This is a genomic window from Weizmannia sp. FSL K6-0777 (assembly GCF_038593185.1).
Taxonomy (GTDB): domain Bacteria; phylum Bacillota; class Bacilli; order Bacillales; family Bacillaceae_C; genus Weizmannia; species Weizmannia faecalis.
On sequence record NZ_CP151971.1, the window covers coordinates 2,766,414 to 2,824,084 of the forward strand.

Sequence of the window (57,671 nt, forward strand, 5' to 3'; positions counted from 1 at the left end):
GAACCGGTACCGCGAGAAAACAAAGCCGGGCGCTTTCCGATCTAATCATGAACAGAAAGAAAAACAGCGGCTCGCCTATTTAAAAGAGCGCGAACAGGAAAAACAGCTGATTGAAAAATACATGAAAAACGGAGAGATTCGCCTTGCAGAAATTGGAACCGTAGAACCGTTTGTCCGGAAAGTGCTGCTCGGCTGGATTGGAAAATCAATGGCAGCGAAAAACCATGAGGTAAAAACGGATTACGGGATGACCGTAAAAGTTGCGATGAATCCGGATCATCTCATCACACTCGATGCAGAAGACGGGAAACTGATCATGCCGGATGTCGTATTTGAACGATCAGGAGGAGAGCGCTGATGGATCCGTTACAAATTTTTGATGAAAAAGCGGTGCAGGGAATGGACTTGTTATTCCATCATTATTGGATTTTGCGGTCCGAGCACCCGGACTGGTACCAGCTCATCCGCGAACGCGAAAAAGTGCTGCGCCGTTACATCAGCGAGAAATTTGGCCTTAGGCTGATCATCCATCAGCATTTTATCAAGCTCGAAAAAATCCCAGTGGAACCGGAAAGCTGGATGGGCATCCTGCATTTTCAGGAGCCGATGGATTATGCAATTTTTTGCTGTGCGCTCTCCTTTTTGGAAGGAAAAGCGGTGGATGAACAGTTTCTCTTGTCGGAAATGTGCCAGGAAATCCAAAACAATTATCCTGTAGAAGATGAGCTGGACTGGACGCTTTATCTTCATCGGAAGTCGCTCATCCGGGCAGTCCAAGCTCTGATGGAATTCAGTCTGATTCGCACAATAGACGGCGATATTTCTAGGTTCGACACTTACGAAGACCAGGAAGTCCTATATGAAGCGACCGTTTACAGCCGCTATTTTCTAAGAAGCTTTCCGGATGATTTTACAAGTTATCCGGACTGGACCGGGCTCCTTGAAGAAGACTGGAAACAAAATCAGGAAGATGAACGGCGTAAGCGGGTGTATCGGAAATTGTTTTTCTCACCTGGCCTGCACCGGAAAGATATGCAGGACCCTGATTTTCTTTATATCCGCAATTTCCGCAACCGGCTTTTGGAGGACATTGAAGAACACAGCCATTATAAACTCCATGTTTTCAAAAACACTGCATTTTTATCTGCCGCAGAACCGCGGAGTTACCATCATGTTTACCCGAATGCAAAAGGTTCCACGGATCTGATGCTGCAGTTGTCTAAGACGCTACACGACCATCCGGAAAAATATGTCCCCAATGAAGCGGGGGAAATTTTGCTTACGGCAGGCGAGTTGGAAGCGGTGATAGACGATATGCGCACCCGCCTTGAACGCGGGTGGTCGAAACATTTTCGAGATGCCGGTACAAAAGCGGTATGTGCGGAATTGCTCGAAATGATGAAAGAATGGATGATGGCGGAAACGGATGAAGCAGCGGGACTGATCCGGATAAAACCGCTGTTGGGCGTGCTTGCAGGCGAGTATCCGGCTGATTTTGAGAAAGGGGATGAGGAACCGTGACAGAAGGAAAATGGGTGATGAACCGCGCCGGCTTGTTAAATTTTTGGTATTATGACGATGAAGTTTTTGAATTTGCAGACGGAAAGCTGTTGTTGCGCGGCACAAACGGTTCAGGGAAATCGGTGACGATGCAAAGCATTTTGCCGGTTTTGCTGGATGGGAAAAAGACGCCTGATCGGCTTGATCCATTCGGCTCAAAAGCAAGGAAAATGGAAGATTATCTGCTTGGGGAAAAAGAAGTGTCCGGCCATGACGAGCGGACCGGCTACTTGTTTCTGGAATATCGAAAGCAAGGGACAAAGCAGTATATCACAACGGGGATCGGCATGCAGGCAAAGCGGCACAAAACTTTAAAATCATGGTATTTTGTCCTGACTGACAACCGCAGGATCGGCTACAATTTTGAATTGACACACACCCGCCAATCGGAACGGATTCCGTTGTCTGCAAAAGAGCTTGAAAACCGAATCGGGTCTGGGGGGCATCTTGTCCATTCGCAGAAAGAATATATGGAACTGGTGAACAAATATATTTTTGGTTTCCAGTCGATGGAAGCTTTTGAAGATTTGATCAAGCTTTTGATTCAGCTCAGAAGCCCGAAATTGTCAAAAGATTTCAAGCCGACGGTCATCTATGAAATTCTCGAGTCTGCGTTACCACCTTTGACAGATGACGAGCTTCGCCATTTGTCCGACACGATTGAAAGCATGGACGAAACGGAGCAGCAGCTTGAACAGCTTGAAAGAGAGCACGAATCGGCAAAAAAACTGGTGCGCCAATACGATCTTTACAATCAATATATTTTGGCAGAACGCGCCCAAAAATGGCAGGAGGCCGAAAGCAGGCTGCAGGAAGCAAAGCAGGAGGCCGGTACGTTAGCAGTTCGCTGTGAATCCCTGCGCGGAGTGATTGAAAACCTGACAGAAGATCAAAAACAGAACGAACAGAAACGCGACGTTTTAAAAGCGGAACAGGAACGGCTGCAGCACCATGAGGTATGGCGCCTTGAAAAAGAAAAAGGAGAGCAACAGGCCAGGTCTGAAAAGCTAAAAAGTGAAGCAGCAGATCTGGAGAAAAAGTGGGAATTAAAGAAAAGCCAGCTTTTAAACATCCGCTTGGAACAGGACCGGTTGGAAACAGAAAACAGCAAGGATGAAGCCAGCATGCAGGAGACGCTGGATGAACTTGCACTGGATGCCGGAGAAGCGGCTTTCCCCCAGCACGAGATCAATGCCGGAGACTTTTCTCGGCATGAAGGGGAAGCTTTTGATTTTTCTGTTTGGAAACAGGAAATCAAACAGCACAGCGGACTTTTGCAAAAGTTGCAGCAACTGGCCGGAGAAGCGGAGCGGCTTCACGAGATGCATATGAAATTGCAGCGCCAGTCATCTGCCAAAAAGCAGGAAATTGACGAACTCCGTAAACAACTTGACCATTTGGAGAACTGGTTTACCGAACAAAAACAAGAACTGGAAGATGCCGTGTTTTTATGGATTGAACAGCATCCGGCCCTCCCCTTTACAGACGAACGACTCCGGCGCATTGCCGGCGCGCTGGACGGGCTCTATGAAGAAAACCGTTATGAAGCGGTCAGGGAAGAAATTGTGAAGGCGGCAAACGATTATATTTTGCAAGTGCAGAAGGAAATTTCCCGCGCGGAGCAGGCGCAAAAGGCAAAAGAACAGGAATTGGCTGAAGCCGAAGAAACACTTATGTATTGGAAAAACTTGAAACTTGCCAATCCGGAGCGCCCTCAGGATACGGAAGCTTTCCGCGCCGGTCTCGATGGAGCAGGGAAACGCTATCTCCCCTTTTATGCCGCGGTGGAATTCCAGGATCATGTGACCGAAGCCCAAAAAGCCAGAATTGAAGCGGCACTCCGGCAGACGGGAATTTTGGACAGCCTGATTACGGAAGAACCGGTTACACCTGTGCACGACCGGGTTATCCGTCCAAATCCGCACATTCTCGGCTACACACTTGCCGATTACTTAAAGCCGGATCCGGATAATGACAGCCCGGTATCAGCCGCACGCATTGACGAAGTGTTGCGCAGCATTCCGCTTGAACCGTCGGACAGCGGCTTTCACATTGATGCGGATGGCTCTTTTTCAGTCGGCTGCCTTGTTGGCCATGCTCCGGATGAAGGACCTTCCAAATTCATCGGCAGAACATCCCGGAAACGGTACCAGCAGGAAAAAATAAAAGAAACAGAGCAAACGATTGCTGAAATCCGCCTAGCCCTTTTGCAAATCGAAAACCGCCTTTCGGAATGGGCTAGGAAAGTACAAGAAGCAGAAGATTGGAAAGCGGGCATTCCAGATGACAAAGATTTACGCGACCTTGAAGAACAGATTGAAAAAACAGCGCGCAGCCTGAAACAGGAACAGGAATTTCTGACAGAAATTGACCGCGATTGGAAACAAGTATACCAGCATTTGCAAAACATCCGGCTACAGCTGCATGAGCAAGGAGCCGGCTTGAACCTTGTCCTTCAAAGTGGTCCGCTCGATGAAGCACTAGCAGCTGCGAAAAGTTATGAAGAACATCTTCACAGCCTGGAGCTCATTTTTCAACGTTTGTTTTCCGGGCGCAAAATGCTTGCGCGTCTTGCTGCGGATATCCTTGAAAAAGAGCAGGAACTCGATGAAATTCGCGGTGAAGAGAACATCCGCCGGTCAGAATGGGAGAAAACGGTGGCAAATATTGAAGCGATTGAGCAGCAGCTGAAATTGCAGGGGATTGATGAGGTTCGCGCCCGGATTCAGGCAGTCCAACACGAATATACCAGTACGGAGGAAAAAATCAGGGAGATCTACGAAGAAAAGCCGAAAAAAGAAGCAGAACTAGAAAAATGCACCACCAATTTGTCTCTTGCCAAAACGCGTACCACGTTTTGGACAAATATGGCGGCGGAATGGGAGAAACTCGTAAAAGCAGAACTTTCCCTCGGCTTCGTGGAGAGCGAGCACACAGAACCGGAAAGCATTTTGACGGCGTTTTCTGGTGTGCTGGAAAAGTATGACCGCGCAAAATTAAATGAAAACTTGACAAAAGTTTTTTTCAACGAACAGTCAAATTTAACAGAATACCGCATGTCTGAGTTTACAAAAGAAGCGGACCCGCCGGATTGGTTCGCTGAAAAACTCGATGACTATTACGAAACGTTCAAAAAGGAATGGGAAGGCTTGCGGGGCCGCCGCCTCATCCAGATGGAATACCGCGGCCGCAGGGTGAGCCCGTATACGGTACTCGAGTCTCTTGAAAAAGAACTTTTAAACTTGCAAAGTTATTTGGATGAGCAGGACAGAAGGCTGTACGAAGATATTATCGTCAATACGGTTGGCGTCATTTTGCGGAACCGGATCCAGCGGGCAGCCAAGTGGGTAAAAGAAATGGATGCGATCATGAGAAACCGGGATAATTCGTCCGGACTTACTTTTTCGATTGCCTGGAAGGAAAAAACGGCGGAGTCCGAGGATGAGCTCGATACAAAAGATCTTGTCGCGTTGCTGCAGCGCAACAGCAAGTTTTTAAACGAGGACGATTTGAACCGGATTACGAAACATTTCCGCTCACGGATTGCGGCTGCCAAAGAACTGATTGAAATCCGCAATGAAGGGTCGACGCTCCATCAAGTTTTAAAAGAAGTGCTCGATTACCGGAAATGGTTCCAATTCGTGCTGTCATACAAACGTGCCGGCGAGCCGAAACGCGAACTGAGCAATACCGCGTTTTTCAAATTCAGTGGCGGAGAAAAGGCAATGGCCATGTACATTCCGCTCTTTACAGCAGCCTATTCGCGCTATTTGGAGGCAGGCAGTATGGCGCCGTACATCATTTCGCTGGACGAAGCGTTTGCCGGGGTAGATGAAAACAATATCCGTGACATGTTCGAAGTCGTCGAGCAGCTTGGATTCAATTACATCATGAATTCGCAGGCGCTCTGGGGTGATTATGACACCATATCCAGTCTTGCCATCTGTGACCTTGTCCGCCCGAAAAACGCCAATTATGTGACAGTGATCCGTTACCGGTGGGATGGGCATAAACGGTCGATTGTAGAGAAGCCGAAAGAATCATTGGCAGGCGCCACCCCGGATCTGCTTTGAAAAGCGTTCATCTACCCGTGCGTAGCCGGGATGCCAGAAGTCATTCCGGTCTCTTTTAATCGGCGTAAAATGGTCCCTGAAAGCGGGCAAAAAGATATCCGGTTAGGGCGTGAGAAAAGGAGTTTGAAATGATGAAGGATGCGATCGATCTGTTAAGGAAGGAACCGGGGATGCTGAAACTGTTCCACCTTTTTAAAGAAAAATACCGTTCGCTCGGCCATATTGGGGGAACAGTCAGCCTTTCCGGTTTTACGCGCACCGAACTGGAGGCGATTGCCGGGCTGGCCGGCACGTCCCCTGATTTGCTCAGAGAGAAAAACAAAATTTCGCTGCGGGCATTTGAAAAAGCGCTGGCACCGACTGTTTTCGGAAAATACACCCTTGTCGAACTGCTTGAAGCGGTTTTGAAGGAAAGAATTTTTTCCAAAGCGGAAGAGGAAGAAATTGAGAAAAAGAAAGAGGAACAATTTTTGGCACGGCTGACGGAAACGATGCCGGACGGAAATGGGTGGTGGCGCCGGATTGCCAGTAAAACGGCTGACACGCGTTTTATCTGGCATGCATACAAGCAGGACCCGGATACGTTGTCCGCACAGCTCAAAATGGTTTGGAAAGCTTTCACGATGCTTCCAGAAGAAGGGAAATACGAACGGATTCCGTTTTATTCCCAGCGTATTACCGGGAACCCGCATTTTTTTGATCAAACCCGTTTCGCGGGCAAGCTCTTTATCCACTGTTTGTTCACCGACCAATGGTTAAAAGGGCTGATCGAAGAAGTGCCGAAAACAACGGAAGAATTGAACGAACTGTACGCAAATGCTGGGCTGATGCGGGATGACTTATGGAGTTTCGTGACATGCCGCGCATTTTTGGCGGAAACCGAAAACGGCCTGCACCCGGTCTGGCGTGAAGCCGCATCTACTGGGACGGTCATGAACGTCCCAGTGAAAGAATTATTGCAGCTAACGAATATTTGGCCACGAGCGGGAAAAAAGGTTTGGATCATTGAGAATTCCGGTGTCGCTTCGGCTGTGCTTGATGCAGTGTCCGATGCGCCTGTGATTTGCACGCATGGCCAGTTCCGCACTGCTGCCTGGATCATGCTGCAACATCTTGCAAAAAACGGCTGTACTTTTTATTATTCGGGTGATCTCGATCCGGAAGGCGTTGTCATGGCAGAGCGCCTCAGCAGCCGTTTCCCGGGGCAAACGGTATTTTGGCGGATGGATCCGGATGCATACTTTTTGACCCTGTCGGAAGAGGATATATCCACCCGGCTTTCCAAGCTGGATGCGGTTCAATCCCCTGAACTGCTTTTGGTGGCAAATGAAATGCGGTTAAAGAAAAAAGCAGGATACCAGGAAGGCCTTGCCGATTTGTTGATAGAAGATTTGAAGAAAAGATGGTTGAGTGGAAAAGAAGCATGACATTCGTCAGGTTCAGCTATATAAAATGAGTTGAGGTTTTTCCATCCACATGAATCGTTATGCAGAATGTCCCCCGCTTATCTCATGCCGATCCTCAGCCACAAACTTCACTTATAGGGTGCTCAATCAGTGGTCTTACAATCACGGGGGAAGCCCCGTAGACCCAAACAGTACAGGCTGCCGTTAAAGCTTCGGCAGCCTGTTAGGTTACAGACACCCTTTCCCTATTGATTTTCCTCACAAACGCAATGATGAGCCTGCAGATGAAAAATTTGCCCATCATACTGAAAAAAGAATGATACCATGTCCACCCTTTCCTCCAAGTGATCAAGTTCGTTTTTTTCTCAGCGATGGTTTCCATCATGACTTGCGGGAGGGAAATCAGAAGCACTTTAAAAATTTGGCTCAATGGTCTGCTGTTTAACGCCCATTGATTGTAGTAAAGCAATAGCAATGGATAATGCACGAGATCAAAGGGCAAGTGGATCTTAAATTTATCAGGAAATGGCCGGATCTTGTATTGAATAAACCCTTTCTTTACCAGATAGGTGTCAGCAAGCAAATTTCCTGTAGCACTGACAAGATAAACAATGATCCAATCCTTAAAGGAACGTTTTACGATGGCAAATGGCAGTAAAGCAATGCCGATTGCAGTGACTAATGACAATAATGTTACTTGGTGTTTTCGTTTCATTTTTTATCACTCCTGATTTTAATGAAGGCGATATAAAATGAACTTCAGTTTTTACATCAAGTCCGGGCGTTGACTGATGACTCCTTTTTCCATTAGGCAACAAAGATGCGAAATGTTGTTCATTTTATATACAGCAATCATTTGTTATTTTCTTTTCCGATGCCCTTTTCTATAAAAAGCGATGCAGCATGGGCCGCCTGATTCCCTTCCTGATTTCAAACACGGAGAAGGGTCTTTTCTGCAAAAACAGCCCCATTTTTTGAGGCTGTTTTTTGAAGCTATTTCGTGCTCTTATTTGGCGTGTTTTCGCCGGCTGTTTCGAGGCCGGTGCTCGGAGCGTGGCCGGTTTTGAAATGGTTTTGGCTTTTTCGGACCGCTTCCGGTATTTTGTATTGTTGCTCGTTTGTTTGGTTTTCTCCAGTATTTGGCATTTCCAGGCTCCTTTGCTTTCGTCTCATGCATAGGATGCCGGCTTCGAAACGTGTGTAATCAGGAAATTTTTTACAATCCCATCACGGATAACTACGGGGTGCTGAGAGCCTGCGCGGATTTTATGGCTCCAAAAATTTTTATTATGATGCCATGAAACATGTTTATCATCCTGAATTTAGGGAAAAAGAATAAAATTCGCATGTTTATACACAATTATTTCCACAGGTCTGGATAACTTTTCCCAAGTTCTTGTGGCGTTCAGACTTTTGGTGCAGCCTTTTTCGATTTTACTTAAGAAGGAGTTGCCCCTTTGCCGCAGAAAGGTTCCCGTCTTTTACCTTTTAAAGGGGTTCATGGTGCGGTCTGGCATATTATAATTTAAAATGCTGGATGCCATCTTGCAGGTCCTGAGCCAAATGTGCAAGCGCGTTAGAGAGGGACGAGATTTCTTCCATCGTTGCCAGCTGCTCCTCGGTTGCTGCACTGCTTTCCTGGTTGGCTTCAGCGGTCTTGGTGGAAATAACCGCCAGTTCTTCCAGCGTTTTTGTAATTTGGGCGCCTTGGTCATTCAATGACTCAACCGAAGCTGCCACTTCCTGCACTTTTCCCAACACATTTTCCATCGATTCAGAGATTTTGATAAACGCAGCGCCGGCATCCGAAGATTCTTTTAGCCCCGTATTGACCTGATGATGGCCTTCTTCCATCGCTTTGACTGCATGTGTCATTTCCGATTGGATATTGGAAACCATCGTCCGTATTTCATCCGCCGATTTTTTGGACTCCTCTGCCAGCTTTCTGACTTCATTTGCCACCACCGCAAATCCCTGACCATGTTCCCCGGCTCTTGCCGCTTCAATCGTTGCGTTTAAAGCCAGCAAATTCGTCTGCTCTGCAATGGACGTAATAATTCCCATAATCCGGCTGATTTCCTCAGACCTTTTCTCCAGGCTGCGGATAATGTCAGAGGCATTGGCAACTGTTTTTTCGATATGATTCATTTGGTTTTGAACATTTGAAACGGCCTTGTCCCCTTCTTTTGTCAGCGTATTTGCAATTTCAACCGCTTTTTCCATGTCTTCGCTGTTCCCGGCGATTTTGTGCAATTCCAGTGACATTTGTTCAACGGTTGCTGTCACTTGCTGGATTTGGACCATTTCGTGATCCGTCTTTTCAGCTGCCTCTTGGGTGACCTCGGCAATATGCTCAGAAACCTGGCTGCTTTGTTCGGCACTCGCTGCCAGCTCCTGGCTGCTTGCTGAAACCTGTTCAGAAGCTTCGCTGACCTGGCTGATGATATTTCTTAAATCTGAAATCATTTCATTTAATAAGCCGGCCATTTGCCCGAGCTCGTCCTTATTTTTCACATCCACTTTTTCTATATTCAAACGGCCTTCCGCAATGTTTTTTATGGCTTCGGAGACAACCCACACCGGCCTTGAGATTGCCCGGCTCAGCAGCAGGAGCAGCCCGATTCCGATCAAAATGGAAACGGCCGAGATACTGCTGATCAGCAAAATAAGGAAATGCACGGTTTTTTCAGTCTTTTGCTTTTCAACATCCAGCACGTGGTTGATCCCTTTCACAAGCGCATCTGTTTGATTGCCCAGTTCCTTACCTGTTTGCCGCCCGGAAGTGGATACAAGCTGCAATGCCTTTTTCTCCTGTCCATTTTGTTTATAGGCAATTTCTTCATTTAAGATTGCTGTGTACTGATTAAATAATGCTTGCTGCTCTTTTACATTGCTGATGTTTGACGGGTCGGTCAAATGGCGCAGCAATGCTTTGCTTTGGGCTTTATAGTTGTTTGTTGCCTCTTTATAGTCATCTAAATAAGCCGGTTCGCCGGTCAGCAAATACCCCCGTACTGCGGCTGACTGTTCCCTCACACTGATCTTTATATTTTTGGCGGAATCCAAGTTTTTCGTTTGAACACCGATCAGTTTGGCATACGTGCTGTCCAGCTTGTTTAACCCGATATAGGCACCGGCTGAGACAATGATCAATAGTGACAAGATAGATCCAAATACCAAAAATAATTTGCGGGAGACGGTTAATTGCATGTTCTCTTACCTCTTTTCTGCCTTTATTTTACTTTCCATTTTATATCGGCAGAAATGATGGTTTTTGGAGATGGATGTGAATCACAAATTTAACAATTTAGGTAAATGCTTAAAGATGATCCAGCTTACGTTTGTATGTTTTAAGCACAGCCGGTGATCGGGGGCTAAAAAATGTTCCTGAAATCCTTTTGATTGATTTCCGCTTCAATTTCCCCAGCCTTGCTCCGTCTTTTCCCCGCCTGACCTATTTCCTTTCACCTGCTTCAACGTGGCCACAATCAAAAAGCTGACAATGACAAGCAAGAGCCAGGAGCTTACCTTGCCGAAGTGGACAGGGCTCCAGGCGTGGGCCTGATCCGGATATTGCCAGGCGCCAAAAAATGTTGCGATATTTTCAGCGATCCAGATGAAAAAGCCAATCAGTACAAAAGAGAGGGCAACCGGCATGCTGTAGCGGGTGCCGTTTACCGCATATGTAACCCGGGATTTCCAAAAAACAACGAGAACAAGTGCGGAAAGCCACCAGCGAATGTCGATCCAAAAATGATGGGTAAAGAAATTCAAGTAAATGGCAGCAGCAAGCGGAAACACGATTAAAAACGGCGGCCAGTTTACGAGCTTAATTTCAAGCCTCCGCCACGCCTGGCAAATGTAACTTGCGACGCTCGCGTACATGAATCCGCTGTATAACGGCACACCCAAAATTTTCACATACCCTTTTTCCGGATAAGACCAGGAACCCATATGAATTTTAAAAATTTCCAGTGCAAGCCCGATCAGGTGGAACAATGTAATGACCTTTAATTCGTCCACTGTTTCAAGCCGGGAATGCACCATCCACCATTGCGTGAAAAGGCAAATGATAAGCAGCCAGTCATACCGCGGCAAAAAAGGGAGCGGCACAATTTTTGTCAGCGCCAATGACGCAAAAATCACAACAGGAAACAGACAGGACAGGGCCTGCTCCCGGGCAAATAAGAGAAGTTGGACGAGCGCCCGCTTCATTCGCAGCCTTGCCGTTTTTTTCTGAACATGCTTTTGAACGGTTGCCTCCATGGTCACTCCTCCATTGTTTCCCGGTATTCCAAAATATCGCCGGGCTGGCATTCCAACGCTTTGCATATCGCGTCCAAAGTGGATAACCGGATTGCCTTTGCTTTTCCGTTTTTCAATATCGACAGATTGGCCATGGTTATGCCGACCCGCTCCGAAAGTTCCGTCACACTCATTTTCCTTTTTGCCAGCATGACATCAATATTGATGATGATCGCCATATTTTCCACCTCAGACCGTTAAATCATTTTCATTTTTTATTTCAATCGCTTCCTGCAAAAGCCTTTGCAGCACAGCGGCAAAGACGGTAATGACCGCTGATGCAAAAATAATGAAGAAACAAATGACGAGAATTCCCGGGGCATCATCTCTATCCGCCATAAGATAAAAAAGCGGACTGCCTGCCACGTATAAGAAGCCAATCGCTGCGGCACAGTATTTAATTTTTTTCAGAGCCGTTACGGAACTTGCCGAAAAAGCAGTGTTTTTGTCAATCAAACCTAAGAGTATGAAAGCCTGGTACAATGCAAAATAAAAAGGGAGTGTTGCCCCGTAGATCACAAGCAGCACGAGAAATGCCATGAACGCAAAATCCGGAACCAGGTGGGCTGCTAGTTTTCCAATCTCCGGCACCACAAAGATGCACAAAGCAAGAATTGGGATGCCAATCAAAATGACCGCCAGCCGTAAAAAGAGCGTAGATCCCCGTTTCATAAAAAAACACCTCACTGATGAATTGTCGCTTTGATTTTAGCATAGGATTTATCGTTTCACAATAAATAGTTATTGTATAGCAATGTATTTTTATCTTTTTTCAATGTATCTCCCCTTTACCTCCATTCCCGGTAAACAGCCTGCCACTTCCCCTTATTAAAAAAAGAAAGCCGGAAACCATTGGATCCGGCTTAAAAATTCCCGGCTTTAACCGGGGCGTTTCTTTTCATTACTCATCACAATGATCACATTCATCCGGAATACCCGGATCTACCGTAATGTTCTGTTCATATCTTTGATAAACATGGCGCGGAACGTTTACAACATGTTGCCTGTTTACTTGGATGATGGGATGCACATAAGTGACGTTTCTTTCAACGTAAGTGTCCTTATAAACATACTTCGGTTCGCAAAATACCGTGTTGTTGGTACGATTGGATTGATTGCCAGTGTTGTTCATATTGCCAGCGTTATTCATATTGCCAGTATTTTCGTAACGGTATTCCGGCTGTACAGCATTGTTGCTTGTGCTGGTATTGCCCGCTGTTTCCTCACCATAGTGATCGTGCATCCAAGGGACGACTGGTGTCTTTTTTCGCCGTTTTTCCAATCTGTTCACCTCCCATTCTTTTTTCAATATATTAAATGACAGAAAAGAACAGATTGAAACGGACGAGTAACCAATGGGACATAAATTCCGCCGCCAAATACCTCACTTGACATATCGGAATAAGATGATTAAGATGAAAAAGGTTAACAAAAGGAGGGGGAAAATTGAACATTTTATACATTATCATCAATCTGGCCGTCTTTATCATCCTGTTGGCCGGTTTGTATGCGATGCAAAGAAAACATGTTTCGTTTTCAAAACGCGTTTTCTCGGCATTGGGCATTGGCATCGTTTTCGGCATTATCCTGCATTTCTTGTACGGCACGGCGTCGTATGTGACCAACCATACGATCGACTGGCTTAATATTGTCGGCAGCGGTTATGTTTCGCTGTTGCAGATGGTCGTCATGCCGCTTGTCTCCATTTCCATTTTAGCGGCGTTTACGAGGCTGAAATTAACCAAAAACATAGGAAAAATCAGCTTTCTTGTACTCGCCATTTTACTTGGTACAACTGCGATTGCCGCTGCGCTCGGAATCGGATCCGCGCTTCTGTACGGGCTGGATGGCATCCACTTAACGCAGGGGACCGCTGAAGCCGCGCGAAATGCGGAACTAAAAACAAGCGTCGCCAGCGTAAAAGATATGACCATTCCGCAACAAATCGTTTCATTTCTGCCGAATAACCCGTTTGCGGATTTAACCGGCGCACGCCCGACTTCTACGATCGCGGTTGTGATCTTCTCCGCTATATTGGGGATGGCCTATCTCGGGGTAAAACGCAAACAACCTGAACAGGCGGAACATTTTGCAAAAATCGTTGATACTTTGTATACGATCGTGATGCGGGTGGTTACCCTTATTTTAAGATTAACACCCTATGGCGTACTTGCATTGATCACCAAAGTCACAGCCTCAAGCGACTATGGCGCCATTGTCAAACTGGCAAAGTTTGTTCTGGCTTCTTACACAGCGATTATCGTCATGTTCCTGGTTCATTTGCTGCTCATCAGCCTGGCAAAATTGAGCCCGGTACGATATGTGCAAAAGGCGCTGCCTGCACTCACTTTTGCCTTTACTTCCCGTTCCAGTGCTGGTACGCTGCCGCTCAACATTGAAACGCAAACGAAACGTTTCGGCATTTCGGAAGGGATCGCCAATTTTTCGGCTTCCTTTGGCCTATCCATTGGGCAAAACGGTTGCGCCGGTATTTATCCGGCAATGCTGGCCATCATGGTTGCTCCATCTGCCGACATCAACCCGGCAAGCCCGTCTTTCATCATTACGCTGATCCTTGTTGTCGTTGTCAGCTCATTCGGCGTAGCGGGTGTCGGCGGGGGTGCCACTTTCGCATCGCTGATTGTATTGTCAGTGCTCAACCTGCCGATCGCGATTGTCGGCCTTCTGATCTCTGTTGAACCATTGATTGACATGGGCCGGACGGCATTAAATGTCAGCGGCGCCATGACTTCCGGTATTTTAACCGGCAAAATTACCGGTGAAATGGATAAAAAAATATATCAACAGGAAGATGCCGATCTTCTTGAAGCATAATAGAAAAAAGCTCCGTTAACGGGGCTTTTTTCTATTATGCAACCGGCTGTCGTGAAAACGGGAAATCCGTTAAAAAGCAACGGCTAAACTAAACCAAACGATCATGACGATCTGTATCAATACTTTGGCGATGCTGCTGCTCAGAAATCCAATGATCGTGGCAACGCCCACTTTTACAGCCTGGACGGGGTTTTTCGTCATCAGGATCTCCGTTATACATACACAAACAAACGGAACAAGGATAATCCCAAAAGGCGGAATGACAAAAGAGCCAACAATTGTCGCAACCGCAGCAACCCTTTCAGATATTTTGGACCCGCCGTATTTTTTTACAAAATATCCGTTTGCAATAATATCCGCAGCAATCAGGACGATGCTCAGGATGACCATGCTGATCCAAAACCAGACGGACAATGCATGCGGATTAATGAAAAACTGATAGACTGCAAATCCGGCCCACAGCATCACAATAGATGGAATGACGGGATAGATGATGCCTGCAAAACTTAAGATGAATAAAATCACAATGGCCGTCCAAAGGATAATCGTCAATCGGATCCCCCCTCTGCTCCCGGCATGTGCCGGGACTGCATGAAAACCGTGATCATATGAAGGCCAAAACAGTCATTCCACTTTAACTTCCTTTCCCCGCCCCATGTACCATTTGTAAAACATCCAGGCAAATTCGGCAGGAACATCCTTTACCCCGTTAAATTGAATCGGTTTTGCGCGATTGATCGTTTCAATGGAAGCAAGGCCCAGCCATTTTTGAAAAAAGTTCCGGGATACGCGCACTTCAATCACTTTTTCCCGCTTGGAAAGGAACAAAGAAGTCGTAAAAATGCCCGATTGTAACTGAATAAAACGGTCATTCAATACATATTTCGTATGTAAATAACCGATCCATCTTGCGACCAGTATCGATACGAACAGAAAAGCGGACAAAAGCCACCACGGAACACGCAAGCCGAAAATTTCCGGTTTCCAAAAATATAACACGACTGTGGCGATGATCCAAATCCAGCTCGGGGCAAACAGCCGGACCCATAAAGATTTCTTGGGGAGCTGCCTCATCTCCTGTACCACTTCATAGTCCGGCAATATCTCGTTGATGATTTCGTACGCCCTTTTAACCGGCAAAAAAGGATACAGCGAGTTTAATTCAAGTTTCTCTCCTTCAAAGTCAAGCCTTCCTGCACTCGTCAGCTTGACTTCCGCCAGCCCGAGCAACCGTTTCAACAAAGACTGTTCCACTTCAACAGCCTGCACTTTATGCTTTTCGATAAAAAAAGACGTCTCTTCAATTACCCCTTTGGTAATATAAATCCGCTCTTCATCAGAGGAGATCTCATATTTCCCATACTTCAAAAAGGTCCGTGCCATGCCGAAAACCACCGCAACAATGGCCACAAAAAGGACAATGCCCGATACAATCCACCAGGAACCGATTATATAAGAGAGCATCCCTTTCGCCGTTTTATCAATATCAACAATATCGTCCACATTCGAATAAAAAGAAAAAAATACCGGGATGACGGCAAGCGGACTTAAAGATGTAAAACTTGCTTTTAACGTATCTTTTCTCGTCGGTTTAAAATGGACCACCCGTTCCTTTTCTTCCGCATTTAGTTCAAACGTTTTACGCTTATCATTCTGCACGATGTCAATGATTTTTTCCGCTTCTTTCCGGGTGATCACTTCAAATAACACGGCCGCTTCATCCCCGGAGATACCCGTTTCAAAGCTGACAGAGGTGACATGAAAAATCCGGTGAAAAAAGGATGTATGGCGGTTAATGTTTTGGATTTTCGAAAAAGGAATCGTTCGTTCTGTTTTGTTGAATATGCCTTTATACAAATGAAAGGAGCGTTCATCCAGTGCATATTTATGTGTATACCATTTCAAAAAATGATATACCATCACGATTGCAAAAAAGAGCAAAAACAAATATCTGCCATATGTAAGCACGGGAGAACGGGAACCGGCATTCACGATAAACAAGATAATGAAAAGGATGAAATAGCTTTTTATAAAATCACCGATACGAAACAAAATCAAAAGGGGATGGTACCGTTTTTTCTTCACGACTCCACCTCCCTGATTTTTGCATAACGCGCAATTCGGTTTCTTAACGCAATGGCCTCCTCTTTAGGCAGAGCCGGAATGGTATGGGACGTCCCCATGGTGTCCACAGTCACGGAACAGAGCCTGTATTTCTTTAAAATGGGGCCTTGTTCGGTTGCCACCGATTGGATTTTGGTCATCGGAACCAAAGAATGTTTCTCGTTCAGCACACCCAATTTCATTTGTAAAAATTCTTCGTTCACATCGTAACGCCAATTTTTATAGCGAAAATACGAACTTATCCATGACCAGATCATACTGCCGATATCCAACACGAGTAAACCGTATAAAATCCAGCCGATCCATGCCGGCCAGGAAAAGTGGTGGCCGAGATAAAGCAGCACGGCGAGAACCACAACCCCTGCCCCGGCCTCCAGCGTTTCACGTATGATCCAAACCTTTATTGCATCTTTGGATAATGTTTGTCGAGGTTCATTGATATCTGAATACATTCCATCACCTTTAAACACGTTTTCTTCATTTCAATTCCTGGCAAGAGATATGGCTTTTTCGCTTTTCCCATGCACCATATGCCGATATACAAAATCAAAGATCAATTTCCAGTTGATCCGCCATCAGTTTTATGATTTCATCCTGTGACATATCATTTGTTAACATGGTTTCTCCTTTCACCCCAAGTTCGTCTCTCGGATTCCACCAGGCGCGTAAAGCTTCTTCTCCGAATTCCGTTTTTTTCAAACGCATATTATGGCGTTTGACTGTTTCCCAAAACGTTAATCGAAAATAATAAATATACGCCTTTGAATGGTAGAATTTCAATAAACGGGACAACATTTCCCCGTAACGGTTTTTGTTTAAAATTCCTTCGACAATCACAAATCTGCATTTCCCTTTTCCATATTCCGCAATTTGGCGAATGAGCTCAACGGAGAGGTTTCCTTCTTTGTCCGGCACCTTTAACATTTCACGCCGGACAGTATCTTGTGAAACAAGAAGCGTTCCCGGCCCCAAATGGCTTTGAAGCCTTTTAGCGATCGTTGTTTTTCCGCTCCCGGAGTTTCCCCGTATGATAATCAGCTTCGTTTCCAATATAACACCTCCCCGGATTTAGCCCCCGAAGAATAAGTCCAGAATATTAGAGGCGGTGGAAGTTTGTTTATGATAGAACTCCGAATAACCGCAGTTTTTGCAATACACGACAATGAACGTGTTGTTCTGGACATCAAATAATTTTGACAGACCTGTTCCCGTCATTGCCACTTCTTTTTTCCCCGCCTGCTTAGACCCGCACTTCACGCACCCTTTTTCAGACATGGCGCTTTCCCCTCCTCATCATTGTTACTTTTTTATACGGGCGTCAGCAAAAAAAGTTTCAGGCATTTCAACTGCATAAGGGGCAGCGGGGATTTCTGATCCCCTTTTACATCAAGGGGAAATTGGAAAATATGTTATAATAAAATTGAAAAAATATTTGGCTTTATCATGGACGGAATCCGTTATAAGGAGGGGCTGGCATGATACTTGCAATCATCGTATCTGTATTGTTTTTTGCAACCGTCGTATTTGGAATCGTCAAAATCACTCAGCTATTTAGCAGTAAAAAAATTTAATTTGATTGATAAAATAAGGATCCTGCATAATAGGAATCCTTTTTATTTTCCATTACAAAATGACGCTTTTTTCAAATCCAACACCTGCTGGAAGCCGCTATGTAACCCTGTGTGCGGCTAACTCCCATCCGCCCTATTTTTTTCAATGCTGAAATCATGGTGCTGTGAACTCTTCTGTCTTTACATGATGCAAGATGAGTAATCATAAACTTCACACCGGCCATTTAGAACACTTGTTTCTATTATTTTACCGCACGGAAATTGGTTTGTCTACCGCTTATTTTCCATTCTCCCCAAAAATAAAAATACTCAGATATTTTTTAACAGAAAAGGGGGATGCACCCACTTGCAAGCATGCGGATGCATGAACCAAGACGTGGCATTTTACGGCCAGAAACAACTTAAAAGAGGAGGAAGGCCATTCAAGCCGGTTCCGTGGTACGGGCAGCCAAAAAAGCGGCCTTATGGATATGGTTAATTTTTGGGATTTTCCAATTCAGACGCTTTTTCCTCAATATTTCCTTTTTCCTCTTTCCACCATAATGCTTCATGGGGGTCTTCGAGAATTTTTGCAATTTCGTGTTTTTCTTCTACTGCCGGTGCCGATCCCCGCAGTGCTTTCCCGGTCGTATCTTTTACGAAAAACATCGTCAAGACACCAATGAGACAGGCTGCCATAATATAATAAGCGGGAACCATCTGGTTATTCGTTGTTTTTATGAGCCACGCCATTACCAAAGGCGTTGTTCCCCCAAATAAAGAAACCGAAATATTAAAAGCGATCGCCAGCGCAACATATCTTACTTCCGTGAAGAATAAAGAAGGCAGCATCGATGGCATCGTTGACTCGAATGTCGCCAGTAAGACGGCCAAGATCATCAAGCCGAAAAAGACCGTTAAATTCGTTCCACTTCCAATCAGCTTAAATGCCGGGATGGACAGAAAAATCAGCCCGACCAGGCCTCCCATAATGATGCGTTTGCTTCCGATCCGGTCGCTGTAATAGCCCATGATGAGCACAATCGGAATCATGATAAACATCACAATGAGAATGAATAAAAGGCCCTTTGACTGCCCGTAACCGAGAACGACACTTAAGTAAGACGGCATATACGACAACAACATATAATCGACAACATTAAAAAATAAAACGAGAACGATCCCTTTCAGCAATTGCGGCCAATGGAAAAGGAAAACTTTCCTGAATAGCCCTTTCTCATTTTCTTTGTGCTTCCCTTCCTTCATCGCTTCAAAAACCGGGGTCTCCTCCAAATGATTCCTCAAGTAAAGGCCAATCAAGCCCATCGGCGCAGCGATAAAGAAAGGAAGGCGCCATCCCCAGTCCAGCATTTTATCTTCGCCGAGCCAAAAACTGAGGATCGTGACAACGCCGGATCCCAAAATATATCCCGACAACGTGCCCACTTCGAGTCCGCTCGATAAAAAGCCTCTTTTTTTATCCGGGGAAGATTCTGCGATGTATGTCATGGCACCTGAATATTCACCGCCAGTGGAAAAGCCCTGAACCAGTCTGGCGACAAGCAGCAGAAACGGGGCCAGATTTCCAATCTTTGCATAACCCGGGATCAAACCCATGCTTAAAGTCGCCAGTGACATTAACACTAAAGTAACGGCCAATATCCGTTTCCGCCCGAACTTATCGCCCAGCATGCCAAAAAACATCCCGCCAATCGGACGGACGAGAAACGCTACAGCAAAAGTAGCAAACGAATAGACCAGTTGCAATGAACCGGTTACCCCTGAAAAAAACACCTTTCCGATGATGACGGCCAAATAGGAATATATCCCGAAATCAAACCACTCCATCGCATTTCCAAGAGCCGTTGCGACCACTGCTTTTTTTGTCACATCTGTATCCACAATGGTAATATCATCTTTTTTCAATCTTCTGCCGGGTCTTTTTCTGGATCCATACCATTTTTTTGTATTTTCCGCCAACCTTTTCACCTGAATTCTTTTTTAAAAATCAGTTCTTACGGTTATTTTGAACTGGCCTCTCTCTTGCTATTCAAAATACCTGCACGCCTCCTTAATATGGCAATGCCAGGCATTATGACCGCAAAAACAGCGGAGAATGGGGGCACCTTACTGCTTGCGCCCCATACTTGAAAATGCCGATTTCCCCTGCCGTAAAAAGCCGGGCGGATTGGACGGAATTTTTACGGCAAAACCTGGAACTTTCACGGGATTTTCGGGTCTGTGCGCCGCCAAAACGGCAGCAAACCCGGGATGGATGGGATCCTTTTTTTGCGGAAGCCGTATGAAACGGGAACCATCATATGCCGATGTGAGTGCCGCGGCGGATGGAATGAGCTGGTGTAGTGGTCTCCGGGGTTTTCCTGTCTTTTTGCAACAGCCTTTTGGCAGTTTGGCACAGCCGCGCATCTATTGCGATGAAAAGAATATAAAAAACGGGCTGCTTTTGTATCGGGGGTATGCAGGGGGAATGCTATACCGTTTCCCCCTCCATCTGTTTTGTTTCAAAGTGATCAAGCAAGGTGCGCACTTCATCTGTTGAATCTGTGCCCATCAGTTGGTTTCGCAACTCGCTCGCTCCCCGGAAGCCTTTGACATAGATCTTAAAAAAGCGGCGAAGCGGTGGAAACGGGCGCTGCTCCAGTTCTGTTGAATATTTGTCAAAGAGATCCAGATGCAGTCTTAAAAGATCAAGCAATTCCTTGCTGCTGTGCTCTTTCGGCTCTTTTTCAAAAGCAAACGGATTTTTAAAAATGCCGCGCCCGATCATCACCCCATCAACACCGTACTGGCGTGCAAGCTTCAGGCCGGTTTGACGGTCAGGGACATCCCCATTAATGGTCAAAAGGGTATCCGGTGCCACCTCATCACGCAGTTTTTTGATCTCCGGAATGAGTTCCCAATGGGCGTCCACTTTGCTCATTTCCTTTCTTGTCCGCAAATGGATGGAAAGGTTCACGATGTCCTGTTTCAATATGTGCGTAAGCCAGTCCCACCATTCCTCCACATACGTATAACCAAGCCTCGTCTTTACACTCACAGGTAATCCGCCTGCTTTTGCGGCTTGGATAAGTTCAGCAGCAACATCCGGACGGCGGATCAGACCGCTTCCCTTCCCTTTTGTTGCCACATTCGGCACAGGGCAGCCCATATTGATATCAACACCGCTGAACCCGAGTTTTGCCATACCCATACTCATTTGCCGGAAATATTCGGGCTTGTCCCCCCATATATGGGCCACAATCGGCTGCTCATCCGCCGTAAACGCCAAGCGGCCGCGCACACTTTGGTTCCCCTCGGGGTGGCAATAACTTTCCGTGTTTGTAAACTCTGTAAAAAACACATCCGGCCTGCCCGCTTTACTTACAACATGGCGAAAGACAACATCTGTCACATCTTCCATTGGTGCCAGTATAAAAAATGGCCGTGGTAAATCACGCCAAAAATTTTCTTTCATGATAAAAATCATAACCTCCCCTATCTGGATACCAAGCCAACACAAAATAAATAAGCAAAAAATATTTCAGCCTCTTTTACACTTATAACATGGTTCGGTACTTTTGATCAAACTATACTATTTCTTAACCTTGTCACAGATTTAGCACTGGCAAAAAAAATAAAAATCGCACACGACGTTGAAGTGGGCCTACTGCATCCCCGCGATGCCAAAATGCTGCTGGCCAGGACGATTGTCCGCATGTACCACGGAGAAGCTGTGGCAATCCAGGCAGAAGAAAACTTCAAAAATGTTTTTCAACAAGGAGCATTGCCTGCCCATATCCCGGTCATGCTATGGGACGGAGATAAAACAATAAACATCATTGATCTACTCGTACAATTGAAGCTGCAGCCATCAAAAAGTGAAGCCAGAAAAATGACTCAAAACGGCGGCATCCGGATAAATGGAGAAAAAGTAAAGGATATCCACGATGCTGTTCATGTAACAGACGGACTCATCATACAAGTAGGAAAGCGGAAATTTATAAAATTGCAGGCCGGGGAAGTCTGACAGGCAGCTGGGAAAATGAAGTGCGGCAGGGGCAGATCCGTTTTCAATACTGACAACGTGGACAAAAATAAGTCTTATGTGAAGAAATTTCTTCTTTCCTAATAGGGGAGCTGCATCGCGGGCATGGCTCATTTTCTCTGCCGTGAACGTACATTTGATAGCGTCCCGTTTTGCCATCTCCCACGTGCAGCGGATGTTCCATATAACCTCCCTGCTCAATCCCTTTATGAAGGATAAACCGGATCGACTCATACAAACGGGCGAGTTGCTGATTGTCAAGATGACCTGCTTTTTGATCCGGCCGCAACTGCGCGTGCCATAGCATTTCATCGGAATACCGGTTTCCAATCCCGGCCAGCACTTCTTGATTGGTTAGTACTGTTTTAAGAATGCCTCTTCTTTGTTGCATCCGTTGTTGAAAAGCAGCTAATGTAAAATGGGGATCAAGCGGTTCGGGGCCGATTTTTTCAAACGCCGTCTGAACCGCTTCCGGTGTTAATAGATGCAGGTATCCTAAACGAAAACCAATGAAAAACAAGTGCCGGTCTCCAAAAGAAAGTTGGACTTGTATTGTCCGGTCCGGTTTGTCTTCCTCTTTGCCAAAAAACATCCATCCGCCGAGCATCAGATGCAGAAGCAGGCACGAACCATTTTCGAGCTGAAAAATTAAATACTTTGCGCGTCTTGAAATCGATTTGATCTTCTGATTGGCCACTGCCTTTATAAACTTGCCGGCAGGTATATTTATCGATTTTTCCCGCTGAATCATGGCATTTGTAATGGTCCGGCCGCCAATCAATGACGCCAGCCATGTTTTATAGGTCTCCATTTCCGGCAATTCAGGCATCACGTTTCCCCCATTCATGCGAACTGTATTAAACAGTTTTTCCCGAATGGCGGGGATTCATGAATCAGGTTTGGCTGTCCTGCCCTTTGGTAATGTGCGGGGATGCAATGAACCGGGGATTTCGGAATTAAAATTTGTAGCATACATAAAATGAACTAAACATTGCTACTTTGTTGCCGGCTGCAAAAAGGAATCATCATGCAAATGGATGACCTTGTCTCAGTGCAAAAACTTAAGTTCATTTTATATAGCAAAAACAAGGGCAGTGTTTAACGATAAACAGCATGGGGACAAACCGGAATTTTCCTGTTTATCCTCGTGCTGCAGCATGACTTCTTTCATAAGCTGAAACTTGCTATTTATAAACTAAACTTCTGGAGAGACTCATTTATTTTATGGGCTAATTGATGCTGGTGGTCTACCATTTCTGCCGTTTCTTTCATTGCCAGTGACACTTCGGAAATATTAAATGACATTTCCTCCGTACCTGCAGCGGATTGCTGGCTTGTAGAAGATACATGTTGTATCGCCTTGTTGACTTCCTCAATTGCGTTTGCCATGTCATTCGAAGCCTGGGCGATTTCAAGCGACATACGGTCTAAAAATTCCGCATCGTGTTCATACTGTTCCCCTATACGGACCATCTTTTCATAGTCGGGGTTCACTTTTGTGTCCACATAGTCCAGTATTTCTTTTGAATGATGAATAAGGTTTGAAAAGGCTTGCTGGACCTGGCTAGTGACCACCCGGATATTTTCAACCGATTGGGTGGATTGTTCAGCCAGCTTTCTGATTTCTTGAGCGACTACTGAGAAACCTTTTCCTGCTTCCCCTGCCCTTGCCGCTTCGATCGATGCATTTAAGGCAAGGAGATTGGTCTGATTCGCAATGTCTCCAATCGTATCAGCCAACATTTTGATTTCCTCGACGATTTTCGCTTGTTGAATGGATTTCAAAATATTTTCCGCTTTTTCCGTATAGATTTGATTGGAAGAGCCTGCAGACTCAGTTGCTTCCTCTCTTACTTTTGTCCCGCGTTTCTTAATTTCCTGCGCGATGTTTTTTCCTTCATTTGCTTTTTCTGCTAATTTCTTCGTTGAACTTTCAATTTGTTCAGCAGATGCGCCAATTTGCTGCGTACTTGCACTTAGTTCCATTGCGCCATGTTCCATCTCATTTATCGTTTCTTTCACATCTTCCATCACATAAAACAGTTCCGTCATGGTTGCCGATAATTCATCTGAATTGGAATCTACACGCTCTATTCCTTTTTTTAAATCTCCAACCAGATTTCGCATATTGCTTGTTGCATTATTTAAGAAGTTAGAGATCGTGCCAAATTCATCTGCACCTAAAATTTCCAGCGATTCAGCCAGGTTTCCCGACTCCAGGCTGGAAGCGTATTGCTTCATTTTTAATAACTTCCCGGTTAACCGGAAAGATGACCATAAACCTACACCAAGATAAAGGATTGCGGCAACAGACACAAACCAAATGGTTAAGTATTGGGGGATGATGAACATGCTGCCAACCAACAAAATGCCAATGAGAATATAAGGCAGGATAACGGTTTTGATTTGGCCCATTGTAATGGCTTTGGACAATTTTTTAATTCCCATGGTACGGCTCCCTTCATTTGAAACAGATTCAATACATTTAATGTTTATACAACATGGCACAAGCAGAAGTTCCCGCACCAACCGACCAAAATATGGCATAGCTGCCCCTCGTTATCCGGCCGGTGCTTACAGCTCGTTCAAAAGCCATAAACGGGCTAGCGGCTCCTGTATAGCCATATTCCGTGCCCACAATTGGGAACTTGCTTATGTCTTCTTTGAAGATTTCCTGGATTTTGTATATATTTTTCCGTGACAATTGGGAAAAGCAAAAAGCCTGAATATCCTTCGCGGTTAAATGATTCCGGCTGAGCAATTTTTCAACAAGCGCGGCAGTAGACAGAAAAGCATTGTCATTGTTTACATTCTCCCATTTTATTTTTCTATTCTTTTGTTCGGCTTTTCCCTCAACCAGTTGGGATACGCCACAAGCCGGAAAAGTAATTTTATCAATTGATTCTGTGTTCACTTGATAGGCTGAGTCGATAAACCCTGTTTTAACATGATGGCTTTTTTCCAGCAATACTGCAGCGGCCCCGTCTCCGAAACTGGCATATGTAACCGCATCCCCCTCGTTTGCAAAGCGGTGCATTTGCTCGGAGCCCACGACAAGCGCACGCTTGATATGCGGATTTGCGAGCATATTGCGGCTTACTTGATCCACTGCTACCACCATTCCGACACATGCCGCATTCATATCATAAACAACAGCTTCTTCTTTTCCGCCCAAAGATTGATGAATGGCAACCGCATTCGGTGGCCAAAAGTATTCAGGTGTCCCTGATACAAATACAATCATATCGAGATCCCGGCCGGCCAACCCGCTTTTTTCCAGCACTTTCTTTGATGCTTCCACCGCCATTGTTAAAGTGGTTTCAGTTTTATAATCTGCTATGTATCTGTTTTCTCTGCCAAGCGCTTGCAAAAGTCTTGTAATATCTTTTCCTTGCTGGCGAAAATGGGCCAGGTAATAATCGTTATGGCGCACCTTTTCAGGATGATAGACAGAGACTTCTCTTATTGTCACACTCGAATCCATTTTTACTTAACTCCTTCAAGCTGTTTTTAACGTGAAAGTTCCAATCCCGCTTGTAAACTATTGATAAATTCACCCGTAAAATTCACTTTTTTCGCGATTCTCTTCAGCTGTAAACGCGGCGTCACCCTTTTCGGTGTAATCATCAGGATTTTTTTAAATCCTAAACTCATATACAACGCATAGCTCTTTTCAAGCACCGGCAAAATTTCGGGCTTAAATGTCCTTAAATCGGATGAATCCACAATTAACGAATAATTTTTCACATTAATTTTTGAAACTTCTTTTTTTAAATCGTCTACAAACGTAGATGCCTTTTCTGTTGCGGCAAATCCGCCTAATGTAATGATAAAAGCTTTATGCTTGTTATCTGTTTGAAACTGTGCCATCCTTGCTTCCTCCTGCTTGTTAAATGAAGTTCTTCACATTTGATATCCGCACAACGAAAAAAGGACTAATCCCCTACCGATTAGTCCTTTTGATGTAAAATCGGTAACTGGCTGACATGGTCATCTGACTTTAGTCCCTTTAGCTTTGCGTCTCCACCTTTCGATGAATTTGCCTTTTTCAATTTTTATTGGAATTTTGCCGGAAAGCATGGAAATCCTGCCAAGTATTTCCATAGCCTTTATCATTATATAAATATATTATTATGTATGTCAATAGAATCATTTTTCGGACAGCTCTGAAGAGTAAATTCATCAATTTTTAGATGTTTTATGATAAAATGACTTATCCACATTTAGAAAATTTTTCCATCTATTTTTTCTGCTTTCAAAGTCAAAAAGAGCCGAATTTGCAAATTTCTTTTTTAAAATTGTGGATAACTTCAAAAAAACCTTTTTTTACATCACATCCTTTGCTATAATATAACCATTAAGTAAACCTTACTTGTATTGGCTTACTTAAATGGGTGAAATCCTCGTCTGTTAAAATGCGTGTCCGAAACGATTCCAACAGATTTGAGGATTTTTCTTTTGCCGTTTTTTTGAGTGCTTTTAAGATTGACGAACCTTTTTCAAACAGCTGTCTAATAATATCTGTTATTTGAACTAATAAATAATGATTTTTCATGGCTGTGTAGTTTTGGCTATTGGCATGTTCTATATTGTAACGATTATTTTTTTGTTCGTTAAATCCTTGATTTTCAATCTTCCAGCGGCTTCTTCCTGCAGCGATGAGTCGTTCCACGTTCTTTTTCGTGATTTTAATATCCGTTATAAATACATACTCTTTCGATTTCCCATCCTCTGTTTTCATTGTGGCCTCCATCAGATTGACCGTTCTGTCTTTGTAGGCAATATCATTCACCCAAACTAATGAATTCTGATCCTTACTTTGTTCCAGCTCTTTTATTGCCTTAAACTCCGTCGAGATACTTTTAATTCTCCCTTCCTTAAATCTGCATATATATTTCCATTTGTGCGCCCTGCACAGATTAAATACCGTTTCACATGCATAGAGACTATCTCCCAAGATACAAATCGGTAGTCTTTTAAATATTTTTTTTATTTTCTTTGCCAGCCTGTCGAAGGCTTTTAATTCACAATCTTGCTTAGAAACATTTTCTGATTCATTTTCGATAAATTCGGAGGCAATACTGAAGACCATATCCCCCACGACAAGCTTGGCTTCAAGTACATGGTGCATATAAAGTACGTTCGTTTCTCCTGTTTCTTTATTTGTATATGCCCGTCTCAGGCAGTGTTTACAATGTTTCTCATGAAAGGTGTGTAATCCAGTTCCATCAATGATGACACCCCAGTACTTTCCTTCAATTCGATAAGACTCGAGAGACCTTTTTTTCAATAATTCTTTAATCATATACGTTCTAATTTTTTCTAATTCATTTACATCTAAGCCAGATAAAAAGTCGTTAATTGTATCATAATGTGGAAGTTCTTCAAGAGAATCTAAGCCTAACACCTTCCCTACATTTTTAATACATTCTTCTTTATTAAAACTCTCACTCATGTTTCTCATGGATTTTAGGCCGGTCATATTTTTCAACATCATCGTAAATAAAAGGACCTCTGGACCATAAGTGATATAGCTTTGATGTCGGTGGTCTGCTACCTTTTTTAGGTTATTCATCAGGTCTTTGAAAAAATGCTTCTGAATTTTAAGGAACTCGAAAAAATAATTTGCTTCTTTTTCACGATTTCTTTTTTCTTTTCTAGTAACCAAAATAAAAACCCCCTCAAAACAGCCAAGTTTAATTAGGGCTTGCTGAACGAATCAAATTTTAGCTTGTATTCGACTTGTCACTAAGCCATACCAAAATATTCGTCCAGCAAGCTCTAATTATTTAAATTATTACATATTTGGCCGCTTTTTTGGGAGGTATATTTAAATTATCACGAAAAATTTTTACTCCTCAGAGCTGATTTTTCGGACTGCATTAAGCATAATTGCCGCATTTTTTTGAAAAAATGAATGAACCGGCTTTCATAGTTTTAAAATTGTGGATAACTTCAAATGAGATTCATATGACATGGTCGTTTTCCAAGCAGCCAAAGTCCCGGAAGGTCTCATCCTTTCCCAAAACTGCAGAAAGAGGCAGCCTGCTAAAATTTGTAGTTTCAACGCATATTTGATTTTTGAGATAGAGGTGATATCATTCACCTTAAAGGTGCCCTCCTTTCTGGTTGGCTTTTTTGCTGTTCGGGGCCCACCTTTTCATTTTAAGCTTCTGTTTTACTTTCATCATTCAGGTCTATAACAATAATGAAACGGTATCGCCTTTTTCATTTGGTGATATTATCTGCCAACACTATACCAAGCAAGACATTAATCAAAACAGCATGAATCAAATTGGCGCTTTTGACCTTGAACTCGAACAGGGAACAAATCGATACATTTGCGAATCAGGGTTATTCTAAAATAACCATTGAGTTAGATATTTTGGTCGGGATCATAAGCAGACAAAAAGAAGCGTAATGGGAAAAGTTTTTACAAGGAGGGAGTAACCTTGAGGCAAACTTCTTTATTTGAGAACGACAATGACCAAAACCGTCCCTTGGCCACGCGAGTACGTCCTAAAAATTTAGACGAATTCGTTGGACAAAAGCACCTGATAGGTAAAGGAAAAGTGCTTAGAGAAATGATTGAACATGACCGTCTTTCTTCCATGATCTTCTGGGGTCCCCCCGGCGTAGGCAAGACAACATTGGCGAAAATTATTGCAAATCAAACGCAATCGGAATTTATTAATTTTAGTGCTGTTACCAGTGGGATTAAAGATATTCGAAACGTTATGAAAGAAGCTGAAGAACGCCGGCAATTAGGCGAAAAGACAATTTTGTTTCTCGATGAGATCCACCGATTCAATAAGGCACAGCAAGATGCCTTTTTACCGTATGTGGAGAATGGTAGCATTATCCTTATCGGCGCAACCACTGAAAATCCGTCATTTGAAGTCAATTCGGCCTTGTTATCGAGGACTAAGGTTTTTGTCCTACATAAATTAACGAGTAGTGAAATCGTGGAATTATTAAAACAGGCCATTGTAAATCCCCATGGGTATGGCCTTCAAAAGATTGAAATTGAAGATCAAACTTTATTGGCCATTGCAGAATTTTCCGATGGGGACGCCCGTACTGCGTTGAACACGCTGGAAATGGCTGTTTTAAATGGGCATAAGCAGGAGGATACCATCATCATCAGGAAAGAAGACCTTTCCCAAATGATCAACAGAAAATCATTATTGTACGACAAAAATGGTGAGGAGCATTATAATATTATTTCTGCCTTGCATAAGTCGATGCGAAATAGCGACGTGAATGCGGCGGTCTATTGGTTATCACGGATGTTGGAAGCCGGAGAAGATCCGCTGTTTATTGCGCGAAGATTGGTCAGATTTGCAAGTGAAGATATCGGTTTAGCCGACAATCGGGCTTTAGAAATTGCGGTATCTGTTTTTCAAGCATGTCAATTTATTGGTATGCCTGAATGTAATGTACACTTAACCCAAGCTGTCATTTACCTTTCACTGGCACCAAAATCTAATTCAGCATATTTAGCTTATATGAGCGCAAAGAAAGATGCACTGAACTCAATGAATGAACCTGTTCCCCTCCATTTACGCAATGCCCCTACCAAATTGATGAAAGATTTAAATTACGGAAAAGGATATAAATACGCGCATGATACAGAAGAAAAATTAACAACGATGCAGACGATGCCGGATTCGTTAGCAGGGCACGCGTATTATCATCCGACAAATCAAGGTTCAGAGGCCAGATTCAAACAAAGACTTGAGGAAATCTCAGAATGGCATAAAAGGAACCGTAAATCGTAGTGTGAACGAAGATGTTCGATCGTAAAAAAACCATTGTGAGGCAATCTTTATGATTCAGCTGTTGAATGTTTTTGCCATCCAAAAATAGCCGAAAGTTGACGGTGTTGCCTGTCACTTTTCGGAAATTATCGCGTTTCGACATACTCCGGAAAGGGGTAGATACCCTTCATTTGGATCTTCTGATTAGATTACTGGTATACAATTTACTCGAAATCTTTATTGGCAAAATGAAAAGCATCCACTCATTTGGATGCTTACTTTTTTAAAATATTCAAATTGCTTATATATCTATCATTTTATCCAAAGTGAACGGAAATTCATATCCTTTCGTGGTGTTTTGTTGGATATTCAAGCAACATTTTCACTTAAATGATGTTCAGCAACCATAATGAGTAAGAAGACCTTCATATCGTTTCCCGTTACGATTGATAGGATTGCTTGATTATCCGAATTTCAAATTAACCCTCCCCCTTAATATAGGTGGGGGATTTTCGCGAGTACCACTACGTTTAGAAAGTGTGTAGCAGCTTCTATTGTCTTCTTTACAGAGCATCCCGTCATTACCTTTTCTGCCTGTCCCAGTATTTTTTTCGGGCCCACACAACTAATAACCCAGCAGCCACGACAAGCAAAGAAACATCCACTATTTTTTCCATCATACTATTGGCCCCCTATACTACCCCTTCCAGCCTAATTCCCAGTTTACCTTTTTTATTGTGATTCACTCTGTTCAAGATAAGATACTGGTGGAAGGCTTTCCAATTGATTGTCAGCTTCAGAATTTGAATGATTCATTCTATTTCTGAGACTTTTCTTATTCTTATTACAATTGTAATGCATCCGTTATTCAAATGCGAGTTTTGTATGCTAAATAAATATAAATTTCTAAAAAAAGAAAAAGGCTTATTTTGACCGAATGCTCTTGAAACGAGAAATTTGAATTTGGGGAAAAGGAGGATCATGATGGCTATTTTCTTCCAAGGACTGGCTTACTTTTCTTCAGACTCCACCAAAGATCCAGTACCATTGAACCATATTTTCTTAAATCCTTCATCCCCCAAAAAATTTCACCCCAATGAAAAAAGCATTTTTTACACTGTATCGTGAATACTTCTTTACATGGCCGGTGTATCTACCTTAAATTGTTCAGCGACATATTTCGCATACGTTTCATGCGTACGTACCAATTCATCATGTGTACCTGATCCTGTGACTTGACCTTTTTCAATAAAGTAAATCTTATCGCTGTCCACAATGGTTGCCAAGCGGTGGGCGATGACTAAAGTCGTACGACCTTTCATCAAGTTTGTTAAGGCTTCTTGGACTTTCATCTCTGACTCACTATCAAGACTGGCAGTGGCTTCATCCAGCATTAAAATCTTGGGGTTGCGCAAGAAGGCCCGGGCAATGGCAATACGCTGACGCTGGCCGCCGGAGATTTTCACGCCGCGTTCCCCCACTTCTGTTTCAAGCTTGTCAGGCATTTCTTCAACAAATTTGCGTGCAAAGGCTAAATCTAAAACGTTCCAAAGTTGTTCATCCGTAAATGTACCATCTAATCCGTAAGTCAAATTGTCACGGATTGTACCGGCCATAATCGCAGAATCCTGTGAAACGTATCCGATTTGGCTGCGGTAATTTGTTAAATTGATCTCTTCAATCTTCACATCTCCAAATTTGATTGATCCGCTTGTAGGTGCATAGAAACGTTCAAGCAAACTAAAGATTGTCGATTTGCCACCGCCGGAAGGACCTGCAAAAGCAATGATTTCATTTGGATTTGCCGTAAAGGATACATCTTTCAGAATGGGTTCATCCGGCGCATCTTCGTAGGCAAAATCCACATGTTCCACTGATAAGGTTTTACCAGCCAAATCCAATTCAATGCCTTTCGTAAAATCTTCCGGCTTTTCAGCAAGCAATTCTTGTACACGGCGCGTTGAACCGGCAGCCTTTGCCATTTCTGAAAATAGGGTTGCAATGACCGGCATGGCCCCAATCAAGTTAAACAAATACATCAAGAAGCTCATTAATATGCCGATTTGCATTTCACCAATTGCAATCCGGTGCATCCCATAAGCAAGAAGCCCAAACACCATACTCATAAATACCATCATCATGATGGGTTGCATCGTTGCATCAAAGACCGCTTCTTTTTTTCCAACTTTAAACAATTTATTTATTTCTTTATTGGCACGAACTTGTGCTTGCTTTTCTGCATTTGAAGTTTTTACCAATCGGATTTCACTTAATGTTTCACTCGCAATCCCATTAAATTGAGCCATTGCCTCTTGACGGATATGTCCTATTTTCGTTCCAAATGCCATGATTGGTATCATGAGGATCACGACGACCGGCACCGCTACAATCATGGCTGCAGTCATGTGCCAGTCCATCTTGAACATCATGTATACTGTCCCAATAACTGTAATAATGCTCGCTAATGTTTGCGGGAATGTTACAGCCAGCAATTGTTTGACTTGCGCTGTATCATTTACCAGACGGCTTGAAATTTCACCAGCCTTGACAGTGTCAAAATAGCTCACTTTCAAAGTGGTTAACTTTTGCCACAAGCTTTTCCGCAAGTTTTGGATTACATTTTCTCCAAAAATCCCCAAAACTGTTCCGCCAACTGCAGAAACAATGGCTGAAGTGACAAATAGTGCTACGACTTTCCCTAATAACCCATAGTCAATTCCTTTTGAAAAATGATTGACAAGGGATGACGCTAATTTTGGCACATAAATTTGTATACCGGATGAAACAACCAGCAATAAGACACCCATTGCCAGCAAAAGATATTTCGGTTGCGTCGTTTTGATGAGTTTTATAAATTGTCCAATTGAAAATTTGGTTTTATCTTTACGGACTGAACCATCGAATCCTCTTTCCATTATCTTTTACGTCCTTTCTTCCAGCCATCAAATCCGCCGCCCATGAATCCGCGGCCGCCGAAGCCGCCAAACCCGCTGCGTTCCAGCATTTGTTCCCGTGCACGACCGAAACGGGCACTCATTTTCCCAAAAAGTTCCCAGCGTTTATCATTGCTGAAGACTTCGAGGAGCTTATCCTGAAATGCTTCACTTGAAATATTGGAAACCATGCGTTCAAGATATTGATCCAACATTTCAAGCTCGTCCTCTGCAAATCCTTGGAAAAGGACATCTTTTAGCGTCGTTGAAATGGAACTGCGCTCTTTTAAGCTTTCATGTCCTTTATCCGTAATTTTTACAATCGTTACACGGGAATCTTGCCCGGATTTTTCACGCCGGGCAGTGCCGGCTTCTTCAAGTTTCTTGATAATTTGCGTCACACTTGACGGCTTAATATCAAGCATTTCAGAAATGCGGCCCGCTGTCACGTTTTCTTCCGCTGCCAACAACTTCAACGTTTCAAAAGCATTATCTGTTTTTTCTTCTACTTCATTTACAAAAATGAGAAATGGCTGATGCGTAATTTCCAATAATTTGTCCAGAATTTCATCTTTTTTCATTTTAGAACCTCCAAGGATATTTACTTAGTTTTCATTCCTATTAACAAAGTAAATAATATACTGGTTTATTTTGTTTGTCAACAGAAAAACTAAGTAAAAATGAGAGAAAGAAAAGGAGCATCAGGAAAAAGCAGGGATGATACCGTTTGGACAAAAAAAGCCCCTGAAATCGGAATGTTTATGATTCCGAAAACAGGGCCTTTTTGCTAATAATTAAATATCTTTTTATTTCCATTGTAATCCATCTCACCAGCTACTAGAGGCAAGTGATCATCCATATGAAATTTCATACTTTTCTTCGCACGCCTAGATATGGCTGCTCAATTACCTTTATTTCTTCATTATTCGTATGAAAAATGTATAACTCCCGGTTTTGATTTTCCGCATGTAGTTTTTTATACACTTTCCATGCTGCATTGCCGTTTTCAAAGTCATCAATGACTGACATTTCCTCGATGATTCTTTCTTTTCCTCTTGTTTCGGATTTTAATGCTTCCACTAAGACACAACGTTCTGGAAAATGTTCACGAACTTCAAACCATTTCATACATATGCGCCCCCGGTTTCACAAATGATTTTTATCGGATTAACCCAGAAAAGGAATCCGTATTGGATTTTAACATCTATCACATCTGTTATGGTCTTAAGTGAATAGTCCTATTTCTCCACCCTTGACATCGAGACCACACACTCTACGTGCACCGTTTGCGGAAACATATCCACAGGCTGCATGTACGCTATGTCATAAGCCTTGCTCAATATGTGTAAGTCCTTTGCCAGAGTGGAAGGGTTGCATGACACGTAGACAAATTTCTTTGGCTTTACCTTCAAAATCGTCCGTAAAAGGGATTCGTCACAGCCCGAGCGCGGCGGGTCGACGATGACAACGTCCGGGCGCCAGCCTTCGTTCAGCCATTTTGGCAGGAGGACTTCTGCTTTACCGGCAAAGTAATGGGCGTTCGGGATGTTGTGGGCGGCGGCGTTTTTCTTAGCATCTTCAATCGCTTCCGGAATCACATCCATACCGCGGATTTCGGATGCGCCATCCGCGAGCCACAAGCCAATGGTGCCGACACCGCAGTAGGCATCCGCAATTTTCTCCTTGCCGGTCAACGCAGCGGCTTTTTTCACCTCATTGTAAAGCTTCACCGTCTGGATCGGGTTCAACTGGAAAAAGGCGCGGGCGGAGAGTTCATATGTGAATTCTTGGAGCCGTTCTTCAATGATTTCTTTTCCGGATAAATGAATTGTTTCGTCGCCGAAAATAACCGACGTTTTTTTGGCATTCACATTTTGCGCAACCGATACGACTTCCGGCAGGCGCTTTTTAATCTCGGAAAGGATGACATCTTTGCGCGGCAGTTCCCGCTTGGCCGTAATCAGCACAACCTGAGCCTGGCCGGTCTCGATGCCGACCCTTGTGACAATGGTTCGCACGATGCCTTTCCCGGTTTTTTCATTGTACACCGGGACATGGAAATCATTTAAAATTTGTGTCACCACTTGTGTCACTTTGTTTGTCAGCGGATGCTGGACAATGCATTCCGGGACGTTGATCAGCCGGTGAGAATCAAGGCTGTAAAGGCCGGAAATGATTTTCCCATGGTCTTCACCGAGCTGGAACTGGCTTTTGTTCCGGTACAGCCATGGGTTATCCATACCGATCGTCGGGCGGATATCGAGTTCGTCCACTTTTAACTTTGTATGGCGTTCGAGCGCCTGGATGACAATGTCGCGTTTTTCGATGAGCTGCTGCTTGTACGCAAGGTGCTGGAGCTGGCAACCGCCGCACTGCTCGTAGACGGGGCACGGGGCTTTTACCCGGTGGGGCGAGCGTTTGCGCACCTTTTTGACAATGCCTTCCACATATTTCGGGTGTATCCGTTTGGCTTCAACGACCACCTCTTCACCCGGCAGCGCACCCGGCACGAAAACGACCGTCCGTTTAAAATAGCCGACCCCTTCCCCGTTGATGCCGAGCCGTTTGATCGTCAAAGGGAATTGCTGTTTTGGTTTAATAATAACTTGTTTTTGCATAAAATCCGTCCTTCTATTCAATGGTGCGCCATAAGTACAGGGAGGCATAACTCAAATAAGGCTCCCAGTCTTTTGCGTAAGCGTCCATTTCTTCATAAGTCGGTTTTTTCTCAAGCTGGAAAAGTTTTTTCAATGCCTTTTGAATGCCGATGTCGGCTTTTGGAAAGTGATTCAGGCGGCCGAGCCCGAACATGAGAAAATTTTGGACGGTCCACGGGCCGATGCCGCGGATTTTCACGAGCGTTTTTAAGATTTCTTCATCCGGTTTCTTTTCAAGTTCTGCCAAGTCGAGTTCGCCTGATGCCACCAATCTGGAAAGCCCGATCACATACTCTGCTTTCCGCTCGCTAAACTGCAGGGCGCGTAAATCTGTAACTTGCAATGCAGCCGTTTTTTCCGGAGACGGATAAAACCAGACACCGTCTTTTTGGAAACCAAAGTTATAGACGAAACGCTCTGTCAACGTGTGAGCAAATTTCATATTGAGCTGCTGGTGGATGATGCATTTGATCAGGCAGGCATATGGCGAAAAGTCTAGCACAAACGGCGTGCCGCGGTGTTCTTTAAAAAGCGGTTCAAGGGCAGTGCCGGTAAAATGCTGTGAGATCCCAGCGATATCGGTATCCCATTGAAACAAATGGAAAATCCGTTTTTCTACCATCTGGGCTATGTCCGCGTTTCCCCCCTGAATCCGGAATTCTGGTTTTTCGGTTGTGCCGGTTGCGGTAATGACTGCTACCCCCGGCTGTTTGTCGTATATCGGGATTTTCACTGTCCGGCTAAGCGGATCCACCGCCTGTAACGGGTCGAGGCTTAATCTTTCGAGCGCACGGTCAAAATTGTACGGGCCATTGATTTTAACGATTTTCTCCCACATGGCGTCCTCTCAATTCGTTTTTAAGTATTATAGCACAAGCACTCGCCCTTTTCATTGCCGATTCAACGCGGCATGAAAACATCACAGGATAAAGAGACCCGGCCGGTTATCTATCTAATTAGGTTTTCAATGGGACAAATGCAGGAGGGATGCGCGGGCATTTGTACAGTTAGACCTTCCAACAACTAGACAAACGTGGGCGAGCAGCGCGGTCATTTGTCTAATTAGCTTTTTCAATTAGATAAAAGCAGATGAGTGCCACGATCATTTGTCTAATTAGCGTTTCCAATTAGACAATTGCAGATGAGCGGCGTGGTCATTTGTCTAATTAGAACCGCCAATTGGACATTTGCAGGAGGACTGCACGCTCATTCGTCTAATTAGCGTTTCTAATTAGACAATTGCAGGTGGGCGGCGCGGCCTTTTGTCTAATTAGCTTTTTCAATTAGACAAAAGCAAAAGATCCGCGTGCGCATTTGTCGAATTAGACGCCCATGCGGCAGTGAACGCGGCACCATAGGAACTTTGCTTATGCAGCAAACCCTCATTCGACCCGGCAAGCACTTTTTCTTCTGGCCGGCAAGAAAAACAGAGCTGCCCTTCACTTTTAAGGCAGCCCTCTTTGGTTACTTTTTCAATTTCTCGGTTTTCATGAACTCATCCATGCTTTTGAATTTGTAGCCTTGTTTTTTCAAGTCTTTGATCACGCGTTCCAAAGCGTTGGCGTTGTCTTTTGACACGGTATGGAGCAAAATAATGGCTCCGGGGTGGATTTGCGACATGATACTGTCATAGGCAAATTGTGTGCCGCGCTGGCGGTTCACATCCCAGTCGAGGTAAGCCAGTGACCAGAGGACATGGGTGTAGCCTTCTTCATTGCCCAGTTTCAGCGTCCGCTCGCTCAGGATGCCGCGGGGTGGGCGCAAATATTTCATTTCTTTCTGGCCGGTAAGGCGGGCGGTTTCCGCTTTCACTTTTTCCAATTCTTCACGTACTTGCGCATCGGAAATCTGTGTCATGTCCGGATGGCCCCACGAGTGGTTGCCTATGATATGGCCTTCTTTCACCATCCGTTTCACCAGATCCGGATGTGATTTTAAATAGTGGCCGGTGACGAAAAAGATGGCGGGGACTTTTTCTTTCTTCAAAACATCGAGTATTTTCGGGGTGTACCCATTCTCGTATCCATTGTCAAACGTCAAATACACATACTTGTCATTCGGATTGCCCTTATAAATGCCGCCGTATTTTTGCAAAAGGGCGTTATAAGCGGCGCCGGCATCCGCCTGCTGCCCGTTTTTGCCTTTGTTAAATCCCCAGTTGATCGGGGCGTTGGAAATGGCAAAAGCATCTCGCTCTGGGCATACTGAAAAAAACAGGAACACTGCAAAAAGTGTCGCAAAAACTTTTCTCATAACCAAACTCCTTTGTTGTTTTCCTTATCTTTTTCATTTCTGCAGGCGGAAATGCTGGCAGTTTCTGTTAGCGCTGAAAAACAGGGCAACATCGTTCCAAAACGGCATTCCTCCCCCGGTCCACACCCGAATTCCCCGCTGCCAGATAAAAAACCGGCCTTTACAAAGAAGGGGCCGGTTTGCGCTTTTTAAATTGGTCTATTTTCAGTTCGATTTCATCGATCATTTGAATAAGCCGATCTATATCTTCAAGGCTTGCCGCTTCCGGATCAATCGAATCCAGAACCTCCAAAAAGATATTCAGCCGTTCCATTAAATAAGTCAGTTGCTGGTCCTTATCATATACCGCTTTCCCCAAAAAAATCCTCCTCACGTACTACTTTCTTATTATAGTATACCCCATTTCCGGCACAGAAAAAAGCTGCCGTTCAGACAGCTTTTTCTTATTGGCGTTTGCCCATAGAAAATTGGCATGAGACAGGCCTCCTCAGCAGCTAAACCAAAAACCGGTGAACCTGCCCGGGCCAATCTTAATAAACTTCCTTATTTTGGCTGTTCGCTCACAGAAAAACTGAACGAAACATAGTCCTGAATGGGAATCCAGGCGCCAATACCGTGGGAAGTGACGTTTTTAACTAAAATTTCCCGTTTCGTCCCTTTAAGAACAAGGTACACTTCGCCGTATGTGACTTTTCCTTTTTCATTCACAGCCGGGGCATAAGCATACAAATAGCCGAGCCGTTTTTTCGGGACATTGTATTCATGGCCTTTTTTTGTGCCGGCCCCGATAATCGTGTCAAAGGAAAGCGGCAACTTCGAGTTTTCCATTGCTTTTAACAGCATCATTTTCTTGACATCGTCCGCTTGCGGAATCCTGGCAGTCAGGCCGCCGCGCACGATCTTTTGCGCTTCCTGGACGTAGTGCATTTTATAATTGGCATCGCCGCCGCGGTTATCAAAGTAGTTCGTATTGATTTTTTGGTATTGCCAGTTTGGCGACGTTTCGCTGGATTCATAATTCAGCGGCCATTCGCCCAGGTAAATTTTCGCGCGCAGACCGAGCGATAAAAATGAACGGTTCACGCTTGTTTCATTCAACATCCGCACGAGATTCGGGTTTTCAATTCTCACATTGGATGTTTTCAGCAATGTTTCGGTAAACTTGCTTGGCTGCAAGTAGGGCAGATCTTGTGACGAGTTCGGATACGTATTTTCTTTTGCAATGTTCAGGACCGACTGTGGAATTTGCACTTGTTTTTCTGTCGGCTTTGCTTCTCCCGCCGGCGCAACAAAAAGTACTGCGAGCAGGAAAATCAGGATCGTCCGCATCCATTTCATTGATGTTATCTCCTTTCACAAGAGGTTCACGAACGTACCGTTATTTTTTCCTGCCCGGATTAAAATATCCGCTTCCAGCAAATAAAACCTAGTCCCTTTTACGCCGTATGCATCATGCACTCGCCACTCTGTGTAAGCTTAACGGCCGGTAATATTCCGGCGTTACTGAAAAAGCCCTGTTAGCCGCATGACAACTTCTGGCATTACAGCAAGTAGAACCCGATCCCCATGATAATGTAGGCTGCCAGCATAGTAGCCCCTTCAAACCAGTTGGTTTCGCCGTCATTTGCCAAAATGATCGTAAGCATGACCGCAGCGATCATCGAGACCAGCTCCGGTATGGAAAAGACAAGCGGCATGGCTTTTTCAAAAAACAAGGATGCAAGCACAAGGACAGGGACGACAAACATGGACACCTGGAGTGTGGAGCCGAATGCAATTTCAACCGCAATGTCCATTTTATTTTTTACCGCCATCAAAATAGCCGAAGCATGTTCTGCAGCATTCCCGACAATGGCGACGATGATAATCCCGATAAACATTTCGCTCCATCCGAAACTTTTTGCAACGGACTCAAAAGTATGTACGAGATTTTCCGAGATATAAGCCACTGCAAGCGTCGCAAGGGCAAGTACAATGATTGATTTTCCCTTTGACCATTCCGGCTCTTCGTGTCCTTCCTGCTCCTTGGCCCGGGCTTCCCTGTCCTGGTAAATCCCGCGGTGTGTCACCAGTTTAAAAAACAGGGCAAACAAGTAAAGCAGGATTAAAATAATGGAAATGCCAATGCTGAGGCTGATCGTCTTCCCTTCTGACATCTTCATGGAAAAGATTTCAGGAATCACAAATGCGACAAAAATCGCGAAAATTAAAAGGCCTGAGTTATGCCGTGCATCATATACGTTGAATTTTTGGCGTTTGTATTTGATCCCCCCGAACAAAAACGACATGCCTGCAACAAGCAGCAAGTTTCCGAGCACAGAGCCCGTCAAAGAAGCAAGCACGACTTGATGGAGCCCGGCCGCTAGGGAAAACAATGAAATAATCAATTCTACCGCATTCCCGAATGTGGCGTTTAACAAACCGCCGATCCGCGGACCCGCTATAATGGCGAGACTTTCGGTTGCCCGGCCCATAAAGCTGGCCAGCGCAATGATGGTCAGGCAGTAAACGGCAAACATCAACACGTTCGGCCAGTGCAGAAGTGCTCCAGCAACCGAGACGGGAACCCCGATGATCACCATAATGGCAAACATTTTATTCATAGCCATCCTCCTATCTGTTTTCTATAAAATTTTACAAAAGATCAGTTGGCTTGCCAAATTTTTCTGATCTGATTATGCTATAGAGAACGAATGCACAACGAGAACAAGCCGGGTGAGAGCAATGAATCGTTATGAAAATATGCGTTTTTGGATTTTGGTATTGATGACTTCTGTTTCCGGATTTACACAGGGCATGCTTTTGCCGCTGATTTCCATTATTTTTGAAAAAGATGGAATTGATGCATCATTGAACGGGCTGAATGCAACCGGCCTGTATATCGGCGTTTTATTTGCATCCCCGCTCATGGAAGCGCCGCTGCGGAAATTCGGATATAAGCCGCTTATTTTAACGGGCGGGCTGACCGTATTTGCCTCACTGCTTTTATTTCCGGCCTGGAAATCGTTATGGTTTTGGTTTGTTTTGCGCCTTTTCATCGGCATTGGAGACCATATGCTGAATTTTTCGGCGCAGACATGGATCACGTCTTTCTCCCGGAAAGGGCGGCTCGGGCGGAACATTGCGTTATACGGGCTTTTTTTCAGCCTTGGATTTGCCGTCGGGCCGTATATGACAAGGCTTGTAAATGTGGATGAGCGCCTTCCCTTTATTGCCTGCTCCATCATCAGCCTTTGTTTCTGGCTGGCCGTTTTTCTTTTAAAAAATGAGCACCCGGAAGCAGATTTGGAAAATGTTTCTTTTCTGGCCACATTTCAGCGCTTTGGTAAGGTCTGGAAACTGGCGTGGGTTGCATTGCTCCCGCCGCTCGGTTACGGATTCATGGAATCGTCTTTAAACAGCAGTTTCCCGGTTTATGCATTAAGAAACGGAATCAATGTCGATGCTGTTTCCATGATTATCCCTGCCTTCTCGATCGGAAGCATCGTTTTTCAGCTTCCGCTCGGCATGTTAAGCGACCGGCTCGGAAGGCGAAAAGTGTTGATTGCAGTCCTTTTGATCGGCTGCGCCTGTTTTGCGGGGGCTGCTTTTAGCAAATCAAACGCCATCGCGCTGTTTGCTTACTTTTTCGTTGCCGGTATGGCCGTCGGCTCGACGTTTTCTCTCGGGATCAGTTACCTGTCCGATCTGCTGCCGCGGCCGCTCCTTCCCGCCGGCAACATCATGTGCGGCATTCTGTACAGCTTTGGCAGCATGGCCGGCCCGTATCTTTGTGGCGTGATCATTAAATATACAAATGGGCCTGTATTTTTCCTGCTGATTTGCATGATATTGTTTGTTTTGTCCGTTTTGATTTTCCGTTTCAAAAAAACGACCGCCCCCGTCCCCCGGCACTCCTAACGGCTGCGTGCTGCCGTGCACGTTTTGAAGACCCGGTAACTTTGCCTTTTGTCCGCCAAAATCGGCTGCCTGGGTTGCCGGGGATAAGATTTACCGGAAAAACCGGCCGCGATCTTAACCCGGGAGATCTCTCCGTTAAGAGCGCGCGAAATTTAGACTGCTTTCCCTATTTGTCCGCCTGTCTTCACTTGTAAAACAGGCGGAATTTGGAACGCCCTTCTTCACTCAGAATGCTTCGTTTCTTCATTAAGATGGCACGGCAACTTGCCGTTTTTTTAATATGCGCTTAAAAGCAGTTATCCAAATTAGCAATTTTTGTGCTTATCATTTAAAACTGCATTCAGTTCACCGCCAAAAATGAGGATGATGCCGCTAATATAAAACCAAAGCATCATGATGATCATCCCGCCGAGGCTTCCGTATGTGGCATTATAATTCCCGAAATGGCTGACATAAAACGATAAAGCGAGTGACGCCACAATCCAGCCGACTGTTGCAAAAATGGCTCCGGGGACAACCGTCAGGCAGCCGAATTTTTCATTCGGCGCAAAAAAGTACAACAACGCAAACACAATGAACAGCAGGACCGGCGTGAGCATCCATCTTAAAATATTGATCATATTTTTCAAATCATTCGGCAGCCCGAAGTAAGAAAACACATAATGGATGAGTTGCTCACCGAAAACAGGAATTAAAATAACAACTATAAACACGATGATCATCCCGAGTGTCAGCATCACCGACATGAGCCGCTGCATGACAGGCGGGCGTGATTCCTCTACTTTATAAGCCCGGTTTAATGCTTTAATGACCGCGTTCATCCCGTTGGAAGCGGACCACAAAGTCGCGATCATCCCAAAAGAAAGCAGGCCGCCGTGCCGGTTGGTCAGCACTTCTTTCAAGGTGGTTTCGATCAGCTTAAACGACTGGCTTGGCGCAAAATGCCTGACCATATTCAACACATCATCCGATTTAATCGGCAAATAAGGAAGCAAGGTAAACAAAAAAATCAATAGCGGAAATAGAGATAAAAGAAAAAAGTAGGATAACTGTGCAGCCATCCCGGTAATATCGTTCCGTTTTGAGTTCTCTAACAAAGCCGCAATGATTGAACGTTTTTTTTCTGCCTGGAGTGCAATTTTATCCAATTTTCATCACCCTCTGTCCGTCCGGTTTACCATTATATTTCCCTCTCCGTTCCGTATGAAACGTTTCCGGATCGGTAGTCATGCGGTATAATAAAACAAGAAAAACACGAAAAGGGTGAAAATGTTGGATCTTTCAGAAAAAACAGCGCAAAATATGGCTTATATGGTGCAAGCAATCACAGCGAAATTAAAAATGGTCAATACGGCGGCACTGCAGTCGTCCCAGTTTAGCCTTGACCGTTATGACGATTTGTTTGATTTGTACGAAATGGTGATGAAAAAAAATACATTCAGCCCGAATGAAATGCAAGCCATCGTGGAAGAGCTCGGCAGCCTGAAAAAAGATTAATGCCGGCCGGTTTCGGAATGTAAAAAAGCTGGGAGCCTCTATTCCTCCCAGCTTTTTTAGGTTTCCGGCGCTGTGCAGCACTCCAGCCGGATCCGGGTTCAGTGCAGCATTAATCTTCCTGATCCGTAATGATCACAATGCCGTCTTTTGTAACTGCAATGGTATGTTCATATTGGGCGGAAAGGGATCCGTCCCTTGTCCGGGCAGTCCAGCCGTTGTCGTCCATCTTCGTTTCGTAGCTGCCGATATTGACCATCGGCTCGATCGTGAACACCATGCCTTCTTTAATGCGCGGTCCTTTATGCGGCAGCCCGTAGTGCGGCACTTCCGGTTTTTCGTGGATCGTCGGGCCGATGCCATGGCCGATAAAATTGCGGACAACCGAGAACCCCTGTGCTTCCACATACGTCTGAATGGCGTGGCCGATGTCACCGATCCGGTTGCCCGGTTTGGCCTGTTCAATTCCTTTATAAAGCGCTTCTTTTGTAACATCAAGCAGTTTTTGCGTCTGCTCACTTACTTTTCCGACCGGATAACTCCAGGCGGAATCAGCCAGCGCGCCGTTCAGGTTGACGACCATATCAATCGTGACGATATCTCCTTCCTTTAACGGCGTTTTCCGCGGAAACCCGTGGCAAATTTCATCATTGATGCTTGCACATGTCGCATACTGATAGCCTTGGTACCCCTTTTGTTCAGGGGTTGCCCCGTGCTCCCTTAAATAACGGTCAACAAATTCCTCAATTTCCCATGTTGTGATCCCCGGCTTGATCATTTTTGCAATTTTTTTATGCGTATCAGCAAGCAGTTTGCCTGCTTTTTTCATCATGTCAATTTCTCTTTGCGATTTCAGTGTAATCATCTTCTACTTCCTTTCATTATGGCAACATTATTCTATGTAAAAGTTCATTTTCTGTTTCCCCGCTCCATTTATCATATCCCTAATTTGCATTGTGCGCAAAGTAAAAAAACTGCTGCCCGGAAAGAGGCAGCAGTTTTTACATACAAGCTCATCCGTTCAGGAGTTTCAGCGATTCCCTGTTAAATGCAGGGATGTCATCCGGCGTACGGCTTGTGACAAGTTGGTTTTGGCATACGACAACTTCTTCGTCGCGGAAGTTCGCGCCGGCATATTCCATGTCAACACGGATTGATTTGTAACCTGTGGCAGACCGGCCTTCCAATGCTTTTGCCGTAATCAAAAGCTGCGGGCCGTGGCAGATTGCAAACACCGGTTTTTTCGAATCCATAAATTGTTTTACAAATTGGACAAAGCGATCGTCGGCACGGAGCTGGTCCGGAGAAAAGCCGCCCGGGATCAGGAGAGCATCAAAATCATCCACGCTGACATCATCGATGCCTTTGTCGATATGGATTTCGGTGCCGTGTTTCCCTTTTACCGTTTTTCCGGCTTCCATTTCAATATTGACAATTTCATGGCCGGCTTCCTTATATGCTTTCACCGGTTCGGTGTACTCAGAATCTTCCACTTCATTAGTGACAAGTACAGCGATCTTTTTAGCCAATCGAACCATCTCCTTTTCTAATCTTTGGGACGTTTATATTTTACCTCGTTTGTGCGGTTTCAAACAAACAGTTTGCTTCACGGAACGATGGGGCGATTGGAAATACGGATCCGGGCGCTCTTTTTGCCTGGTTTTACCGGTCGCTTCCTTCCTCATTTTTCGGGAGAATGAGTACTTCCACCCGCCGGTTTTTTGCCCGGCCATTCGGCGTATCATTCGACGCAATCGGATGGTATTCCCCATATCCTTTTGCCGAAAAATATTTCGGATTTAAATTTTTGTTTTCTAAAATGATCTTTAAAAAATTGGTTGCGCGCATCACGCTTAAGTCCCAGTTTGATTGAAAGACGGAGTTGTGGATCGGCACATTATCCGTATGGCCGCTCACGATAATGCTTCTTGGCGGATCCATTACGAGCAAATTGGAAAGGGCTTTGGCTGTTTTGATATCTTCTTTCCGGACCTCCGCTTTTCCCGAATCAAACAGGACATTGTCTCGGATCGTAATCAAAAGCCCTTCGCCTGTCAAAGACGTTTCAAACTTTCCTTCCAATTTATTGTGCGCTATGTATGTGTTGATTTTTTGCTGGGTTTCTTTTAATTGGGCGTCCCCTTGCCCATTTGATGCATTTGTTGTGCTGTTGCTTTTTGAACCATTCGTTGTGCTGTCCCCGTTTTTTTGTGCATCATTTTTCTTTTGCTCGATAAATTTTTCTGTGTCGGATGTGCCGTTATCATCCCCGGATGTCTGCTTCGTATAATCGAAAAAGCTCGTCCCGCCAACAAACACCCCGTTTAAGACTTTAGAAAATCTTTGAAACTTCTGGGCATCAATGGAACTCATTGCAAACAGAACGATAAACAGGGCAAGAAGCAATGTCAAAAGGTCGGAATAAGGCAGGAGCCATGCCTCGCTGTTTTCCTCTTCTTCTTGTTTTTTCTTCCGCTTTTTACTCATTTGTTGCCACGCTGCCTTCTGTAATCTCTTCCATCAGTTGTATCCGTTCTTCATTTGGCAAATAAGACGCCAGTTTCTGTTCGATCACGCGCGGGGATTCGCCTGCCAGAATGGAGAGAATCCCTTCCAGCATCATTTCCTTGTTTTTTGCTTCGTTTTTGGACTTCCGTTTTAATTTATTGGCAAACGGATGCCACAATACGTAGCCGGTAAAAATCCCGAGCAGTGTGGCCACGAATGCGGCTGAAATGGCATGCCCAAGCACTTCTGTATCCGACATATTTCCGAGAGCGGCAATCAGCCCCAATACAGCACCGAGCACCCCGAGTGTCGGGGCATACGTGCCTGCCTGTGAAAAAATGGCAGCCCCCATCTGATGCCTTTCTTCCATTGCTTCAATTTCTTCGCTCAGCACATCGCGGATATATTCGGCGCTCTGCCCGTCAATCGCAAGGCTCAGGCCGTTTTTCAAAAAAGCGTCATCGACTTCATCCAGCCTTGCTTCAAGCGCCAGCAGCCCTTCTCTCCGGGCAGTCTGAGCCCAGTCGGAAAAAAAGCGGATCATTTCTTCCGTGCTCATCAGTTTTTGTTCCGTAAAAATAATCTTCAACAGTTTCGGAACTTTTTTCAATTCACTCATTGGGAAACCGATAATGACGGACGCAGCCGTTCCCGCCAGTATAATCAAAAGGGCAGCCGGGTTGACGAGGACAGCCGGGCTTACCCCTTTTAACACCATGCCGGTACCAATTGCCACAACACCCAGAATTACGCCAATAATTGATGATTTATCCATTTTTTTCACCTGAATATCATAATGTCTTCTTTCATTATATCGGATGGATGGCGGCAATTTATAGTAAAAAAAGCGGGAAAAATGATGCGGTTTTTAAACGCCCTTGTAAATGGGACAGCTGATTTCCGTTCCCTGGGCTTTAGTAGGCGATTACAATTCAACGGCGCCCTGTACCTCATCCAGGACGCCGCCCATTTTCTAACGAGCTGCCTGAAACGGAACCGCTTCACTTCCGGTCGTGTTCGCGGCATCCCTTAATCAAACAGCTTTTTTTCAATTTTATCCTGATAATTTTTAAAAATGGCGCTGTTTGTTTTGATCCGTTTTTTGGAGAGCATTTGGTTATACGCCAGCAGTTTCTCGCTCAGTTTCTTTTGTAATCCTTCTTTTTCCATTTCATTTTCAGATTGTTTGATTAAATCTTCAATGGAAAGCAGTTCTTTCTTTAAATTGGCTTCTTCCGGGGAAAAACCGGCATTCTGTAAAATCCGGTAAGCCATCCGCAAATCTTCCGGCACGCCGGAAAGCGGGTCTTTCGGGAGCGGCTTTCCGTATCCCGGCAGATTTTCAAATTGCCCTTCTTCATACGCTCTCCGGATTTTCTCTTCCGTCATTCTCATGAAATCCAAAGATCGGCACCCCTTTCGCTTTTTTACCATTATACCGCATGCGGGCACATATTTCCTTCTGTTTAAGAGACGCTATAGGCAGGAAGGGGGAACAAGGATGGGACGCGGAGAAATGTTTGGCCACAAAAGATAAGGCCACCCGGGCCGTTTTCCGAAAGACCAGATGGCCGGTGAAAAGCAGCATAAAGACAGCAACTATGACGACGAGCAAACATTTCCGCACGAAGCGTTTAAAAACCGCATGCACAACCCGTAATAACAGGCGCCGCAGCGTATGCGGCGCCTTTCGATTATGACCGTTCTTCGAGATATTCTTTTAACACCACCGCCTGGTTGTGCTTTTCGTCTTTTGCCGCGTAGAGCAATGTAACCGTTCCAGCCTTTCCCCATTCGATCAGCCGGTCCAGTTCCGTTCTGTCTTCCAGCCGGTCCAGCTCTTCCTTATAAAGCGCGGCAAATTCAGCAAAAAAAGCCGGATTATGGTTAAATTTTTTCCTGAGGGAACCCGTCGGCGCAACTGTCTTCATCCAGGCATCGAGTGCCGCTTTTTCTTTTGATATGCCGCGCGGCCAGAGGCGGTCGACCAGCACACGTTTGCCGTCCCCGCCGGGCTCTTCATAAATTCGTTTTATCCGGTACATCTGGCAATCCCCCTTTCAATGCCTTGCCCGGTCCTGTAACTTTCTTCATTGTTTTCCCCGCTTTTTCTGGTATCATAGGGTTGATACCAATTCTGGACAGATGAGGAAATTTTTATGAGAATACGTGACTGGGATCAAAATTTAAAAGTCCGCCTGCTTGGGGAATCCTTGATGAATATCACCTTTTGGATGTTTTTCCCCTTTCTGACCATTTATTTCACCGAGGCGTTTGGGGCCGGGCTTGCGGGTGTCCTGCTGATTGCCTCACAAGTTTTTTCCGTCATTGCCAATTTGCTCGGAGGATACTACGCCGACCGCTTTGGCAGAAAGAAAATGATGGTCGTGGCCTCAATCGGGCAGGGCGTGTCTTTTTTCATTTTCGGATTTGCCAATTCGCCATGGTTCCATTCCGCCGTGACAGCTTTTATTTGCTTTACGGCTGCCGGCGTTTTCGGTTCTTTTTATTATCCGGCAAGCCAGGCAATGATTGCCGATGTTGTGGATGAGAAAAACCGGAGCCATGTGTTTGCCGTTTTTTATACATCTATGAACATTTCCGTCGTCATCGGCCCGGCAATCGGCGGGATATTTTTTGCGGATTACCGTTTTGAACTGCTTGTTTTTGCCGCTCTTTCCTGTTTTCTGCTTGGCGCACTGCTCGTCAAATATACGCGCGAAACAGCACCGGTTTGGGCAGGCGGGCAGCAGCGCGTCCGTAAAAAATGGTACAGTACGCTGATGGAACAGGCCAAGAGCTACCAGGTGATTGTCAAAGATAAAATATTTATGTTGTTTATTTTTGCCGGAATCCTGATTTCCCAAACGTATATGCAGCTTGATTTAATTTTGCCGGTATTCACGAAGCAGGCCATTCCTGAAACAGATTTGCTCCATCTGCTTCACTTTACCGGCGAGCAGCTGTACGGTTTTATTTTATCCGAAAACGGGCTAATTGTCGCGCTTTTTTCAGTAGCGGCGACGAAATGGGTAACAAGGTACCGGGAACGGAATGTGTTTGTCCTTTCCTCCCTCCTGTATGCCATTTCGATTTATTTGTTCGGCGTCTGGATTTCAAGCATCGGCTTTATTTTCTCGATTCTTTTGTTCTCGCTTGGCGAACTGATTGTGACCGGAATCCAGCAGGACTTTGTTTCGAAGCTTTCCCCGCCTGAAATGCGCGCGCAATATTTTGCCGCCGCAAGCTTGCGCAATACAATCGGGCGCACGATTGCCCCTGTTTCCATCCCGCTTGCCGGTTGGATCGGCTATAAATGGACGTTTTCCATCCTGGCCGTGCTTGCGGTAATGAGCGCGGGGATGTATGTGCTGATGTTCCGACAGTATGAAAAGAAACGCCTGTCTGCTTGAAAACGGGCATGATCGATGCACAATAGGCTAAAAAAGTCTGTCTGTTTAAACGGGCAGACTTTTTTCATGAACAGCAGTGTTTTGATCCATACTAGTTTTAGAAAAGTTTGCGGGCTTTTTCCCGGTGGTAAATAGACTCTAAAACGATTGAACCCATCTTTTTTTAAGAAAGAAGTGGTGAATATGCTGACAAAAGAACAACTGGCGCATTTCCGTTCCATTTTAACCGCGCAGCTGAAAGAATTTGAAGAGAAATTCGGGGAAAACGGCCATTTCAAAACGGGAACGGCACCTCCTTACGATTCTGTCGGGGAACTGTCCAGTTACGATAATCATCCCGCCGATACCGGTACTGAACTGTTTGAGCGGGAAAAAGATATTGCCTTAAATGACCATGCTGAATATGAAGTCGAAAAAATCAAAGCGGCCCTCAAAGCCATTGAGGACGGCACTTACGGAAGATGCAAAGAATGCGGCAAAGAGATCCCGCTTGAGCGGCTTGAAACCCTTCCGTCCACGCTGTACTGCAAAGAGCACACCTCGGACCGGACCATTCCAAGACACCGCCCGGTTGAAGAAGACGTGCTGAATCCACCGTGGGGAAAATTCGTTTTTGATGGAGGCAAAGATGAATCGGTCGCTTTTGACGCGGAAGACGCCTGGCAGGCTGTCGCAAAATGGGGCACATCCGAGTCCCCTTCCGATTTTGAAACCCCGCCGGACAGTTACAATGATATGTATACGGAATCGGATGACCATGACGGCTATGTGGAAGATTTCGAAAACTTTTCCGGCAATGACATCAACGGGAAAAACGTGGAAATCTATCCAAATGAGGAATACAAAGAATACGAAGAAGAATTGGATGAAACCCGTACGATGACGCCGTTCGGGGATCTGCCCCGAAACGAAAAAGATCCTTATGTGGAAGACGAGAAAAAAAAGAAATGAGCATGCAAAAATCAGGTTGAGGTGCCGGGCCTGATTTTTCTTTTGAAAAAATTCCGGATGAAAGCCTTTTTTCGTTCGTATATGCCGACTGATTTTGCTATAATTTTTATATGGTAAAAGGAAATTTGAATCGCGTTTGACAGCGCCGACATATTGGAGTGAGACTTTTGGAAGACAGACCGAAGAAATACATGCGGGAAACCCGCACAGTAAGGACCAGTTATGTTTTTCCGCCGGACACAAACCATCTTGGCACACTGTTCGGAGGAAAACTGATGGCGTATATTGATGATACTGCATCGATCGCCGCGGCCAAATTGGCAAGATGCACCGTTGTCACGGCTTCGACCGACTCCGTTGATTTTATCGCACCGATCCGCGTCGGAAACGTCGTTACAGTAGAAGCCATGGTCAGCCGGACAGGGCGGACATCGATGGAAGTATTTGTAAAGGTCAGTGCGGAAGATTTGAAAACAGAAGAGACAAAAATTGCCGCCATTTCTTTTTTGACCTTTGTCGCACTGGATGAGGATGGAAAACCTACACCGGTGCCGGAAATCATCCCGGAAACCGATGAGGAACGATGGTTAAACCAAACAGCTATCCAGCGCGCCGAACAGCGGGTGCTGCGGAAACAACAAAGTGAAGAATTGGCGCGCTATTTGTCAAAAATGCCGCTGTGATTCTTGTTTAGAAAAAATTCCTTTTGAAACAAAAAGGAATTTTTTCCTGTCCTCCATTGTGAATAAAATTACAAAAAGATTAAATTTGGGGTGCCGGCTGAAGCTGTTTTTCGCATATTTTATGGACTTGCCGCGATCATATTTTTGTAACATAAGAGAATGGAAGAAAATGTAACCTTTCAGAACGAACAAAAAAAGCTATACTAAATGGGAGAGACTACAGTTAATCCGAGCGAAAAGACGATGAAGGTTAGGTGACATGCATGTTTTCAGGGAATGAAATTGGGATCGATCTAGGAACTGCAAATGTTTTAGTATATTCGAAAAAAGAAGGCGTTATTTTAGACGAGCCGTCCGTTGTGGCGATTGACCATTCGACAAGGCAGGTGCTCGCTTTCGGGCAGGAAGCCAAAGCGATGATCGGAAAAACACCTGAAAAAATTACTGTCATCCGCCCTTTAAAAGGCGGGGTAATCGCTGATTTCGATATGACAACAGAAATGCTGAAACAAATTATGAAAAAAATCAATCAGCAAAGCGGCATCTCGATCCGCAAACCGAACGTCGTAGTATGCGTCCCATCAGGCGCAACATCGGTTGAACGGCGGGCCATTGAAGATGTCGTCAAAAACAGCGGGGCAAAAACCGTCCATTTGATTGAAGAACCGGTTGCTGCCGCTATTGGTGCCGATCTTCCCGTGGACGAGCCGATCGCCAACGTGATTGTCGATATCGGCGGCGGCACTACGGAAGTCGCCATTATTTCCTTCGGCGGCGTCGTGACGTATAACACGATCCGCATCGGCGGCGATAAAATGGACGATGATATTATGCAGCATGTCAGAAAAACGTATAATCTGCTGATCGGCGAGCGGACAGCGGAAAAAATTAAAATGGAAATCGGGCATGCCCTTGTCGACCATCCGGAACAAACGCTGGATGTCCGCGGGCGCGATCTCGTGACAGGGCTGCCGCGAACCATCACCTTAAGTTCGTTGGAAATTCAGGCTTCGCTCCGCGATTCCCTGCTCCAAATTTTGGAAACGGTCCGGGCTACACTGGAAGACTGCCCGGCAGAGTTAAGCGGCGATATTGTGGACCGCGGGATTGTTTTAACAGGGGGAGGCGCCCTCCTTCAAGGCATGCAGGAATGGCTGAGCAATGAAATTTCCGTGCCTGTCCATCTCGCGCCAAACCCGCTGCAATCCGTCGTAGTCGGCGCAGGCCGCTCCCTCCAGTTCATCCATAAAATGACTGCGGGGGCCGGAAAATAACCGGACACATTTGTTTTTCTAAAGAAACGGCGTGCTTTTGCCTTTTAATTTGGCAGAAACACGCCGCTTTTTCACCCTTTTGTGCTTTGTTCCAAAGCTGCCGGTTCCGGTTCAGCTGTTTGTTGCAGTTTGATCCCGGAAAGGCCTTCCAGCATTTCCCGGACATCAATGCCGCTTGACGCTTTCAAAGTTTCCTGTAAGGTCGACATCAAATCGGTTGCATAGCCGGTGATCTTATTTGCACCGCCGTTTGCGCCGCTTCCGGTATCGACAACGGTGATTTGGTCAATATTGGAAAGCGGGGCTGCTACTTGTTTCGCATATTCAGGCAGCACTTTCAAAATCATATCGAGCACAGCCGCCTGGCCGAATTGTTCGTATGCTTCCGCAATTTTTCGTTTTGTTTCCGCTTCGGCCAGCCCTTTGAGGCGGATGACTTCGGCTTCCGACTCCCCTTGGGCGCGCTGGGCATCGGCTTTAGCCGTACCATCAATGCGGACGCGTTCCCCTTCTGCCTTCGCCATCGCTTCCACCCGGTATTTGTGGGCGTCGGCTTCCGCCATTTGTTTCGTTTTTTCTGCAACGGCGGCCTGCTCAACCGAATAACGATCTGCATCCGCTTTTTTCTTGACTTCGGAGTCGTATTGCCGTTCGCGCCGCAAAATTTCTTTTTCTTCGAGCTCGATTTGTTTTTGCCGCTCGATGATTTTGATTTCCATTTCCTGTGCGGTGACATCCTGTTTCGACCGGGCCGTTTCCAAATCGTACGCCTGGTCGGCTTTTGCCCTTGCGATGTCCTGTTCGCGGCGGAACTCGGCAATTTTCAACTGGTTGAACTTCTCCGCTTCCGCAATTTCAGTTGCCCGCTCCAGTTCTGCGCGTTTTGCTTCTTTTAATGCTTCCGCTTTCCGGATTCTCGTTTCTTTTTCGGCTTCTGCCGTGGCAATATCCGCATCGCGCTTGACCTGGGCAATCCGCGGTTTGCCAAGCGCATCAAGGTAGCCGTTTTTATCCTTCACTTCTTTAATCGTGAACGACACGATGATAAGCCCCATTTTTGCCAAATCCTGTGAGGCAACACGCTGGACTTCCTGTGAAAACTTATCACGGTTTTTATAAATTTCTTCAACCGTCATCGAACCGAGAATTGAGCGCAAATGGCCTTCCAAAACTTCCCGCGCTTCATTTTCGCGGTCTTCTTTTGATTTCCCGAGAAATTGTTCGGCAGCTGTGGCAATTTCACCGATCGACCCGCCGATTTTAATAATGGCAATTCCATCTGCCATCACCGGGACACCTTGTTCGGTGTAGACTTCCGGGGTGGTCACTTCCAGCTTGCTCGATAATAAGCTGAGCGGTTTTGCCTGCTGGAATACCGGGAACACAAATGTACCGCCGCCACGAATGATTTTAATTTTATTTCCAGCTTCGTCGACATGGACATTTTTACCGCCAAGAAAACTCCCTGTCACGATTAACGCTTCATCCGGCCCTGCAGTTCGGTATTTTGAAATAAAGACGCCGATAAGGGCAAGCACCAAAAATACAACAACACCGATGACAATCCAAATTCCGCTCGCAAACATGCGGATCCCTCCTTATAATTGTCTAAAATTTTCAATTTTCAATCGATAATTTTCGTAGGGCACGACATATAAAACGCCATTTTTCACTTCAATCACCAATACCTGCGTCCCTTCTTTAATTTCCTCGTCCTGTATGCTGGCTGCCGGCTTGGAGATGGTTCCTGTTTTGCTGTCAATCACCACTTCACCAAAACCGGCTTTCGGAATCGAAAGAATCGTTTTCCCAACCCTCCCTTTCAGCGAATCTTCCGTGTAAACAAGCGATTCTTCAGCCGAAGACAGCGGAACAAGTACAAACACATTGAGCAGAATATCAAGAATCACCGCGATCACGGCAGAAATGGCTATGATCAGCAGGTGGGAAAGCGGTGTCACTTTTTCCAAAATATACCCGCCTGCTGAGAAAAAAGTAAAAAATGCCAAAATCAGGGCTGGATGGATAAAATGGATGGCGTCTGCCATTCCTCCAAGCAAGTCATTGAACAACAGGTAAAGCACCGTCAGGCATCCCGCAATGATCAGTACAGCCAAATACGCCGTCTCTATCGGCACGCCGAACACTTCCATAAACATCACACCCCTTCCTTGATTGGGATTTTCTTTCAGATGACGCCGGTCATGATTGCTTACTAATCATTACGTTTAAAAATGGTTTAAGTTTCGTGAAAAAGGAAATTTTTTTAAACTGTGGATTTGTCGTTGCGGGCTGGCGGCATTAAGTTTTATACCAAGCCGCGCACCAATTCGCAAGATGATTATGTTTTACAGCAGGCAAAAACGTGGTAAAAATTTTTTCATTCATTTCGTCAAGACCAGGCGGCAGGAAATGGAGTACCAACATTTTCCATTTGATAACGTTACAAAAAGCCTGCTTCCCCATGAGAGCAGGCTAACTTTTTACCTTAGCGCATTTTCCAGATCTTCCAACAAATCTTCGACGTCTTCAATGCCGACTGAGATGCGGATAAGCCCGTCTTCGATGCCAAGTTCGAGACGGCGTTCACGCGGAATGGATGCATGCGTCATAAGCGGCGGGAGCGAGATCAGGCTTTCCACCGCACCGAGGCTTTCCGCCAACGTAAAGTAACGCGTTTTTTTCAATATTTCAAGGGCTTTTTCCTGGGATGACACTGTAAAAGAGGCCATGCCGCCGAATCCGCCGGCCTGGGAACTGTGCACTTTATGCCCGGGATGATGGATAAGCCCCGGGTAATATACCTTTTCAACGGCAGGATGTGCAGAAAGAAAATCAACAATTTGCTTTGTGTTGGATTCAATTTCTTCCATGCGTATGCCGAGTGTTTTAATACCGCGGATCAACAGCCAGCTGTCCTGCGGCCCGAGAATGCCGCCGGTTGAGTTTTGGATAAAATGCAAGTCTTCTGCAAGCGCTTCGTTTCGTACGACAACAAGGCCTGCGACCACATCACTGTGCCCGCCGAGATACTTCGTCGCGCTGTGCACGACGATATCCGCACCTAAAGTGAGTGGATTTTGCCAATACGGGGTGCTGAATGTGTTGTCCACGATAAATGTTAAGCCGTTTTCACGGGCTACACCGGCAATGGCCCGCAAGTCTGTTATTTTTAATAGCGGGTTCGTCGGCGTTTCCACGTAGATGGCTTTTGTATTCGGGCGTATCGAGGCACGGACCGCATCCAGATCGCTCGTGTCCACAAAAGTGACGTCGATATGGAAACGGTTCATCACTTTTGTTAAAACGCGAAAAGTACCGCCGTATACATCATCGGTTGCCAAAATATGGTCGCCGGCCGAAAACAGCTGGATCACCGCTGTAATCGCGGCCATTCCGGATGCGAATGCAAAACCGTGTGTACCTTCTTCGATATCCGCAATCAGTTTTTCCAACGCTTCACGCGTCGGATTGCCGGTACGTGCGTATTCGTATTTAAAATGGCCGACGCCGCCCTGCTTGAATGTGCTCGCATGATGAACGGGCACCGAAACTGCGCCTGTATATGGATCACGGCTAATGCCGGCATGAATGAATTTTGTTTTTTTACGCATGACAAACTCCTTCTCATCAAGAATAAATGCTGCGGCTGAGATACCGTTCGCTGCTGTCCGGAAAAATGGTGACAATATGCGTGCCCGGTTTTGCCTGCTTTGCTTCGCGCAGGCTCGCCTCCAAAGCAGCACCTGAGGAACTGCCGATCAAAAGGCCTTCAAGCCGGGCTGCTTCCGCAAGCCGTTTAAAAGCTGTATCGTCGGGAATCGTATGGATGGCATCAAAAAATGTACGGTCCATAAATGGCGGTAAAAATTCCATGCCGATCCCTTCCGTACGGTGGCTGCGCGGCTCGCCCCCGTTTAAAATCGAGCCTTCTGGTTCCACGATGGCTGCCTTCAAGCCCGGATTTTTCTCTTTTAAATAGCGGGCAGTCCCCATAAACGTGCCCCCGGAACCGGCACCTGCGACAAAAACATCGATATGGCCATCAAGTGCTTCCCAAATTTCAGGCCCAAGCGTCTTATAATACGTTTCCGGGTTGGACGGATTTTCAAACTGTCCCGGGAAATACGCATTTGGTGTTTCAGCGACTAGTTTTTTTGCTTTCGCAATTGCGCCTTCCATACCAAGTTCGGTCGGCGTGTTCACGACTTCAGCCCCGAGCGCCCGCATCAGCGTCTGTTTCTCCACGCTGAATTTTTCCGGCACAACAAAAACAGCATGCACGCCGTAACGAATCGCAGCAAGCGCAAGCCCGATGCCCGTGTTGCCGGCCGTCGGTTCTATGATCGTCCCACCGCGCTTCAGCTTACCTTCCCGAAACGCGCGCTCTACTAGATAAGCGCCGAGTCGGTCTTTTATGCTGCCGCCTGGGTTAAAGTATTCCAGCTTTGCAAACAGCCGGACGCCTTTTGGCAAATCAAATGCGGTTAATTCAACCAATGGCGTGTTGCCAATCAGTTCGTGTACGCTTTTCGCAACCTTCATTTCACTCGTCTCCTGTTATCAGGCAAATACTTGCGTCCACTCATCGCGTTTTGCCAGCATTTTCCGGGCAATTTCCTTTGCGCCTTCCAAAGAATGGCTTGCCGCCCAGCCGCACTGTGTTTCATTGCAGGCCGGTACTTCTGTGGCATGCAATACATCGTTTAACGTTTTTTCAATGATGTCAAGCACCTCGCCATCATCATCCAAATTGATAACGGAAAAATAAAAACCGGTCTGGCAACCCATTGGGCTGATGTCGACAATTTTATCCGTGTAATTGCGGGCGAATTCCGCCATCATATGCTCGAGCGAGTGGAGCCCCGGCATATCCATATGTTCCTTGTTCGGCTGGCAGAAACGGATATCGTATTTGCGGATCACATCGCCGTGAATCCCTTCTTTTACTCCTGCAAGGCGAACATATGGCGCTTTGACTTTTGTATGGTCCAAATTAAAGCTTTCTACGTTCATTTTTTTCATCTCTGTCATGATGATCATGCTCCTTTCATTTTTGCATCCATTAGCCACACAAACCGGTTCATCTTCCGGAAAGAGACATCAAAACCATTTTCCTCAAAGATGGAAGATAAAGCGGGAATGGTGGTGTAATATTCCGTTTCAAGATCTTCCGCAAGCCGGCAGAATCCCCTTGCTTTGGCTTCCTTGATCATCTCCTGTTTTGCTTCTTCCGTCTCAAAAACCGTATCGGCGAACACGATTTTGCCGCCCGCCTTTAACCGGGTGTGGAAAAGGGATATGGCAGCCCTTTTTTCTTCGTCTGTTAAATGGTGGAACGCATACGTGCTGGCAAATGTATCCGCCTTTTCCTGCACATGAAAATTCAAAAAATCCCCGTCTATTATTTTAACATCCGGATGCTTTTTTTGAGCGATTTTTCGCATATTGGCAGAAGGTTCTATCCCGATTATTTTCAGCCCTTTCTCCAAAAGCTTGCCCGTCAAATTGCCTGTTCCCGGGCCGAATTCAACAACAAAACCGGTTGCCCGGTCTCTGACGGCATCCAAAATTTTATCGTATTGATAGAATACTTCTTCGTATTCGGCATCATGTCCGGTAACGGTTTGATCATAGGAGCGGGACCATTCATCGAACAGCGCGTCAAACTCCCTTCCCAATCAAATCCCCCATTTCCCATAAAATAACTCTGAATTAAATGTAACACGCCCCTTGTTTTTTCGCAAACAAAAATGTGAAGGATTTATTCCCATTTTTAACGTGTATACTTTTATTTCCTGCCATTGTATTTTAAAATATGCATAAAGGAGTGAGATGTGATGACATTGTTAGATGAAGTACTTGCATTTAACCAGGAATTTGTGGAGAAAAAAGCGTATGAGCCTTACCTGACTTCCAAATTCCCCGACAAACGGATGGTGATTTT

55 protein-coding genes and 1 riboswitch (2 of these 56 cut by a window edge) are annotated in these 57,671 nt (G+C 45.2%); of the genes, 14 read left to right on the forward strand and 41 right to left on the reverse strand.

Annotated elements, in window-relative coordinates; all coding sequences use genetic code 11:
• The 4 genes from NST70_RS13300 to NST70_RS13315 all read left to right on the forward strand — a co-directional run.
• Positions 1-358: the 3' portion of a TIGR02677 family protein gene (locus NST70_RS13300; protein WP_035188800.1), read on the forward strand. 1,133 nt of this gene lie to the left of the window's left edge; 358 of the gene's 1,491 nt are visible here — the last part of the coding sequence; its start codon lies beyond the left edge, outside the window; its stop codon occupies positions 356-358.
• Complete coding sequence (locus NST70_RS13305; RefSeq protein WP_017550120.1) at positions 358-1,521, forward strand: TIGR02678 family protein; 1,164 nt, start codon at positions 358-360, stop codon at positions 1,519-1,521. Before NST70_RS13300 ends, NST70_RS13305 begins: the two co-directional genes overlap by 1 nt.
• A 17-nt stretch (positions 1,522-1,538) precedes the next feature.
• Entirely contained in the window at positions 1,539-5,633 is a 4,095-nt protein-coding gene (locus tag NST70_RS13310; protein ID WP_035188882.1) for a TIGR02680 family protein, read from the forward strand.
• Between the two features lie 131 nt (positions 5,634-5,764).
• A complete protein-coding gene (locus tag NST70_RS13315; RefSeq protein WP_342475297.1) occupies positions 5,765-7,060 on the forward strand; it encodes a TIGR02679 family protein in 1,296 nt (431 codons plus the stop codon).
• Positions 7,061-7,262: 202 nt separating this feature from the next.
• Here the strand turns inward: NST70_RS13315 and NST70_RS13320 are convergent, their stop codons facing one another.
• The 7 genes from NST70_RS13320 to NST70_RS13350 all read right to left on the reverse strand — a co-directional run bounded on the left by NST70_RS13320 (position 7,263) and on the right by NST70_RS13350 (position 12,626).
• Positions 7,263-7,754 carry a CBO0543 family protein gene (locus NST70_RS13320; RefSeq protein ID WP_328229677.1) on the reverse strand — a complete coding sequence of 164 codons (492 nt, stop codon included), beginning with the start codon at positions 7,752-7,754 and terminating at the stop codon, positions 7,263-7,265.
• Between the two features lie 278 nt (positions 7,755-8,032).
• Complete coding sequence (locus NST70_RS13325; RefSeq protein WP_014097291.1) at positions 8,033-8,185, reverse strand: hypothetical protein; 153 nt, start codon at positions 8,183-8,185, stop codon at positions 8,033-8,035.
• A gap of 372 nt (positions 8,186-8,557) precedes the next feature.
• The gene (locus NST70_RS13330; RefSeq protein WP_035183775.1) at positions 8,558-10,249 is read right to left on the reverse strand and encodes a methyl-accepting chemotaxis protein; all 1,692 of its coding nucleotides are present in this window, start codon (positions 10,247-10,249) and stop codon (positions 8,558-8,560) included.
• Between the two features lie 204 nt (positions 10,250-10,453).
• Entirely contained in the window at positions 10,454-11,305 is an 852-nt protein-coding gene (locus NST70_RS13335; protein WP_035183773.1) for a DUF817 domain-containing protein, read from the reverse strand.
• 2 nt (positions 11,306-11,307) lie between these two features.
• Positions 11,308-11,523, reverse strand: coding sequence for a helix-turn-helix transcriptional regulator (locus NST70_RS13340; protein ID WP_014097288.1), 216 nt, complete (start codon positions 11,521-11,523; stop codon positions 11,308-11,310).
• 10 nt (positions 11,524-11,533) lie between these two features.
• Positions 11,534-12,016 carry a DUF2975 domain-containing protein gene (locus NST70_RS13345; RefSeq protein ID WP_017550115.1) on the reverse strand — a complete coding sequence of 161 codons (483 nt, stop codon included), beginning with the start codon at positions 12,014-12,016 and terminating at the stop codon, positions 11,534-11,536.
• Positions 12,017-12,245: 229 nt separating this feature from the next.
• Positions 12,246-12,626 (reverse strand): hypothetical protein, encoded by a 381-nt coding sequence (locus NST70_RS13350; RefSeq protein ID WP_014097286.1) that lies wholly within the window; start codon positions 12,624-12,626, stop codon positions 12,246-12,248.
• A 164-nt stretch (positions 12,627-12,790) separates the two neighbouring features.
• Between NST70_RS13350 and NST70_RS13355 the strand changes: the two genes are divergently transcribed.
• Positions 12,791-14,179 (forward strand): L-cystine transporter, encoded by a 1,389-nt coding sequence (locus tag NST70_RS13355; RefSeq protein WP_342475302.1) that lies wholly within the window; start codon positions 12,791-12,793, stop codon positions 14,177-14,179.
• A 69-nt stretch (positions 14,180-14,248) separates the two neighbouring features.
• Here NST70_RS13355 and NST70_RS13360 read toward each other — a convergent pair whose 3' ends face one another.
• From NST70_RS13360 to NST70_RS13390, 7 genes are all read right to left on the reverse strand, one after another.
• Positions 14,249-14,731, reverse strand: coding sequence for a DUF456 domain-containing protein (locus NST70_RS13360; RefSeq protein ID WP_061577668.1), 483 nt, complete (start codon positions 14,729-14,731; stop codon positions 14,249-14,251).
• A 72-nt stretch (positions 14,732-14,803) separates the two neighbouring features.
• Positions 14,804-16,264, reverse strand: a complete 1,461-nt coding sequence (locus NST70_RS13365) for a PH domain-containing protein (protein WP_071452070.1) — start codon at positions 16,262-16,264, stop codon at positions 14,804-14,806.
• Complete coding sequence (locus NST70_RS13370) at positions 16,261-16,755, reverse strand: PH domain-containing protein (protein WP_071452071.1); 495 nt, start codon at positions 16,753-16,755, stop codon at positions 16,261-16,263. Before NST70_RS13370 ends, NST70_RS13365 begins: the two co-directional genes overlap by 4 nt.
• Before the next feature lie 94 nt (positions 16,756-16,849).
• Positions 16,850-17,353, reverse strand: coding sequence for a kinase (locus tag NST70_RS13375; protein ID WP_061577669.1), 504 nt, complete (start codon positions 17,351-17,353; stop codon positions 16,850-16,852).
• Between the two features lie 18 nt (positions 17,354-17,371).
• Positions 17,372-17,578, reverse strand: a complete 207-nt coding sequence (locus NST70_RS13380) for a zinc ribbon domain-containing protein (protein WP_014097279.1) — start codon at positions 17,576-17,578, stop codon at positions 17,372-17,374.
• A 770-nt stretch (positions 17,579-18,348) separates the two neighbouring features.
• Positions 18,349-19,833 (reverse strand): glycine betaine/L-proline transporter ProP, encoded by a 1,485-nt coding sequence (gene proP, locus NST70_RS13385; protein WP_179234612.1) that lies wholly within the window; start codon positions 19,831-19,833, stop codon positions 18,349-18,351.
• A gap of 511 nt (positions 19,834-20,344) precedes the next feature.
• Positions 20,345-21,340, reverse strand: coding sequence for a tRNA-dihydrouridine synthase (locus NST70_RS13390; RefSeq protein WP_017550103.1), 996 nt, complete (start codon positions 21,338-21,340; stop codon positions 20,345-20,347).
• A gap of 228 nt (positions 21,341-21,568) precedes the next feature.
• On the opposite strand from NST70_RS13390, the gene NST70_RS13395 reads away from it, so the two are divergent.
• A complete protein-coding gene (locus tag NST70_RS13395) occupies positions 21,569-21,880 on the forward strand; it encodes a S4 domain-containing protein (RefSeq protein ID WP_225620916.1) in 312 nt (103 codons plus the stop codon).
• Between the two features lie 43 nt (positions 21,881-21,923).
• Here NST70_RS13395 and mutM read toward each other — a convergent pair whose 3' ends face one another.
• From mutM to NST70_RS13420, 5 genes are all read right to left on the reverse strand, one after another.
• Positions 21,924-22,727: a bifunctional DNA-formamidopyrimidine glycosylase/DNA-(apurinic or apyrimidinic site) lyase gene (gene mutM, locus NST70_RS13400; protein ID WP_017550101.1), complete on the reverse strand. Its 804-nt coding sequence runs from the start codon at positions 22,725-22,727 to the stop codon at positions 21,924-21,926.
• 359 nt (positions 22,728-23,086) lie between these two features.
• Positions 23,087-24,346 (reverse strand): methyl-accepting chemotaxis protein, encoded by a 1,260-nt coding sequence (locus NST70_RS13405; RefSeq protein ID WP_017550100.1) that lies wholly within the window; start codon positions 24,344-24,346, stop codon positions 23,087-23,089.
• A 37-nt stretch (positions 24,347-24,383) separates the two neighbouring features.
• Positions 24,384-25,382 (reverse strand): 3-oxoacyl-[acyl-carrier-protein] synthase III C-terminal domain-containing protein, encoded by a 999-nt coding sequence (locus tag NST70_RS13410; protein ID WP_014097273.1) that lies wholly within the window; start codon positions 25,380-25,382, stop codon positions 24,384-24,386.
• A 26-nt stretch (positions 25,383-25,408) separates the two neighbouring features.
• Positions 25,409-25,768: a hypothetical protein gene (locus NST70_RS13415; RefSeq protein ID WP_014097272.1), complete on the reverse strand. Its 360-nt coding sequence runs from the start codon at positions 25,766-25,768 to the stop codon at positions 25,409-25,411.
• A gap of 99 nt (positions 25,769-25,867) precedes the next feature.
• Positions 25,868-25,952: riboswitch (cyclic di-GMP riboswitch) on the reverse strand.
• Positions 25,953-26,255: 303 nt separating this feature from the next.
• A complete protein-coding gene (locus NST70_RS13420) occupies positions 26,256-27,566 on the reverse strand; it encodes a transposase family protein (protein WP_013858128.1) in 1,311 nt (436 codons plus the stop codon).
• A 784-nt stretch (positions 27,567-28,350) separates the two neighbouring features.
• Between NST70_RS13420 and NST70_RS13425 the strand changes: the two genes are divergently transcribed.
• The gene (locus NST70_RS13425; RefSeq protein ID WP_014097270.1) at positions 28,351-29,679 is read left to right on the forward strand and encodes a replication-associated recombination protein A; all 1,329 of its coding nucleotides are present in this window, start codon (positions 28,351-28,353) and stop codon (positions 29,677-29,679) included.
• 1,115 nt (positions 29,680-30,794) lie between these two features.
• Here NST70_RS13425 and NST70_RS13430 read toward each other — a convergent pair.
• The 9 genes from NST70_RS13430 to cax form a co-directional block, all read right to left on the reverse strand.
• Positions 30,795-32,573, reverse strand: a complete 1,779-nt coding sequence (locus tag NST70_RS13430; protein ID WP_110134159.1) for an ABC transporter ATP-binding protein — start codon at positions 32,571-32,573, stop codon at positions 30,795-30,797.
• On the reverse strand, positions 32,573-33,172 hold the full coding sequence (locus tag NST70_RS13435) for a MarR family transcriptional regulator (RefSeq protein ID WP_326244571.1): 600 nt from the start codon (positions 33,170-33,172) through the stop codon (positions 32,573-32,575). The genes NST70_RS13430 and NST70_RS13435 overlap by 1 nt, the downstream gene beginning before the upstream one ends.
• 286 nt (positions 33,173-33,458) lie before the next feature.
• Entirely contained in the window at positions 33,459-33,719 is a 261-nt protein-coding gene (locus NST70_RS13440; RefSeq protein ID WP_061577444.1) for a hypothetical protein, read from the reverse strand.
• 110 nt (positions 33,720-33,829) lie between these two features.
• Positions 33,830-35,209: a 23S rRNA (uracil(1939)-C(5))-methyltransferase RlmD gene (gene rlmD / locus NST70_RS13445; RefSeq protein WP_110134161.1), complete on the reverse strand. Its 1,380-nt coding sequence runs from the start codon at positions 35,207-35,209 to the stop codon at positions 33,830-33,832.
• 13 nt (positions 35,210-35,222) lie between these two features.
• A complete protein-coding gene (locus NST70_RS13450; protein WP_110134162.1) occupies positions 35,223-36,086 on the reverse strand; it encodes a DNA-3-methyladenine glycosylase in 864 nt (287 codons plus the stop codon).
• A gap of 626 nt (positions 36,087-36,712) precedes the next feature.
• On the reverse strand, positions 36,713-37,501 hold the full coding sequence (gene pdaA, locus NST70_RS13455) for a delta-lactam-biosynthetic de-N-acetylase (RefSeq protein ID WP_035183746.1): 789 nt from the start codon (positions 37,499-37,501) through the stop codon (positions 36,713-36,715).
• A gap of 160 nt (positions 37,502-37,661) precedes the next feature.
• Positions 37,662-37,859, reverse strand: a complete 198-nt coding sequence (locus NST70_RS13460; protein WP_104851569.1) for an SE1561 family protein — start codon at positions 37,857-37,859, stop codon at positions 37,662-37,664.
• Between the two features lie 185 nt (positions 37,860-38,044).
• Complete coding sequence (locus NST70_RS13465) at positions 38,045-38,839, reverse strand: YfkD famly protein (protein ID WP_104851570.1); 795 nt, start codon at positions 38,837-38,839, stop codon at positions 38,045-38,047.
• 203 nt (positions 38,840-39,042) lie between these two features.
• A complete protein-coding gene (gene cax / locus NST70_RS13470) occupies positions 39,043-40,104 on the reverse strand; it encodes a calcium/proton exchanger (RefSeq protein WP_104851571.1) in 1,062 nt (353 codons plus the stop codon).
• Positions 40,105-40,216: 112 nt separating this feature from the next.
• Here cax and NST70_RS13475 point away from each other — a divergent pair, with 112 nt between their 5' ends.
• Positions 40,217-41,401 (forward strand): MFS transporter, encoded by a 1,185-nt coding sequence (locus tag NST70_RS13475; RefSeq protein WP_342475312.1) that lies wholly within the window; start codon positions 40,217-40,219, stop codon positions 41,399-41,401.
• A 305-nt stretch (positions 41,402-41,706) separates the two neighbouring features.
• Here NST70_RS13475 and NST70_RS13480 read toward each other — a convergent pair whose 3' ends face one another.
• Positions 41,707-42,549 carry a YihY/virulence factor BrkB family protein gene (locus tag NST70_RS13480; RefSeq protein WP_342475314.1) on the reverse strand — a complete coding sequence of 281 codons (843 nt, stop codon included), beginning with the start codon at positions 42,547-42,549 and terminating at the stop codon, positions 41,707-41,709.
• A 124-nt stretch (positions 42,550-42,673) separates the two neighbouring features.
• Between NST70_RS13480 and NST70_RS13485 the strand changes: the two genes are divergently transcribed.
• Positions 42,674-42,898, forward strand: a complete 225-nt coding sequence (locus NST70_RS13485) for a DUF1128 domain-containing protein (RefSeq protein ID WP_342475315.1) — start codon at positions 42,674-42,676, stop codon at positions 42,896-42,898.
• A 109-nt stretch (positions 42,899-43,007) separates the two neighbouring features.
• Here NST70_RS13485 and map read toward each other — a convergent pair whose 3' ends face one another.
• The 6 genes from map to NST70_RS13515 form a co-directional block, all read right to left on the reverse strand.
• Positions 43,008-43,760: a type I methionyl aminopeptidase gene (map, locus tag NST70_RS13490; protein WP_110134164.1), complete on the reverse strand. Its 753-nt coding sequence runs from the start codon at positions 43,758-43,760 to the stop codon at positions 43,008-43,010.
• Between the two features lie 148 nt (positions 43,761-43,908).
• Positions 43,909-44,424 carry a type 1 glutamine amidotransferase domain-containing protein gene (locus tag NST70_RS13495; protein WP_168985550.1) on the reverse strand — a complete coding sequence of 172 codons (516 nt, stop codon included), beginning with the start codon at positions 44,422-44,424 and terminating at the stop codon, positions 43,909-43,911.
• 133 nt (positions 44,425-44,557) lie between these two features.
• A complete protein-coding gene (gene motB / locus NST70_RS13500; protein ID WP_168985551.1) occupies positions 44,558-45,382 on the reverse strand; it encodes a flagellar motor protein MotB in 825 nt (274 codons plus the stop codon).
• Positions 45,375-46,178 (reverse strand): flagellar motor stator protein MotA, encoded by an 804-nt coding sequence (motA, locus tag NST70_RS13505; RefSeq protein WP_168985552.1) that lies wholly within the window; start codon positions 46,176-46,178, stop codon positions 45,375-45,377. Before motA ends, motB begins: the two co-directional genes overlap by 8 nt.
• Positions 46,179-46,432: 254 nt before the next feature.
• Positions 46,433-46,807, reverse strand: a complete 375-nt coding sequence (locus NST70_RS13510) for a DUF1992 domain-containing protein (protein WP_168985553.1) — start codon at positions 46,805-46,807, stop codon at positions 46,433-46,435.
• Between the two features lie 290 nt (positions 46,808-47,097).
• Positions 47,098-47,448, reverse strand: a complete 351-nt coding sequence (locus NST70_RS13515; protein ID WP_017551467.1) for a DUF488 family protein — start codon at positions 47,446-47,448, stop codon at positions 47,098-47,100.
• A 114-nt stretch (positions 47,449-47,562) separates the two neighbouring features.
• On the opposite strand from NST70_RS13515, the gene NST70_RS13520 reads away from it, so the two are divergent.
• From NST70_RS13520 to mreBH, 4 genes are all read left to right on the forward strand, one after another.
• Complete coding sequence (locus NST70_RS13520) at positions 47,563-48,816, forward strand: MFS transporter (protein WP_342475317.1); 1,254 nt, start codon at positions 47,563-47,565, stop codon at positions 48,814-48,816.
• Between the two features lie 183 nt (positions 48,817-48,999).
• The gene (locus tag NST70_RS13525) at positions 49,000-49,767 is read left to right on the forward strand and encodes a TraR/DksA C4-type zinc finger protein (RefSeq protein WP_260832086.1); all 768 of its coding nucleotides are present in this window, start codon (positions 49,000-49,002) and stop codon (positions 49,765-49,767) included.
• Positions 49,768-49,934: 167 nt separating this feature from the next.
• Positions 49,935-50,450, forward strand: coding sequence for an acyl-CoA thioesterase (locus tag NST70_RS13530; protein ID WP_014097227.1), 516 nt, complete (start codon positions 49,935-49,937; stop codon positions 50,448-50,450).
• Between the two features lie 263 nt (positions 50,451-50,713).
• On the forward strand, positions 50,714-51,724 hold the full coding sequence (gene mreBH, locus NST70_RS13535) for a rod-share determining protein MreBH (RefSeq protein ID WP_013860371.1): 1,011 nt from the start codon (positions 50,714-50,716) through the stop codon (positions 51,722-51,724).
• 71 nt (positions 51,725-51,795) lie between these two features.
• Here the strand turns inward: mreBH and NST70_RS13540 are convergent, their stop codons facing one another.
• From NST70_RS13540 to NST70_RS13565, 6 genes are all read right to left on the reverse strand, one after another.
• Positions 51,796-53,310, reverse strand: a complete 1,515-nt coding sequence (locus tag NST70_RS13540) for a flotillin family protein (RefSeq protein WP_342475320.1) — start codon at positions 53,308-53,310, stop codon at positions 51,796-51,798.
• 12 nt (positions 53,311-53,322) lie between these two features.
• Positions 53,323-53,883 (reverse strand): hypothetical protein, encoded by a 561-nt coding sequence (locus tag NST70_RS13545; protein WP_342475321.1) that lies wholly within the window; start codon positions 53,881-53,883, stop codon positions 53,323-53,325.
• Positions 53,884-54,207: 324 nt separating this feature from the next.
• The gene (locus NST70_RS13550; protein WP_328229294.1) at positions 54,208-55,338 is read right to left on the reverse strand and encodes a bifunctional cystathionine gamma-lyase/homocysteine desulfhydrase; all 1,131 of its coding nucleotides are present in this window, start codon (positions 55,336-55,338) and stop codon (positions 54,208-54,210) included.
• Between the two features lie 16 nt (positions 55,339-55,354).
• Positions 55,355-56,269, reverse strand: a complete 915-nt coding sequence (locus NST70_RS13555) for a cysteine synthase family protein (RefSeq protein WP_014097223.1) — start codon at positions 56,267-56,269, stop codon at positions 55,355-55,357.
• Positions 56,270-56,287: 18 nt separating this feature from the next.
• Positions 56,288-56,758 carry an S-ribosylhomocysteine lyase gene (locus NST70_RS13560; protein WP_014097222.1) on the reverse strand — a complete coding sequence of 157 codons (471 nt, stop codon included), beginning with the start codon at positions 56,756-56,758 and terminating at the stop codon, positions 56,288-56,290.
• Positions 56,759-56,763: 5 nt separating this feature from the next.
• Positions 56,764-57,405 carry a class I SAM-dependent methyltransferase gene (locus NST70_RS13565; RefSeq protein ID WP_061565728.1) on the reverse strand — a complete coding sequence of 214 codons (642 nt, stop codon included), beginning with the start codon at positions 57,403-57,405 and terminating at the stop codon, positions 56,764-56,766.
• A gap of 159 nt (positions 57,406-57,564) precedes the next feature.
• Here NST70_RS13565 and NST70_RS13570 point away from each other — a divergent pair, with 159 nt between their 5' ends.
• Positions 57,565-57,671, forward strand: partial view of a carbonic anhydrase gene (locus NST70_RS13570; RefSeq protein WP_014097220.1) — the 5' end (the start) only. The gene runs 457 nt beyond the window's last position; 107 of the gene's 564 nt are visible here — the first part of the coding sequence; the start codon lies at positions 57,565-57,567; its stop codon lies off the right edge, out of view.

Bases quoted from the DNA above. Each gene is read 5' to 3' on its own strand.
- NST70_RS13305 (WP_017550120.1), top strand. From the start codon at position 358: ATGGATCCGTTACAAATTTTTGATGAAAAAGCGGTGCAGGGAATGGAC.
- NST70_RS13310 (WP_035188882.1), top strand. From the start codon at position 1,539: ATGAACCGCGCCGGCTTGTTAAATTTTTGGTATTATGACGATGAAGTT.
- NST70_RS13315 (WP_342475297.1), top strand. From the start codon at position 5,765: ATGAAGGATGCGATCGATCTGTTAAGGAAGGAACCGGGGATGCTGAAA.
- NST70_RS13320 (WP_328229677.1), bottom strand. From the start codon at position 7,754: ATGAAACGAAAACACCAAGTAACATTATTGTCATTAGTCACTGCAATC.
- NST70_RS13325 (WP_014097291.1), bottom strand. From the start codon at position 8,185: ATGCCAAATACTGGAGAAAACCAAACAAACGAGCAACAATACAAAATA.
- NST70_RS13330 (WP_035183775.1), bottom strand. From the start codon at position 10,249: ATGCAATTAACCGTCTCCCGCAAATTATTTTTGGTATTTGGATCTATC.
- NST70_RS13335 (WP_035183773.1), bottom strand. From the start codon at position 11,305: ATGGAGGCAACCGTTCAAAAGCATGTTCAGAAAAAAACGGCAAGGCTG.
- NST70_RS13340 (WP_014097288.1), bottom strand. From the start codon at position 11,523: ATGGCGATCATCATCAATATTGATGTCATGCTGGCAAAAAGGAAAATG.
- NST70_RS13345 (WP_017550115.1), bottom strand. From the start codon at position 12,016: ATGAAACGGGGATCTACGCTCTTTTTACGGCTGGCGGTCATTTTGATT.
- NST70_RS13370 (WP_071452071.1), bottom strand. From the start codon at position 16,755: ATGTATTCAGATATCAATGAACCTCGACAAACATTATCCAAAGATGCA.
- NST70_RS13380 (WP_014097279.1), bottom strand. From the start codon at position 17,578: ATGTCTGAAAAAGGGTGCGTGAAGTGCGGGTCTAAGCAGGCGGGGAAA.
- NST70_RS13390 (WP_017550103.1), bottom strand. From the start codon at position 21,340: ATGATTTTTATCATGAAAGAAAATTTTTGGCGTGATTTACCACGGCCA.
- NST70_RS13395 (WP_225620916.1), top strand. From the start codon at position 21,569: ATGTACCACGGAGAAGCTGTGGCAATCCAGGCAGAAGAAAACTTCAAA.
- mutM (WP_017550101.1), bottom strand. From the start codon at position 22,727: ATGCCTGAATTGCCGGAAATGGAGACCTATAAAACATGGCTGGCGTCA.
- NST70_RS13405 (WP_017550100.1), bottom strand. From the start codon at position 24,346: ATGGGAATTAAAAAATTGTCCAAAGCCATTACAATGGGCCAAATCAAA.
- NST70_RS13410 (WP_014097273.1), bottom strand. From the start codon at position 25,382: ATGGATTCGAGTGTGACAATAAGAGAAGTCTCTGTCTATCATCCTGAA.
- NST70_RS13415 (WP_014097272.1), bottom strand. From the start codon at position 25,768: ATGGCACAGTTTCAAACAGATAACAAGCATAAAGCTTTTATCATTACA.
- NST70_RS13430 (WP_110134159.1), bottom strand. From the start codon at position 32,573: ATGGAAAGAGGATTCGATGGTTCAGTCCGTAAAGATAAAACCAAATTT.
- NST70_RS13435 (WP_326244571.1), bottom strand. From the start codon at position 33,172: ATGAAAAAAGATGAAATTCTGGACAAATTATTGGAAATTACGCATCAG.
- NST70_RS13440 (WP_061577444.1), bottom strand. From the start codon at position 33,719: ATGAAATGGTTTGAAGTTCGTGAACATTTTCCAGAACGTTGTGTCTTA.
- rlmD (WP_110134161.1), bottom strand. From the start codon at position 35,209: ATGCAAAAACAAGTTATTATTAAACCAAAACAGCAATTCCCTTTGACG.
- NST70_RS13450 (WP_110134162.1), bottom strand. From the start codon at position 36,086: ATGTGGGAGAAAATCGTTAAAATCAATGGCCCGTACAATTTTGACCGT.
- pdaA (WP_035183746.1), bottom strand. From the start codon at position 37,501: ATGAGAAAAGTTTTTGCGACACTTTTTGCAGTGTTCCTGTTTTTTTCA.
- NST70_RS13465 (WP_104851570.1), bottom strand. From the start codon at position 38,839: ATGAAATGGATGCGGACGATCCTGATTTTCCTGCTCGCAGTACTTTTT.
- cax (WP_104851571.1), bottom strand. From the start codon at position 40,104: ATGAATAAAATGTTTGCCATTATGGTGATCATCGGGGTTCCCGTCTCG.
- map (WP_110134164.1), bottom strand. From the start codon at position 43,760: ATGATTACACTGAAATCGCAAAGAGAAATTGACATGATGAAAAAAGCA.
- motB (WP_168985551.1), bottom strand. From the start codon at position 45,382: ATGAGTAAAAAGCGGAAGAAAAAACAAGAAGAAGAGGAAAACAGCGAG.
- motA (WP_168985552.1), bottom strand. From the start codon at position 46,178: ATGGATAAATCATCAATTATTGGCGTAATTCTGGGTGTTGTGGCAATT.
- NST70_RS13515 (WP_017551467.1), bottom strand. From the start codon at position 47,448: ATGTACCGGATAAAACGAATTTATGAAGAGCCCGGCGGGGACGGCAAA.
- NST70_RS13520 (WP_342475317.1), top strand. From the start codon at position 47,563: ATGAGAATACGTGACTGGGATCAAAATTTAAAAGTCCGCCTGCTTGGG.
- NST70_RS13525 (WP_260832086.1), top strand. From the start codon at position 49,000: ATGCTGACAAAAGAACAACTGGCGCATTTCCGTTCCATTTTAACCGCG.
- mreBH (WP_013860371.1), top strand. From the start codon at position 50,714: ATGTTTTCAGGGAATGAAATTGGGATCGATCTAGGAACTGCAAATGTT.
- NST70_RS13540 (WP_342475320.1), bottom strand. From the start codon at position 53,310: ATGTTTGCGAGCGGAATTTGGATTGTCATCGGTGTTGTTGTATTTTTG.
- NST70_RS13545 (WP_342475321.1), bottom strand. From the start codon at position 53,883: ATGTTTATGGAAGTGTTCGGCGTGCCGATAGAGACGGCGTATTTGGCT.
- NST70_RS13550 (WP_328229294.1), bottom strand. From the start codon at position 55,338: ATGCGTAAAAAAACAAAATTCATTCATGCCGGCATTAGCCGTGATCCA.
- NST70_RS13555 (WP_014097223.1), bottom strand. From the start codon at position 56,269: ATGAAGGTTGCGAAAAGCGTACACGAACTGATTGGCAACACGCCATTG.
- NST70_RS13560 (WP_014097222.1), bottom strand. From the start codon at position 56,758: ATGACAGAGATGAAAAAAATGAACGTAGAAAGCTTTAATTTGGACCAT.